General features: G+C 47.1%; 67 protein-coding genes and 2 other annotated features (1 of these 69 only partly in view). Of the genes, 1 reads left to right on the top strand and 66 read right to left on the bottom strand.

The genetic code is table 11. The annotated features are described in order from the left end of the window. Positions 1–458 precede the first annotated feature (458 nt). Entirely contained in the window at positions 459–1,316 is an 858-nt protein-coding gene (locus CHL76_RS13390; protein ID WP_094908826.1) for an HAD family hydrolase, read from the top strand. 55 nt (positions 1,317–1,371) lie between these two features. Here CHL76_RS13390 and CHL76_RS13395 read toward each other — a convergent pair whose 3' ends face one another. From CHL76_RS13395 to CHL76_RS13725, 66 genes are all read right to left on the bottom strand, one after another. Continuing rightward, entirely contained in the window at positions 1,372–2,424 is a 1,053-nt protein-coding gene (locus CHL76_RS13395; protein WP_094908827.1) for a P-loop NTPase, read from the bottom strand. A 190-nt stretch (positions 2,425–2,614) separates the two neighbouring features. After that, positions 2,615–3,007: a 30S ribosomal protein S9 gene (gene rpsI / locus CHL76_RS13400; RefSeq protein WP_022794501.1), complete on the bottom strand. Its 393-nt coding sequence runs from the start codon at positions 3,005–3,007 to the stop codon at positions 2,615–2,617. Positions 3,008–3,027: 20 nt separating this feature from the next. Next, the gene (rplM, locus tag CHL76_RS13405; RefSeq protein WP_079475134.1) at positions 3,028–3,465 is read right to left on the bottom strand and encodes a 50S ribosomal protein L13; all 438 of its coding nucleotides are present in this window, start codon (positions 3,463–3,465) and stop codon (positions 3,028–3,030) included. Between the two features lie 243 nt (positions 3,466–3,708). Next, positions 3,709–4,446, bottom strand: a complete 738-nt coding sequence (gene truA, locus CHL76_RS13410; protein WP_094908828.1) for a tRNA pseudouridine(38-40) synthase TruA — start codon at positions 4,444–4,446, stop codon at positions 3,709–3,711. A 19-nt stretch (positions 4,447–4,465) separates the two neighbouring features. Continuing rightward, positions 4,466–5,263 (bottom strand): energy-coupling factor transporter transmembrane component T family protein, encoded by a 798-nt coding sequence (locus CHL76_RS13415; protein ID WP_079475131.1) that lies wholly within the window; start codon positions 5,261–5,263, stop codon positions 4,466–4,468. Then, entirely contained in the window at positions 5,256–6,131 is an 876-nt protein-coding gene (locus CHL76_RS13420) for an energy-coupling factor transporter ATPase (protein WP_094908829.1), read from the bottom strand. The genes CHL76_RS13415 and CHL76_RS13420 overlap by 8 nt, the downstream gene beginning before the upstream one ends. 4 nt (positions 6,132–6,135) lie before the next feature. Then, positions 6,136–6,939: an energy-coupling factor transporter ATPase gene (locus CHL76_RS13425; protein ID WP_094908830.1), complete on the bottom strand. Its 804-nt coding sequence runs from the start codon at positions 6,937–6,939 to the stop codon at positions 6,136–6,138. A 137-nt stretch (positions 6,940–7,076) separates the two neighbouring features. Further along, positions 7,077–7,436: a 50S ribosomal protein L17 gene (gene rplQ, locus CHL76_RS13430; protein ID WP_022794495.1), complete on the bottom strand. Its 360-nt coding sequence runs from the start codon at positions 7,434–7,436 to the stop codon at positions 7,077–7,079. A 36-nt stretch (positions 7,437–7,472) separates the two neighbouring features. Next, positions 7,473–8,417, bottom strand: coding sequence for a DNA-directed RNA polymerase subunit alpha (locus CHL76_RS13435; protein ID WP_079475128.1), 945 nt, complete (start codon positions 8,415–8,417; stop codon positions 7,473–7,475). Positions 8,418–8,547: 130 nt separating this feature from the next. After that, positions 8,548–8,943 (bottom strand): 30S ribosomal protein S11, encoded by a 396-nt coding sequence (gene rpsK, locus CHL76_RS13440; RefSeq protein WP_079475127.1) that lies wholly within the window; start codon positions 8,941–8,943, stop codon positions 8,548–8,550. A gap of 26 nt (positions 8,944–8,969) precedes the next feature. Beyond that, the gene (rpsM, locus tag CHL76_RS13445; protein WP_079475126.1) at positions 8,970–9,338 is read right to left on the bottom strand and encodes a 30S ribosomal protein S13; all 369 of its coding nucleotides are present in this window, start codon (positions 9,336–9,338) and stop codon (positions 8,970–8,972) included. Positions 9,339–9,356: 18 nt separating this feature from the next. Beyond that, positions 9,357–9,470 (bottom strand): 50S ribosomal protein L36, encoded by a 114-nt coding sequence (rpmJ, locus tag CHL76_RS13450; RefSeq protein ID WP_079475125.1) that lies wholly within the window; start codon positions 9,468–9,470, stop codon positions 9,357–9,359. Between the two features lie 69 nt (positions 9,471–9,539). Further along, positions 9,540–9,758, bottom strand: coding sequence for a translation initiation factor IF-1 (gene infA, locus CHL76_RS13455; protein WP_026702375.1), 219 nt, complete (start codon positions 9,756–9,758; stop codon positions 9,540–9,542). A 3-nt stretch (positions 9,759–9,761) separates the two neighbouring features. Next, entirely contained in the window at positions 9,762–10,070 is a 309-nt protein-coding gene (locus CHL76_RS13460) for a KOW domain-containing RNA-binding protein (protein ID WP_143747465.1), read from the bottom strand. 256 nt (positions 10,071–10,326) lie between these two features. Continuing rightward, a complete protein-coding gene (locus tag CHL76_RS13465) occupies positions 10,327–10,980 on the bottom strand; it encodes an adenylate kinase (RefSeq protein WP_079475124.1) in 654 nt (217 codons plus the stop codon). Positions 10,981–11,050: 70 nt separating this feature from the next. Further along, complete coding sequence (secY, locus tag CHL76_RS13470; RefSeq protein WP_079475123.1) at positions 11,051–12,343, bottom strand: preprotein translocase subunit SecY; 1,293 nt, start codon at positions 12,341–12,343, stop codon at positions 11,051–11,053. Next, a complete protein-coding gene (rplO, locus tag CHL76_RS13475) occupies positions 12,343–12,783 on the bottom strand; it encodes a 50S ribosomal protein L15 (protein ID WP_079475122.1) in 441 nt (146 codons plus the stop codon). The genes secY and rplO overlap by 1 nt, the downstream gene beginning before the upstream one ends. Before the next feature lie 32 nt (positions 12,784–12,815). Next, a complete protein-coding gene (rpmD, locus tag CHL76_RS13480) occupies positions 12,816–13,004 on the bottom strand; it encodes a 50S ribosomal protein L30 (protein ID WP_079475121.1) in 189 nt (62 codons plus the stop codon). Between the two features lie 13 nt (positions 13,005–13,017). Beyond that, the gene (gene rpsE / locus CHL76_RS13485; RefSeq protein ID WP_079475120.1) at positions 13,018–13,518 is read right to left on the bottom strand and encodes a 30S ribosomal protein S5; all 501 of its coding nucleotides are present in this window, start codon (positions 13,516–13,518) and stop codon (positions 13,018–13,020) included. A 20-nt stretch (positions 13,519–13,538) separates the two neighbouring features. Next, positions 13,539–13,898 (bottom strand): 50S ribosomal protein L18, encoded by a 360-nt coding sequence (gene rplR, locus CHL76_RS13490; protein WP_079475119.1) that lies wholly within the window; start codon positions 13,896–13,898, stop codon positions 13,539–13,541. A 44-nt stretch (positions 13,899–13,942) separates the two neighbouring features. Then, a complete protein-coding gene (gene rplF / locus CHL76_RS13495; protein WP_079475118.1) occupies positions 13,943–14,479 on the bottom strand; it encodes a 50S ribosomal protein L6 in 537 nt (178 codons plus the stop codon). Positions 14,480–14,511: 32 nt separating this feature from the next. Further along, positions 14,512–14,910, bottom strand: coding sequence for a 30S ribosomal protein S8 (rpsH, locus tag CHL76_RS13500; protein WP_079475117.1), 399 nt, complete (start codon positions 14,908–14,910; stop codon positions 14,512–14,514). Between the two features lie 64 nt (positions 14,911–14,974). Further along, entirely contained in the window at positions 14,975–15,514 is a 540-nt protein-coding gene (rplE, locus tag CHL76_RS13505; RefSeq protein ID WP_079475116.1) for a 50S ribosomal protein L5, read from the bottom strand. Positions 15,515–15,545: 31 nt separating this feature from the next. Then, positions 15,546–15,869, bottom strand: coding sequence for a 50S ribosomal protein L24 (gene rplX, locus CHL76_RS13510; protein ID WP_094908831.1), 324 nt, complete (start codon positions 15,867–15,869; stop codon positions 15,546–15,548). 47 nt (positions 15,870–15,916) lie between these two features. Further along, on the bottom strand, positions 15,917–16,285 hold the full coding sequence (rplN, locus tag CHL76_RS13515; RefSeq protein ID WP_079475114.1) for a 50S ribosomal protein L14: 369 nt from the start codon (positions 16,283–16,285) through the stop codon (positions 15,917–15,919). Between the two features lie 32 nt (positions 16,286–16,317). After that, positions 16,318–16,584: a 30S ribosomal protein S17 gene (gene rpsQ / locus CHL76_RS13520; protein WP_079475113.1), complete on the bottom strand. Its 267-nt coding sequence runs from the start codon at positions 16,582–16,584 to the stop codon at positions 16,318–16,320. A gap of 23 nt (positions 16,585–16,607) precedes the next feature. Next, positions 16,608–16,811: a 50S ribosomal protein L29 gene (gene rpmC, locus CHL76_RS13525; RefSeq protein WP_079475112.1), complete on the bottom strand. Its 204-nt coding sequence runs from the start codon at positions 16,809–16,811 to the stop codon at positions 16,608–16,610. Continuing rightward, positions 16,801–17,235 (bottom strand): 50S ribosomal protein L16, encoded by a 435-nt coding sequence (gene rplP, locus CHL76_RS13530; RefSeq protein WP_079475111.1) that lies wholly within the window; start codon positions 17,233–17,235, stop codon positions 16,801–16,803. The genes rpmC and rplP overlap by 11 nt, the downstream gene beginning before the upstream one ends. 1 nt (position 17,236) lies before the next feature. Next, the gene (gene rpsC, locus CHL76_RS13535) at positions 17,237–17,896 is read right to left on the bottom strand and encodes a 30S ribosomal protein S3 (RefSeq protein ID WP_079475110.1); all 660 of its coding nucleotides are present in this window, start codon (positions 17,894–17,896) and stop codon (positions 17,237–17,239) included. A gap of 3 nt (positions 17,897–17,899) precedes the next feature. After that, positions 17,900–18,241, bottom strand: coding sequence for a 50S ribosomal protein L22 (gene rplV / locus CHL76_RS13540; protein ID WP_022794473.1), 342 nt, complete (start codon positions 18,239–18,241; stop codon positions 17,900–17,902). Positions 18,242–18,264: 23 nt separating this feature from the next. Further along, positions 18,265–18,543: a 30S ribosomal protein S19 gene (rpsS, locus tag CHL76_RS13545; RefSeq protein WP_079475109.1), complete on the bottom strand. Its 279-nt coding sequence runs from the start codon at positions 18,541–18,543 to the stop codon at positions 18,265–18,267. Positions 18,544–18,603: 60 nt separating this feature from the next. Beyond that, entirely contained in the window at positions 18,604–19,443 is an 840-nt protein-coding gene (rplB, locus tag CHL76_RS13550) for a 50S ribosomal protein L2 (RefSeq protein ID WP_094908832.1), read from the bottom strand. A gap of 32 nt (positions 19,444–19,475) precedes the next feature. Then, positions 19,476–19,763 carry a 50S ribosomal protein L23 gene (gene rplW, locus CHL76_RS13555; protein ID WP_079475107.1) on the bottom strand — a complete coding sequence of 96 codons (288 nt, stop codon included), beginning with the start codon at positions 19,761–19,763 and terminating at the stop codon, positions 19,476–19,478. Further along, complete coding sequence (rplD, locus tag CHL76_RS13560; protein ID WP_094908833.1) at positions 19,763–20,386, bottom strand: 50S ribosomal protein L4; 624 nt, start codon at positions 20,384–20,386, stop codon at positions 19,763–19,765. Before rplD ends, rplW begins: the two co-directional genes overlap by 1 nt. Positions 20,387–20,404: 18 nt before the next feature. Beyond that, positions 20,405–21,046 (bottom strand): 50S ribosomal protein L3, encoded by a 642-nt coding sequence (gene rplC / locus CHL76_RS13565; RefSeq protein WP_079475105.1) that lies wholly within the window; start codon positions 21,044–21,046, stop codon positions 20,405–20,407. A gap of 43 nt (positions 21,047–21,089) precedes the next feature. Further along, the gene (gene rpsJ, locus CHL76_RS13570) at positions 21,090–21,401 is read right to left on the bottom strand and encodes a 30S ribosomal protein S10 (protein WP_027847395.1); all 312 of its coding nucleotides are present in this window, start codon (positions 21,399–21,401) and stop codon (positions 21,090–21,092) included. Positions 21,402–21,715: 314 nt separating this feature from the next. Continuing rightward, the gene (gene tuf / locus CHL76_RS13575) at positions 21,716–22,906 is read right to left on the bottom strand and encodes an elongation factor Tu (RefSeq protein ID WP_079475104.1); all 1,191 of its coding nucleotides are present in this window, start codon (positions 22,904–22,906) and stop codon (positions 21,716–21,718) included. A gap of 130 nt (positions 22,907–23,036) precedes the next feature. Next, on the bottom strand, positions 23,037–25,115 hold the full coding sequence (gene fusA, locus CHL76_RS13580) for an elongation factor G (RefSeq protein ID WP_079475103.1): 2,079 nt from the start codon (positions 25,113–25,115) through the stop codon (positions 23,037–23,039). Positions 25,116–25,166: 51 nt separating this feature from the next. After that, entirely contained in the window at positions 25,167–25,637 is a 471-nt protein-coding gene (gene rpsG / locus CHL76_RS13585) for a 30S ribosomal protein S7 (protein WP_079475102.1), read from the bottom strand. Between the two features lie 39 nt (positions 25,638–25,676). After that, on the bottom strand, positions 25,677–26,096 hold the full coding sequence (rpsL, locus tag CHL76_RS13590) for a 30S ribosomal protein S12 (protein WP_022794463.1): 420 nt from the start codon (positions 26,094–26,096) through the stop codon (positions 25,677–25,679). Between the two features lie 118 nt (positions 26,097–26,214). Further along, the gene (locus tag CHL76_RS13595) at positions 26,215–26,466 is read right to left on the bottom strand and encodes a 50S ribosomal protein L7ae-like protein (RefSeq protein ID WP_079475101.1); all 252 of its coding nucleotides are present in this window, start codon (positions 26,464–26,466) and stop codon (positions 26,215–26,217) included. A gap of 77 nt (positions 26,467–26,543) precedes the next feature. Continuing rightward, positions 26,544–30,161 carry a DNA-directed RNA polymerase subunit beta' gene (rpoC, locus tag CHL76_RS13600; RefSeq protein ID WP_079475100.1) on the bottom strand — a complete coding sequence of 1,206 codons (3,618 nt, stop codon included), beginning with the start codon at positions 30,159–30,161 and terminating at the stop codon, positions 26,544–26,546. A gap of 121 nt (positions 30,162–30,282) precedes the next feature. Then, entirely contained in the window at positions 30,283–33,822 is a 3,540-nt protein-coding gene (rpoB, locus tag CHL76_RS13605) for a DNA-directed RNA polymerase subunit beta (protein ID WP_079475099.1), read from the bottom strand. Positions 33,823–34,394: 572 nt separating this feature from the next. Beyond that, on the bottom strand, positions 34,395–34,991 hold the full coding sequence (locus tag CHL76_RS13615) for a class I SAM-dependent methyltransferase (protein WP_094908835.1): 597 nt from the start codon (positions 34,989–34,991) through the stop codon (positions 34,395–34,397). Positions 34,992–35,095: 104 nt separating this feature from the next. Next, entirely contained in the window at positions 35,096–35,458 is a 363-nt protein-coding gene (gene rplL / locus CHL76_RS13620; RefSeq protein ID WP_079475097.1) for a 50S ribosomal protein L7/L12, read from the bottom strand. 52 nt (positions 35,459–35,510) lie between these two features. Then, complete coding sequence (gene rplJ, locus CHL76_RS13625; protein WP_094908836.1) at positions 35,511–36,014, bottom strand: 50S ribosomal protein L10; 504 nt, start codon at positions 36,012–36,014, stop codon at positions 35,511–35,513. A 44-nt stretch (positions 36,015–36,058) separates the two neighbouring features. Continuing rightward, positions 36,059–36,214 (bottom strand) — a sequence feature (ribosomal protein L10 leader region). Between the two features lie 101 nt (positions 36,215–36,315). Then, positions 36,316–37,014, bottom strand: a complete 699-nt coding sequence (gene rplA, locus CHL76_RS13630; protein ID WP_022794456.1) for a 50S ribosomal protein L1 — start codon at positions 37,012–37,014, stop codon at positions 36,316–36,318. A gap of 120 nt (positions 37,015–37,134) precedes the next feature. After that, on the bottom strand, positions 37,135–37,560 hold the full coding sequence (gene rplK / locus CHL76_RS13635) for a 50S ribosomal protein L11 (protein ID WP_079475095.1): 426 nt from the start codon (positions 37,558–37,560) through the stop codon (positions 37,135–37,137). Positions 37,561–37,738: 178 nt separating this feature from the next. Then, the gene (gene nusG / locus CHL76_RS13640) at positions 37,739–38,272 is read right to left on the bottom strand and encodes a transcription termination/antitermination protein NusG (RefSeq protein ID WP_022794454.1); all 534 of its coding nucleotides are present in this window, start codon (positions 38,270–38,272) and stop codon (positions 37,739–37,741) included. 55 nt (positions 38,273–38,327) lie between these two features. After that, a complete protein-coding gene (gene secE / locus CHL76_RS13645) occupies positions 38,328–38,525 on the bottom strand; it encodes a preprotein translocase subunit SecE (protein ID WP_022794453.1) in 198 nt (65 codons plus the stop codon). Positions 38,526–38,825: 300 nt separating this feature from the next. Then, complete coding sequence (glpK, locus tag CHL76_RS13650; protein ID WP_079475094.1) at positions 38,826–40,355, bottom strand: glycerol kinase GlpK; 1,530 nt, start codon at positions 40,353–40,355, stop codon at positions 38,826–38,828. Positions 40,356–40,388: 33 nt separating this feature from the next. Continuing rightward, a complete protein-coding gene (locus CHL76_RS13655) occupies positions 40,389–41,216 on the bottom strand; it encodes an MIP/aquaporin family protein (protein WP_079475093.1) in 828 nt (275 codons plus the stop codon). Positions 41,217–41,565: 349 nt separating this feature from the next. Further along, positions 41,566–42,216 (bottom strand): RNA polymerase sporulation sigma factor SigH, encoded by a 651-nt coding sequence (gene sigH, locus CHL76_RS13660; protein ID WP_371862279.1) that lies wholly within the window; start codon positions 42,214–42,216, stop codon positions 41,566–41,568. 79 nt (positions 42,217–42,295) lie between these two features. Then, the gene (locus CHL76_RS13665; protein ID WP_079475091.1) at positions 42,296–42,808 is read right to left on the bottom strand and encodes an NYN domain-containing protein; all 513 of its coding nucleotides are present in this window, start codon (positions 42,806–42,808) and stop codon (positions 42,296–42,298) included. Next, positions 42,805–43,557: a 23S rRNA (guanosine(2251)-2'-O)-methyltransferase RlmB gene (rlmB, locus tag CHL76_RS13670; protein ID WP_079475090.1), complete on the bottom strand. Its 753-nt coding sequence runs from the start codon at positions 43,555–43,557 to the stop codon at positions 42,805–42,807. The genes CHL76_RS13665 and rlmB overlap by 4 nt, the downstream gene beginning before the upstream one ends. Beyond that, positions 43,554–43,970 carry a Mini-ribonuclease 3 gene (locus CHL76_RS13675; RefSeq protein ID WP_079475089.1) on the bottom strand — a complete coding sequence of 139 codons (417 nt, stop codon included), beginning with the start codon at positions 43,968–43,970 and terminating at the stop codon, positions 43,554–43,556. The genes rlmB and CHL76_RS13675 overlap by 4 nt, the downstream gene beginning before the upstream one ends. A gap of 1 nt (position 43,971) precedes the next feature. Beyond that, entirely contained in the window at positions 43,972–45,366 is a 1,395-nt protein-coding gene (gene cysS / locus CHL76_RS13680) for a cysteine--tRNA ligase (RefSeq protein WP_094908837.1), read from the bottom strand. Next, on the bottom strand, positions 45,366–46,040 hold the full coding sequence (gene epsC, locus CHL76_RS13685; protein WP_079475087.1) for a serine O-acetyltransferase EpsC: 675 nt from the start codon (positions 46,038–46,040) through the stop codon (positions 45,366–45,368). Before epsC ends, cysS begins: the two co-directional genes overlap by 1 nt. An 89-nt stretch (positions 46,041–46,129) precedes the next feature. Next, positions 46,130–46,347 (bottom strand) — a binding site (T-box leader). 10 nt (positions 46,348–46,357) lie between these two features. Beyond that, entirely contained in the window at positions 46,358–47,818 is a 1,461-nt protein-coding gene (gltX, locus tag CHL76_RS13690) for a glutamate--tRNA ligase (protein ID WP_094908838.1), read from the bottom strand. 52 nt (positions 47,819–47,870) lie between these two features. Continuing rightward, positions 47,871–48,350 carry a 2-C-methyl-D-erythritol 2,4-cyclodiphosphate synthase gene (ispF, locus tag CHL76_RS13695; protein WP_079475085.1) on the bottom strand — a complete coding sequence of 160 codons (480 nt, stop codon included), beginning with the start codon at positions 48,348–48,350 and terminating at the stop codon, positions 47,871–47,873. Next, positions 48,350–49,045: a 2-C-methyl-D-erythritol 4-phosphate cytidylyltransferase gene (ispD, locus tag CHL76_RS13700; protein ID WP_079475084.1), complete on the bottom strand. Its 696-nt coding sequence runs from the start codon at positions 49,043–49,045 to the stop codon at positions 48,350–48,352. The genes ispF and ispD overlap by 1 nt, the downstream gene beginning before the upstream one ends. A gap of 239 nt (positions 49,046–49,284) precedes the next feature. Beyond that, positions 49,285–50,409 (bottom strand): PIN/TRAM domain-containing protein, encoded by a 1,125-nt coding sequence (locus CHL76_RS13705; protein ID WP_094908839.1) that lies wholly within the window; start codon positions 50,407–50,409, stop codon positions 49,285–49,287. 184 nt (positions 50,410–50,593) lie between these two features. Further along, a complete protein-coding gene (gene radA, locus CHL76_RS13710; RefSeq protein ID WP_094908840.1) occupies positions 50,594–51,982 on the bottom strand; it encodes a DNA repair protein RadA in 1,389 nt (462 codons plus the stop codon). Positions 51,983–52,112: 130 nt separating this feature from the next. After that, on the bottom strand, positions 52,113–54,569 hold the full coding sequence (gene clpC, locus CHL76_RS13715) for an ATP-dependent protease ATP-binding subunit ClpC (RefSeq protein WP_094908841.1): 2,457 nt from the start codon (positions 54,567–54,569) through the stop codon (positions 52,113–52,115). 30 nt (positions 54,570–54,599) lie between these two features. Continuing rightward, positions 54,600–55,664: a protein arginine kinase gene (locus CHL76_RS13720; RefSeq protein WP_079475080.1), complete on the bottom strand. Its 1,065-nt coding sequence runs from the start codon at positions 55,662–55,664 to the stop codon at positions 54,600–54,602. Next, on the bottom strand, positions 55,664–56,076 hold the 3' portion of the coding sequence (locus tag CHL76_RS13725; RefSeq protein ID WP_079475079.1) for a UvrB/UvrC motif-containing protein. Its footprint extends 163 nt past the window's final position; only the last 413 of its 576 coding nucleotides appear in the window; its start codon lies beyond the right edge, outside the window — the gene reads right to left on this strand; the stop codon is at positions 55,664–55,666. Before CHL76_RS13725 ends, CHL76_RS13720 begins: the two co-directional genes overlap by 1 nt.

Genomic DNA, 56,076 nt, shown 5'->3' on the forward strand with positions numbered 1-56,076 from the left:
CATGTATTAGGCACGCCGCCAGCGTTCGTCCTGAGCCAGGATCAAACTCTCCGTAAAAAGTTTGATGCTGTGGCATCAGTGATGCCCTAAAAAAGTGTTGCTTTTGATTGGGGCTCTGGCTTGTCTTTCCTTTTCAAAGAACGATCTGCCGCTCAAAGCGACAATTAATATCATACCAAGTAGGCAAATGAAAGTCAACAACAATTTATAAATTTTATTATTTCCGGTTGTTGCTTTCCACTTCTCTCGGAAGCGCATGTATAAATATATCACCGTGGCTCTAAGCGGTCAACAATTTTTAATAATTTCTTTAAAAAAATTTAAAAATAAATTAAAGTACAATTATCTATTACCTTCTCTCCTTTTTTATAGGTCTTTCCTTTTTATTCTGATTACTAATTGCGCCGGATTTTATGCTATTCTAGTGGTATGTAAGGGAGAAAGGAGAGAATTGACCATTGGCTGATATCCACTGGAACGATAAAGAATTATTAATCTTTGATCTGGATGGCACGCTATATGAAGATACTGAACACTTTGACTACTATGCTGAACGACTGGGTGCTTTTATTCCAGAAAAAGAGAGGACCACGTTCTTTACCGAATACGACGCTGTTCAAAAAGGTGAACGGGCTCTGCAGATAGGTACAGCTTACGATGCAGAAAAAGACCGGGTGCTCTATCTCGATCCAGTGTCTGCCCAGCCAATCAAAGTGGTCAGTTGGTCCGGAAAAGAAATGGACCCTTCTATATGGAAAAAAGAGTATGCAGGCTTTCCATTCGATTTTGATAAAAAAATAGCTATTGGGGATGGATGGTGGACGCCCCACGCTACTGCCAGGCATTTTGGCGTTTCGAAGGAAGAAGCCTATGCTGCTTACGTAGAAACTAAAACATATATGTCATCTGAAGCTTTCCAGTTGTCCCACACGCCTTCACTCCGATCCGGCCTGCAATGGCTCCAATCTAACGGTAAGCAGATGGTGTTAGTTACCAATAGTGATGATGAAGATGCAGAAGCCATTTTGCAGCAATTAAATCTTCAAGACCTGCTGCCTCCTTACACTAGAATTACCTCCGCCAATAAGCCGGCAGAAACGAAGGATCATTACAAACAGCTAATGGAAGAATACCGGGTGAATCCCCAGGAAACAATGGTCATCGGAGATAACCTGATGAATGATGTGATGCCCGGGGTTCTCCTTGGAATTGAAAGCATTCACATCAGTCCGTTAACTGAGTTTTCTTCTAAGTATGTTTATACGGTCCCTTCTCTCCAGCAGCCGATGGAAGAGCTTATTCAATATAATAAATAGAAAGAAAAAGAAGCCGCCTGCAAATTTCTGCAGGCGGCTTCTTTTCAATTAACTTTTATTCAGTCGGCACTTTCTTCATAATAGTCGATGCCAGTTCATCATACAGCTCACCAATTGGGTGTTCCGGCTGATATACTGACGGAGCGAACACGCTATCGTCTTCAAGCGGCTGCCCGAGGGGAACCCGGCTTAGGATACCGACTTTTAACTCGTCAGCCAAACGGTCTGCCCCGCCTTCGCCAAAGACGTATTCTTTCTCACCGCTGCGGCTTTCATAATAGGCCATATTCTCAATGATCCCTAATACACGGTGGTTGGTTTTAATCGCCATCGCTCCGGCACGGGCCGCTACAAATGCTGCAGTCGGATGCGGAGTAGTAACAATGATTTCCTGGCTTTCAGGCAGGGTAGTGTGAACATCGAGTGCCACATCTCCTGTGCCTGGTGGAAGATCCAGCAATAGATAATCGAGATCGCCCCACTCTACTTCATTAAAGAAATTATTGAGCATTTTTCCAAGCATAGGGCCTCTCCAGACCACCGGAGCGTTGTCCTCCACAAAGAATCCCATCGATATAACTTTAACTCCAAAACGTTCTACCGGATAGATCCGCTCGTCTTGAACTTTCGGGCGTTCTTCAATGCCCATCATGTCCGGTACGCTGAACCCGTAAATGTCTGCGTCGATAATACCCACTTTTTTTCCGGCACGAGCCAGTGCTACAGCAGTGTTTACTGTAACCGTAGATTTACCAACGCCGCCTTTTCCGCTGGCAATCGTAATAAACTGGGTTTTATTATCCTCAGATAAAATCTTCGGCCCTTCTTCACCTTTGAGACCCCCGGCTTTTTCTACTTCTTCGGGCTCAAGGGTTTCAAAACGGAGCCCTACTGAGTCAGCACCAGCCTCTTTGATCGTATCCACCACCTGCTGCTGCATCTGCATCTGTTCAGGCGTACCTGTTTTCGCCAATGCTATCTTTAAACGCACTTTGCTGTCTTCTTTTACACTGATACTGCGAATACCACCGGTTTCAGCGATCGGCTTGCCCAAATCAGGATCTTCTATGGACTGAAGTGCTTCGCGCACCTGTTCTTCTGTAATCACATTGCACACCTTCCTTCTCTAGACTATAACTGTAACTATTGGAAACATTCCGTATCTAGCATACCGTTTTTAAGAAGCAGATTTCAAACGTTTACAACTATAACCTGCCGCTTTTCTCTACATATAAACAAATCAGGTAAAAAAACTCCCTCTGCTGAATGCAGAAGGAGTTTTGAGTGAAGAGATGAAATTAACGCTTCGAGAACTGTGGCGCACGACGTGCTGCTTTGAGACCGTATTTTTTACGTTCTTTCATACGTGCATCACGAGTCAGGTAGCCTTCAGATTTCAGTGTAGGACGGAAATCCGGGTCTACTTTCAAGAGGGCGCGTGCTACTCCGTGACGGATCGCACCAGCCTGGCCGGTGAAGCCGCCGCCTCTTACAGTGACTTTAATGTCATAAGAACCTTCCGTGCCAGTAGCAGCGAGTGGCTGCTTTACAACGAGTTTCAATGTTTCAAGGTTGAAATACTCGTCGAGTTCACGGTCGTTTACAGTGATTTTTCCATCGCCTGGCTCAAGAAAAACTCTAGCCGATGAGTTTTTCCGGCGTCCAGTACCGTAGTATTGTACTTGTGCCAAATGTAGTCCCTCCTTTTATTTTAACCGCGCAGTTGCAGTTCTTCTGGTTGTTGTGCGTGATGTTTGTGCTCTGGACCTTCGTATACGAATAACTTCTTGCCTTGTTCACGGCCAAGAGTGTTTTTCGGAAGCATGCCTTTAATAGCAATTTCGAGCATTTTTTCTGGTTTCTCACGGCGCATGTCGTCTGCGCGTGTAGATCTCAGTCCACCCGGATAACCGCTGTGGCGGTGATAATACTTTTGAGAAAGCTTTTTCCCGGTAAGGTGAATTTTCTCTGCATTAATGATAATTACATTATCGCCAACGTCAATGTGCGGGGTGTATTGTGGCTTAGTTTTACCGCGAAGGATTGCAGCGACTTCACTGGCAAGACGTCCGAGTGTCTGGCCTTGTGCGTCTACTACGTACCATTTGCGTTCTACCTCGCCTGGCTTAGCCATGTATGTCGTACGCATAGTTGTTTCCCTCCTAAATCAATTCTCTGCCGATTATATCATCGATCACTTGTCTTATTTACGCTCATCATTCCGTATCCCGGGGCAGTGGGACGTGAAATGCCAAATAACATCGTATAATAACAGGGACCAAATGTCAATGTTAAAACACCAGGAAACGTTGTTTTTTTGTAGTCAATTTCCTCCAGAGCCAAATAAGCTTTCAACTGACCTAAAAAGACTGTTAACGCACAACTTTAACTGTCAGTAATTTACCCGCCATAGATACAGCCCATGGCCGGGGGCCGTGTTACCCGCAGCCGCACGCTCTTTTGATTCAATAATAGTTTTTATTTCCTCTGGATGGCGATTCCCTTTCCCCACCTCAAGAAGCGTCCCTACAGCAATACGAATCATATTGTACAAAAAGCCTGACCCGCGGAACGTAAACCACAGCTCGTCTCCCTCAAGCCTGGCCTCGGCTTCATACACTGTCCGGGTCTTCTCTGTTACATCAGTATTGGAAGCACAAAAGGAAGAAAAGTCGTGCTCTCCTTTAATGTAGTAGGCAGCCCTCTGCACGGCTTCCACATCTGTAGGATAAGGGTAATAAAAAGCATGGTTCCGGCGGAAGACGTCCCTTTCTTTACGTAGCAGCACACAGTACCGGTACTCTTTTTCCACCGCGTCAAAACGTGCGTGAAAATCGTCATCGGCATACACAGAGTGCCAGACGTGGATATCTTTTGGCAGAAAAGTTTCGAGGGCCTTCCCCCATTTATGCTCCGGCAGCTGCAGCGGAGAATCGAAGTGGAAGACCTGGCCTTTTGCGTGCACGCCTGAGTCCGTCCTTCCCGAAGCATGAATTGGCACGTGAACTCCTTTATGCATTTTCTGCAGCGCCTCTTCGATTTCTCGCTGGACGGTCCGGCGTCCCGGCTGCACCTGCCAGCCTTCAAAAAACGTACCATCATACGCCACTGTTGCTTTCACTCTCGGCACCGGGCTCTCCTCCTTTCAATTACTGGCGTAAAAACAATAAAATAACTCCAAACACCGCGATCAGGCAACAACACAAAGTATCCCGCCATCCCCACACGAGCAGACGAAGTTTGGTGCGTCCTTCGCCTCCGTTATAGCCGCGGGCCTCCATAGCATAGGCTAAATCTTCCGCCCGGCGGAAAGCACGTACAAATAACGGCACCAAAAGTGAAACAAACGCCTGCATCCGGTCCCGCATGGAGCCTTTGTTGAAGTCAGCACCGCGGGCCGTCTGGGCTTTAATAATTTTTTCTGTTTCCTGCAGCAGCGTAGGAATAAACCGGATCGCAATCGACATCATCATCGCTACATCGTAGGCGGGAAACTTAAAGCGCTCGAGTGGGGAGAACATTTGCTCCAGTGCATCTGTAAGGTCAATCGGGCTTGTCGTCAGCGTTAAGAGCGATGTAAAGTATACGAGCAGCAGCAGACGTAGAGAAATAAACAATCCCTGACGGATGCCTTCCTCATAAAAAGAAAACATACCAATAGAAAAAAGCACCTCGCCGTCTCTTGTGAAAAAAGCATGCAGAAAGAAAGTTAATATTACTAAAATGAATACAGGAAACATCCCCTTGCGAATATACCGAAACGGCACCCCCGAGAGAAAATAAACGGCTATCGCTGCACCTCCAAAAAGCGCGTACCCGTGCCAGCTGTTCACAAGAAAAATAACAATAATTAAAAAAACAACGGCGGCAATTTTCGCCCGGGGGTCCATGTGATGGAGATAGGAGCGCCCGGGCAGGTACTGGCCAATAATAACATTTTCAAACACGCGGCACCCCTCCATTCTGAACCGCCCGCCGCCAATAATCAGCAGCTTCGGCCGGAGAAAGCTGATAATGCGGAAAACGGATGCCGCTGTCCTGTTCAATTTGTTGGAGCACCTGTACCTGTTCCGGAATATCCAGATCCATCTCCTGCAGCTTTTTCCGCTGGGCATAAATAGTTTCGGGCTCTCCCTGCATTTTGATCTCTGCATCCTCCATCACGTACATATACTCAGCAAAGGCGGCCGCTTCTTCCATTTGATGTGTAATCATGATTGTGGTCGGCTGATACGTACGCTGCCAATTCATAAACAGTTTCAGGATTTCTTTTTGTCCCTGGGGATCGAGCCCCGCGGTTGGTTCATCCAAAATAAGAATATCCGGATTGGTGGCAAGCACTCCAGCAATTGCGACCCGCCGCATCTGGCCCCCGCTCAGCTCGAACGGGGAGCGCTTGAGCAGTGACTCACTGAGCCCCACCTGCTGCAGTAGCTCTGGAAGCTTCTTTTGGATTTCCGCTACATCCATCCCTTTATTTTTCGGCCCAAACAACAAATCCTTTTCCACCGTTTCCTCGAACAGCTGATGTTCAGGATACTGAAATACCATGCCGACATGACTCCGCACCGCTTTGACTGTTTTCCGTTTTGTTTTGGCTTCGAGATGATGTTCTCCTACGCTCACCACTCCTGCGGAAGGCTTCAACAGCCCATTGATATGCTGCACGAGCGTCGATTTCCCCGATCCTGTACGCCCTATTACAGCTGTTACTGAAGAAGCACGAAAATACGCATTTACGTTTTTAAGTGCCAGTGTTTCAAAAGGCGTTTTTTGCATGTACACATGGCTTACTTCCTGAAAATTCACATCCATGCTGCTACTCTCCTTCAACCATGGTACGGAGCGTTCGCATATCGATTCTCCGCTTCTTTACTTCCTGATAGAGCTGGTATTTATAGGGAAGTGGCATCCCTTCCGCTTCCATCCATTCCAGCTGATCTGGAATGTTTTTTGTCGTAATATCTTTTTCGATACGCCCTGCTTTCATGAACCAAATACGATCAGACTTAAAAGCTTCTTCGAGATAATGCGTAATGGAGATAATAGTAATACCTGATTCACGGCACAGCCGGCTCATTGTTTCCAAAATTTCTTTTCTGCCGTTTGGATCAAGCATCGAGGTTGATTCATCAAACACCATTACCTGCGGCCGCAAAGCAAGGATCCCAGCTATCGCTGCCCGTTGCTTCTGGCCTCCGGACAGACGGTGCGGCTCCATATGTAAAATGTGTTCAATGTTTACCCATTGGCTGACTTCCTTAATTCGTTCAAGCATCACTTCACGCGGAACACCAGCGTTTTCCATGCCAAAAGCAATATCGTCACGCACTGTCGGCGCCACAAACTGGTGCTCCGGGTTTTGAAAAACCATCCCAACCTCCTGCCGAATCATTTGCAAAGCCTTATCATCCGCGGTGTTTTTTCCTAACACATGCACTGAGCCCTCTGTTGGCTGAGACAGGCCATTAAAAAGACGGGAGAGTGTTGATTTTCCAGAACCGTTAGCTCCTATAATTGAAAGCCATTCCCCGCGATGGACATCTTTGGTTAATCCTTTTAATACCTTTTCATCACTCTCTTCGTATTGATACTCGAGCTCCCGGAGTTCAATAATTGCCATGCCCTCTCCCCTCCCTTTAATGTTCAATTTTTACATAGAAAAAAAGCAAGACGCAGTCTTTACAGACATCGTCCTGCCTCTTTTACCTATAACCTTCATTTGCAAATGAAAGAAATGTATAAACGAGGACTTCCCGTTTATACAAGTTCGATGATAGCCATTTCAGCAGCATCCCCACGGCGCGGTCCAAGTTTCAGTACGCGCGTGTAGCCGCCTTGACGGTCTTCATAACGAGGGCCAATTTCAGAGAACAATTTTTGAACAGCATCCTGTCCTTCTTCATTAGCTGTCTCCTTGCGGACAAATGCAGCGGCCTGACGGCGGGCGTGCAAATCTCCACGTTTTCCGAGAGTAATAATTTTTTCTGCGATCGGCTGTACCTCTTTTGCTTTAGCGTGAGTAGTTTCAATCCGGCCGTTAATAATAAGGTCGGTCGTCAAATCACGAAAGAGTGCTTTTCTTGCCGACGTGTCGCGTCCAAGCTTTGAGTATGGCATTACAATTCCCTCCTTTAATCAAACAAGTATTTATGCTTAGTCCTCTTCGCGTAAACCGAGGCCGAGTTCACCTAATTTTTCCTGAACTTCTTCCAGCGATTTGCGCCCGAGGTTCCGGACTTTCATCATATCTTCCTCTGACTTTTGCGTCAGTTCCTGCACAGTATTGATACCAGCGCGTTTCAGGCAGTTGTAGGAACGCACCGAAAGATCAAGTTCTTCAATCGTCATTTCAAGTACTTTTTCTTTTTGGTCTTCCTCTTTTTCCACCATAATTTCCGCATTCTGTGCTTGGTCGGTCAACCCGATAAAGATATTCAAATGCTCATTCATAATTTTTGCCCCAAGCGATACTGCTTCTTCGGGACGGATGCTTCCGTCTGTCCAAACGTCCAACGTTAACTTATCATAGTTGGTAATTTGTCCGACACGAGTATTCTCCACCTGGTAATTCACACGCTCTACTGGCGTATAAATAGAATCAATAGGAATAACACCAATTGGAAGGTCGTCGCTGTTGTTTCCTTCAGCCGGGACATAGCCGCGCCCGCGATGAGCGGTAAGGCGCATATGCAAATTGGCGTTTTTTGATAATGTGGCAATGTGAAGATCCGGATTCAGGATTTCCACGTCGCTGTCATGCGTAATGTCACGAGCAGTTACTGTACCTTCTCCCTGCACGTCCACCTCGAGCACTTTTTCATCATCAGAGTACACTTTTAAAGCAAGCTTTTTCAAATTCAAAATAATGGTTGTTACGTCTTCAAGTACGCCTTCAATCGTAGAAAACTCATGAAGAACTCCATCGATCTGAACCGTAGAAACTGCTGCTCCCGGTAACGAAGATAAGAGAATACGACGCAGGGAATTCCCCAGGGTAGTACCATAACCACGTTCCAATGGTTCAACAACAAATTTGCCAAACTTGGCATCCTCGCTCACTTCGACCGCTTCAATGTTAGGCTTTTCAATTTCGATCATTTGTTTGCGTACCCTCCTTCAAACGTCGTACATCCGGCAGCCGGTGCCGGAAATAAGGAAAACAGGAAAGCGGACTGAAAAAGCACTCCTTCTAACCTGCATCCTTTGCAATAGTCATGTTCGCTTTCAGTTATGCACGTGGACGTTTTGGCGGGCGGCACCCGTTATGAGGGACTGGCGTTACATCACGAATGACCGTAACTTCTACCCCGGTTGCCTGAAGAGAACGAATTGCAGCTTCACGTCCAGCTCCTGGACCCTTCACTGTAACTTCTACGCTTTTCAATCCGTGTTCCATCGCAGCTTTTGTTGCTGTCTCTGCAGTCATTTGAGCTGCGAACGGAGTGGACTTACGGGAGCCTTTGAAACCAAGCACTCCAGCGCTTGCCCATGCAAGTGTGTTTCCCTGCACGTCCGTAATGTTTACAATCGTGTTGTTAAACGTCGAGCGGATATGAGCCACACCCGACTCTATATTCTTGCGCTGGCGGCGTTTACGTGGTGCGTTCGACTTTGTTTTTGCCATAATAGGTAACCTCCTTTATAAATAAATTATTTGCGTTTGTTTGCTACTGTACGACGCGGGCCTTTACGGGTACGGGAATTGTTTTTCGTGTTTTGTCCGCGAAGCGGCAGCCCACGGCGGTGACGAATTCCACGATAGCTTCCGATTTCCATCAAGCGTTTGATATCGAGGGAAGTTTCACGGCGAAGATCCCCTTCTACCGTATGATTGTTATCAATAGCCGTACGGATACGGGCCAGCTCGTCTTCTGTTAAATCACGTACGCGGGTGTTCTGGTCAACATCAGCTTCATTCAGAACTGTCACTGCAAGCGACTTGCCAATGCCGTATACGTAAGTGAGTGAAATAGCAATACGCTTATCGCGCGGAATATCTACTCCTGCAACACGTGCCATGCGGGCACCTCCTTTTTATTATCCTTGTCTTTGTTTATGCTTCGGGTTCGAGCAAATTACCATTACCGAACCTTTACGGCGAATAACTTTACAATTGTCACAAATCTTTTTAACGGAAGGTCTTACTTTCATTTCCATTTACCTCCTTCACTGCATGCATGCCATGCATTGGTAAGAGTGCTCAAGAATAACTCTGCGGGTCTATTTATAGCGGTACGTAATACGCCCGCGGGAAAGATCGTACGGTGAAATTTCTACAGTTACTTTATCACCCGGGAGAATCCGGATGAAATGCATACGGATTTTGCCGGAAACATGCGCTAAAATTTTGTGTCCATTTTCAAGCTCAACACGAAACATAGCGTTTGGAAGAGGTTCAATGACCGTGCCTTCCATTTCAATAACATCATCTTTGGCCATGAATTAATTCTCCTTTTCAAATAAGGCTTCTTGTTCAAAAAAGGTGTAAAGAGCGTGCCGGATTTTCGCGTTAGTCACTCGACCGGTCTCAGTTAAACTTGACTGTACTTCCGGCGAAATATACGAAAGTAATTCTACGTGGGACGTGTTTTTCTTCTTTCCCCGATCGAACTTTCGTCTTTCCCCGTCAGCCAACATGAGAAACTTATCGTCCAGCACGCCAATTACTACCGCGTACTGACCAGCTTCACGCCCCCGGGTCACTCGAACGATTTGTCCCAGATCGGGTCGCCTTGACTCCGAATCTTTCATGCATGCATCCTCTTTTCCTTAGGCTTCGTTAGGATTTAGCAACCTGGCTGCTGTTTTACACGGCCTGGGCTGTCCAACCATCGGAGAGGGTGTATACGTGTTTGCTCTAGGCAAATTCAGTGTACCCCTAAAATGATGGTATTGCATCATGTTCCCGGATCGCATCCGATAAGCAGTTTCATAGTTAATCATGAAACGTTGCTGCCACATCGCACTTCCCGTATTATAACGAGTTTCCGACCCTTTTTACAAACAATCATGCACGAAGGTCTTTCAAGAGTGCTTCAATGTCATGAAATACGTTATCTATATCCTGATCTCCATCGATGTTACGGAGATATCCTTTTTCTTTATAGAAATCAATCAACGGCTGCTGTTGTTCAATGTTTACTTCCAAACGGCGCTTAACCGTTTCTGGTTTATCATCATCGCGCTGAACAAGTTCACTTCCATCTACATCATCAACGCCTTCCTGCTTCGGCGGGTTGTAAATAACATGATACGTTCTGCCGGAGGAAGGGGAAACGCGACGGCCGGTAAGACGTTCTTCAAGTTTTTCTTTTGGAACATCAATGTTCAGTACGTAGTCAAGCTGCCTGCCCATATCCGAAAGCATTTTTTCCAATGCCCCGGCTTGTGCCGGAGTTCTAGGAAAACCATCGAGCAAGAATCCGTTTCGGCAGTCTTCTTTTTGCAAACGTTCTTCAACAATACCGTTTGTGACTTCATCTGGAACTAAATCACCAGCATCCATGTAAGACTTTGCCTGTCTGCCAAGCTCGGTCTCTTCTTTAATGGCTGTGCGGAACATGTCCCCAGTAGAAATGTGGGGAATATTGTATTCTTCACTAATTGTTGCAGCCTGCGTGCCTTTTCCAGCACCCGGCAGCCCCATCAATATCAGATTCACGCTATCTCCTCCAACGACTATTTTACCCGAAGGGAAGCGGCATAGGCGAGCTTCATCTTCGAGGCCAATTCTATTTAATGAAACCGCGATAGTTCCGTTTAACTAACTGGCTTTCTACTTGCTTCATCGTTTCCAAAGCTACCCCTACAACGATTAGAAGGCCTGTGCCGCCAATTTGAATCGACTGTGGGAGACCCATCTGTGTGATGAAAAAGACTGGAATGATGGCAACCACGGTTAAAAACAGGGCTCCGACAAATGTAAGCCTGTAAAGCGTCCGCCGGATGTACTTTTCAGTGGCAAACCCTGGGCGTATGCCAGGAATGTAGCCACCCTGCTTTTTCAGGTTCTCCGTCATTTGTTCGGGATTCACCTGGACAAAGGCATAAAAGTACGTAAACGCAATGATTAAAGCTGCATATACGACCATTCCTATAGGCTGCGTATAATCAAAGTTATTTACAATCCAGTTGGCAATCGCATTTTCCTCACCAATAAAGCTTGCTGCTGTCGGCGGAAAAATAAATAATGCCAACGCAAAAATAACCGGGATAACCCCTGCAGCGTTCACTTTTAAAGGAAGGTGTGTGGACTGTCCGCCAACCGGGCTCCGTCCAACAGTTCGTTTTGCATATTGAATAGGAATTTTGCGCAGCGCCTGCTGTACAAAAATGACGCCTACAATAATAGCAAGAACTGCTACTGCCAGAAGCGCTATAGTGATAATGCCTATATATAACTCTCCGCCAGCATCCTGGATCTGCGTTGCATAAATTTGGTTGATCCCATTAGGAATACCCGCCGCAATACCGGCAAAGATCAGGATAGAGATACCGTTCCCCACACCTTTTGCAGTGATTTGCTCACCAAGCCACATTAAAAAAGCCGTGCCGGCTGTCATTATCAACGCAATAAATATATATTTAGCAACATTTGGGTTCGGAATAAGGCCTGGAAAATAGTTGTTAAACCCAACAGACATTCCAAGTCCCTGAACAAATGCAAGAACAATAGTGAAATAACGGGTGAACTGATTCAGTTTCCGTCTTCCTGTTTCCCCCTGTTTTGCCCATTCCGAAAATTTAGGCACAACGTCCATACGAAGCAATTGTACCACAATTGAAGCGGTAATGTATGGCATGACGCCCATCGCAAATATGGAATACTGCGACAGCGCCCCGCCTCCAAACGTGTTCAAAAAGCCAAATGCACTTGCTTCATCAGAGAAATTCAGCACCTGACGGTTTGTCCCAGGCACCGGAATAAAACTTCCGATCCGAAATATAATCAACATGACTAAGGTGAACAACACCTTGTTTCGAATGTCACTCACACGAAACATGTTGATAATCGTGCGGAACATTAGACCACCTCGGTTTTTCCGCCCGCTGCTTCAATTGCTTGCACTGCTGAAGCAGAGAACTTGTTCGCGTGCACTTGAAGCTCTTTCTCCAACTTGCCGTTGCCTAGAATTTTCACGCCATCTTTGTATTTGCTGATTACGCCTTTTTCAAGCAACGTCTCTGGAGTAATTGTTGTACCATTGTCGAAGCTGTTGAGCGTTTCCACATTTACAATAGCATAGTCTTTACGATTAATGTTCGTAAAGCCGCGTTTTGGCAGACGCTTGAAGATAGGGTTTTGCCCACCTTCAAAACCTGGACGTACACCACCGCCGGAACGGGCGTTCTGTCCTTTATGTCCGCGGCCGGAAGTTTTGCCGTTGCCGGAAGCCGGTCCCCGGCCAACACGGTTACGCTGTTTGTTTTTGCCTTTTGCAGGCTGAAGTTCGTGGAGTTTCATGATGCCACCTCCCTGTCATTTAGGAATGAGATTTATTGGTCCAGTTCTTTTACCGTCAGCAAGTGAGACACTTTATTCACCATACCGCGGATTGCAGGATTGTCTTCTTTTACTACCGTACGGTTTATTTTATGCAAACCAAGTGTACGGACTGTTACGCGCTGATCTTCCGGACGTCCGATCATGCTGCGGCTAAGGGTAATTTCCAATTGTTTGGCCATTTGCTTTCCCCCCTTATCCTAACAATTCTTCGACGCTCTTACCACGCAATTTAGCTACTTCTTCTGCTGTTTTCAAAGAAGTTAATCCGTCGATAGTAGCGCGAACCATGTTAATAGGATTGTTGGAACCAAGAGATTTCGACAGAATGTCCTGTACGCCGCCAAGCTCTAAGATGGCACGTACTGGTCCGCCAGCGATCACTCCGGTACCTTCAGATGCAGGCTTCAACAGAACGTTGCCTGCGCCAAAGTGACCAGTGATTTCGTGTGGAATAGTTGTTCCTACGATAGGAATTTGCACAAGGTCCTTTTTAGCATTTTCTACCGCTTTACGGATTGCTTCCGGTACTTCGAGAGCTTTCCCCTGGCCAAAGCCGACATGGCCGTTACGGTCTCCAACTACTACGAGTGCTGCAAAGCGGAAGTTACGTCCACCTTTTACCACTTTTGCCACACGATTGATAGTTACAACGCGTTCTTCAAGTTCCAGTTTGTTCGGATCAATACCTTGCATTCTTGTCCCTCCCTTGCTTTTTAGAATTTTAGTCCGTTTTCCCGGGCTGCTTCAGCGAGTTCTTGAACACGGCCGTGATAAACAAATCCACCCCGGTCAAAAACGACTGTATCATAGCCTTTTTCCGTAGCACGCTTGGCGAGAGTTTCCCCGATTTTACGGGCTGCCTCTTTATTGCCGCCATTTTCGATTCCGGAATTTCTTTCCATTGTCGAAGCTGCTACCAGTGTCACCCCTGCTTCGTCGTCGATCAGCTGCGCATAGATATGCTTTGCAGAACGGAAAACGTTCAGGCGAGGGCGTTCTGGTGTACCGCTGATTTTACGGCGGATACTCATATGGCGTTTTTTGCGTTTTTCATAGCTTGTTGCTTGAGCCATCGTACAGTTCCTCCTTTCGTGCTTGTTACGATGTTAATTAACAATTATTTACCCGTCTTACCTTCTTTACGGCGAACTTCTTCTCCTTCGTAGCGGATTCCTTTGCCTTTATATGGTTCAGGAAGACGTACAGAGCGAATGTTGGACGCTACAGCACCAACGCGTTCTTTATCAATACCGCGAACGGTCACTTTTGTGTTAGAAGGCACTTCAATATCGATTCCTTCCTCGGAAACGAATTCTACCGGGTGGGAGTAACCAACGTTTAGTACCAGCTTTTCACCGGATTTCTGCGCACGATAACCTACACCGACGAGCTCAAGATTCTTTTCATAACCTTTTGTTACGCCTTCTACCATGTTGTTTACAAGGCTTCGGGTCGTACCGTGGAGCGAGCGGTGCTCTTTATTATCAGAATGGCGTTCGAAAGTTACTTCCGACTCTCCAAGATTCACAGTGATAACCGGGTGAAGTTCACGGCTCAATTCACCTTTTGGTCCTTTGACTGTAACTGTATTTCCATCTTTAGCGATTGTCACGCCTTCTGGAATTTCGATTGGTTTCAGGCCAATACGAGACATACTGCACACCTCCGTTCTTTATAACGATTTTATTACCAAACGTATGCGAGAACTTCGCCGCCCACGTTTTGCTTTCTTGCTTCTTTATCAGACATAACGCCTTTAGATGTAGAAATTACTGCGATACCAAGTCCGCCCAGCACTTTAGGAACCTCGTTGGATCCTGCATAAACACGGAGACCTGGTTTACTGATACGTTTGATACCAGAAATAACTTTTTTGTTTTCTGTACCAGTTTTTAAGAATAAGCGGATCATTCCCTGTTTTTTATCATCGACATATTCAACGTCGCGAATGAAACCTTCCAGCTTGAGGATTTCAGCGATTTCTTTTTTCAGGTTCGATGCAGGAAATTCTACTTTCTCGTGGTTCACCATGTTTGCGTTGCGGATACGAGTCAGCATATCAGCAATCGGATCTGTCATGACCATTTGAATACCTCCCTCCCAGTTACGGGGTCGTGCGCCGGCTGCTGCCGGCGTTTACGTGAATAATTTATTTTTGAAACGGCATGCCCATTTGATTGAGCAGTTCGTAAGATTCTTCATCAGTCGAAGCAGTAGTAACGATAACGATATCCATTCCGCGTACTTTTTCTACCTGATCGTAGGAAATTTCCGGGAAGATCAATTGTTCACGTACACCGAGTGTGTAGTTGCCACGGCCGTCAAATGCTTTGTTTGACACCCCGCGGAAGTCACGGACACGTGGAAGCGTGACGTGGATTAATTTTTCCAGGAAGTCATACATACGTGCACCGCGCAAAGTTACCTTTGCACCGATTGGCATACCTTCACGAAGTTTAAATCCTGCAATAGAACGTTTTGCTTTTGTAATCAAAGGCTTCTGCCCGCTGATTGCTTCCAGCTCTTCTACTGCTTTATCCAATGAGCGAGGGTTTTGTACTGCTTCCCCGACACCCATGTTAATAACAATTTTATCAACCTTCGGTACTCCCATTACGGAAGAATAGTCGAATTTCTCGTGCAGACTCGGTACGATTGATGTTTGATACTTTTCTTTTAAAGCGTTCATTCGTGTGACCTCCTCTCGTCCTTTGTCTTACTTAGTTCAGGGTTTCACCTGATTTTTTGGCGACACGTACTTTTTTGCCGTTCTCTACCTTGTGACCAACCCGTGTTGGTTCGCCGGATTTCGGATCAAGCGGCATAACGTTTGATACGTGAATGGCAGCTTCTTGGTTTAAGATACCGCCTTGTGGGTTTTCCTGGGAAGGCTTCGCATGTTTTTTCACGATGTTCACACCTTCAACGATTACACGCTCCTGCGCAGGCATTGCTTTAAGGATTACGCCTTCTTTGCCTTTATCCTTGCCGCTGATTACTTTTACTTTTTCACCCTGTTTAACATGAAGCTTATTTTGGGCCATTTTCGCACCTCCTTAACGGGACATCACGACTTCGCATGATATTTGTATTACAGCACTTCCGGTGCAAGGGAGATAATTTTCATATACTGCTCGTCACGAAGCTCTCTTGCTACTGGACCAAAGATACGTGTTCCACGTGGTCCTTTGTCCGTACGTACGATTACGGCTGCGTTTTCGTCAAAGCGAATGTAAGAACCGTCTGGACGGCGGACGCCGCTGCGGGAACGTACAATAACTGCCTGGACAATCTCGCCTTTTTTGACAACGCCCCCTGGTGTTGCTTGTTTGACAGAGCACGTAATCATGTCACCGATGTTAGCAGTTTTACGGCCGGAACCGCCTAGAACTTTTATACACTGGACTTCGCGGGCACCAGAGTTATCCGCTACTCTTAAGCGTGATTCTTGTTGGATCATAGGTCACGGTACCTCCTTTCTTTAAAAACGATTTAAAGAATAACTGATTCTTCTATTACTTTCACGAGACGAAAACGCTTGTCTTTCGACAATGGGCGGGTTTCCATGATTTGGACGATATCGCCAACTTTTGCAATGTTTTCTTCATCGTGGGCTTTAAACTTTTTGGAGTCTCTGACACGTTTGCCGTACAACGGGTCTTTTTTATACGTTTCAACAACAACGGCAATCGTTTTATCCATTTTATCGGATGTCACGCGACCGTTATAAACCTTACGGTTGTTACGTTCTTCAGCCATATTGGTTTAACCTCCTTTTCCTTTTAGCCTTTGTTCATCCCGAGTTCACGTTCACGCAAAACGGTTTTGGCACGTGCAATATCTTTTCTTACGGTACGGATGCGGGCGGGATTTTCCAACTGACCGGTTGCTAATTGAAAACGAAGGTTAAAAAGTTCTTCTTTCAGGCTTTTCGTCTGATCTTCGATTTCAGTTGTGGTTAGATCTCTCAATTCATTAGCTCTCATTTGCCTCACCACCCACTTCTTCGCGTTTCACAAATTTCGTTTTGACCGGTAACTTGTGAGCTGCAAGTCTCAATGCCTCACGGGCAACCTCTTCGTTAACCCCGGCAATTTCAAACATGATTTTCCCTGGTTTTACAACTGCTACCCAGCCTTCAGGAGAACCTTTACCGGAACCCATGCGGACTTCAAGGGGTTTAGCTGTGTATGGCTTATCCGGGAAAATTTTAATCCAGACTTTACCGCCACGTTTCATATAACGGGTCATAGCAATACGTGCAGATTCAATCTGGCGGTTCGTAATCCAGGAAGCTTCGACTGCCTGCAGTCCGTATTCACCAAAAGTGATCTCTTTGCCGCCTTTTGCACGGCCTCTCATTTTGCCACGGTGTTCGCGACGATATTTTACGCGTTTTGGCAATAACATATTATTTGCCTCCTTCCTCTTGATTCGTTCCTTTCGTTGGAAGGACTTCTCCGCGATAAATCCAGATTTTTACACCTAGTTTACCGTACGTTGTGTCTGCTTCTGCAGTGCCGTAATCAATGTCAGCACGCAACGTATGGAGAGGTACTGTTCCTTCACTGTATCTTTCAGAGCGGGCGATGTCAGCGCCGCCTAAGCGTCCGTTTACTTCTGTACGGATCCCTTTTGCTCCTGCGCGCATCGTACGCTGAATGGATTGTTTCATAGCACGACGGAAAGAAATGCGGTTTTCAAGCTGGCGGGCAATGTTTGCCGCTACGAGACGGGCATCCATATCTGCCTGTTTTACTTCTGCGATGTTAATGTGTACTCGCTTGCCAGTCAAGTTATTCAATTCTTTACGAAGCGACTCTACTTCTGAACCTCCACGGCCGATAACCATGCCTGGTTTCGCAGTGTGGATCGTAATGTTTACACGGTTTGCCGCACGTTCAATTTCTACTGTGGAAATTGAAGCGTCCACGAGCTTCGTTTCGATGTGGCGGCGTACTCTGTAGTCTTCATGAAGCAAATTCGCGTATTCTTTTTCCGAATACCATTTCGATTCCCAATCACGGATGACTCCAACACGAAGTCCGATAGGATTAACTTTTTGTCCCACGCGTTATCCCTCCTTTTTTTCTTCGACGATTACAGTAATGTGGCTCGTACGTTTGTTAATGCGACTTGCGCGTCCCATTGCCCGTGGGCGGAAACGTTTGAGTGTTACTCCTTCGTCTACGAATGCTTGGCTGATGTAAAGATTTTCTGGTTCCATCTCATAGTTGTGCTCTGCGTTGGCGATGGCAGAGTTAATAACTTTCTCAACAATCGGAGACGCCGACTTTGGCGTGTTCTTAAGGATGGCAATAGCTTCTCCGACGGATCTTCCCCGGACTAGGTCTATCACAAGACGAGCCTTGCGGGGGGCGATACGGATCTGCTTTGCTACTGCTTTTGCTTCCATGTTTCTTTACCTCCCCTCAGGTCTTATCTTTTCGTTTTTCTATCGTCATTTTTATGGCCTTTAAATGTTCTCGTTGGTGCGAATTCACCAAGTTTATGGCCTACCATATCTTCAGATACATAAACAGGTACGTGCTTGCGTCCGTCGTACACTGCAATCGTGTGGCCGACAAATTCCGGAAATACTGTGGAACGGCGCGACCAGGTACGAATAACTTCTTTATTGTCCGATTCGTTCAGTCTCTCGATTTTATTCATCAAGTGCAAGTCGACGAAAGGTCCTTTTTTTAAACTACGACCCATGAGAGAACCTCCTTTCGCGATTAACCTGCGATTCCGGAGAACCGCAGCTTCATCTTTTTATTATTTTTTCTTACGGCGACGGCCCCGTACGATATATTTATTAGAATCTTTATTGCGTTTTCTTGTTTTATAGCCAACTGCTGGCTGACCCCAAGGGGATACAGGTGCAACGCGTCCGATTGGTGCACGGCCTTCACCACCACCGTGTGGGTGATCGCTAGGGTTCATTGCGGAACCACGAACGTGTGGACGTTTGTTTAACCAACGGGAACGACCGGCTTTACCGATGTTCACCAGTTCATGCTCTACGTTTCCAACCTGGCCGACAGTTGCGCGGCAGGAAGCGAGGATTAAGCGGGTTTCTCCGGAACGAAGACGCACAAGTACGTACTTACCTTCTTTACCGAGAACCTGTGCTTCAGCGCCAGCGGAACGAACGAGCTGTCCGCCGCGGCCCGGCTTCAGTTCGATGTTGTGAATAACAGTACCTACTGGGATATCACGAAGATCCAGCGCGTTACCAAGTTTGATGTCTGCATTCGAACCAGCCATAATTTCCTGGCCGATCTTCAGCCCTTTTGGAGCAAGGATGTACCGTTTTTCGCCATCAATGTAGTTGATAAGCGCGATATTTGCTGAACGGTTTGGATCATACTCGATTTCAGCAACTTTACCTGGTACGTCATTTTTATTACGTTTAAAGTCAATAACACGGTATTGACGTTTATGCCCGCCGCCCTGGTGACGACTGGTCATACGACCCTGGTTATTACGGCCGCCTTTTTTGTGAAGCGGCTCAAGCAGCGAACGCTCTGGTGTTTCTGAAGTGACTTCGCTGTGCTTGTTTACCGACATGTGACGGCGGCCGTTTGTGGTCGGTTTATACTTTTGGATAGCCATGTTCATTTCCCTCCTTCGTATCTATTTGTTAATTAAGCACCTTCGAAGAATTCAATATCTTCGCTATCAGCTGTAAGCGTCACGATCGCTTTTTTACGGTTTGGTTTATAACCTTCATGACGGCCAAAACGACGGAATTTACCTTTTTTGTTCATTGTATTTACCTGTTCTACCTGAACATCAAAGATTTCTTCAACCGCGTTTTTGATTTGGAATTTATTAGCTTTCACGTCTACTTCAAACGTGTATTTCTTTTCATCCATCAAGTCAGCGGAGCGTTCTGTAATAACGGGTTTTTTAATCACGTCACGTGCTTCCATTATGCGAACACCTCCTCTACTTTCTTCACGGCGTCCTGTGTAATAACCAATTTGTCATGTTTAACAACGTCTAGGACGTTTAAACTGCCTGCCGTGAGGAATGTTACATTAGGAAGATTGCGCGCGGACAATCCGACGGTTTCATCGTCGTCGCCGGTAACAATCAATACCTTGGTATCAATGGAAAGAGAAGAAAGTACTTTAACCATCTCTTTCGTTTTTGGAGCCTCAAATTTCAGCTCATCAAGCACGATAAGGTCATTTTCCTGTGCTTTGCTTGCGAGTGCTGATTTGATAGCCAGACGGCGAACTTTCTTTGGAAGTTTATAGCCGTAGGATCTTGGCGTCGGCCCGAATACGATACCACCTTTCACCCATTGCGGGGAACGGATGGAACCTTGGCGGGCCCGGCCTGTGCCTTTTTGGCGCCACGGCTTGCGTCCGCCGCCGCGACGTTCGGAACGATTTTTTACCTTGTGCGTTCCTTGTCGTAACGATGCTTGCTGCATGATTACTGCGTCATACAGAACATGCTCATTTGGTTCAATACCGAATACAGTGTCTGCCAGTTCGATATCTCCTACGCGGGAACCGGTTTGGTTTAGTAAATCTACTGTTGGCATCTTGCGCCCTCCTTTCTATTATGCTTTTTCAGTGTTTGCTTTTACAGCGTTTTGTACTGTTACATAACTGCGTTTCGCACCAGGAACGTTGCCCTTAACTAAAAGTACGTTACGTTCGGTATCTACTTTAACAATCTCCAGATTTTGTACAGTAACTGTGTTGTTACCCATACGTCCAGGGAGCTTTTTGCCTTTCAATACGTGGTTAGGGTCGATAACACCCATAGCACCTGGGGCACGGTGGAAACGGGAGCCGTGCGTCATTGGTCCGCGGGATTGGTTGTGGCGCTTAATGGCGCCCTGGAAGCCTTTCCCTTTGGATTTTCCTGTGACGTCTACGATGTCTCCTTCTGCAAATGTTGCTACACTGACCTCTTGACCAACCTCGTAATCCTCTGGGTTTGTCCCGCGGATTTCTCTAACGAAGCGCTTGGGGGTCGTATTTGCTTTCTCAGCATGTCCTTTTTCCGGTTTGATTGCGCGTGCTTCTTTTTTGTCGTGGAAACCTAGCTGAATAGCTTCGTATCCATCGGACTCAGTAGTTTTCTTTTGAAGCACAACGTTTGGTTCTGCTTCAATGACCGTAACTGGAAGCAGTTCGCCGTTTTCTTTAAACAATTGCGTCATGCCGAGTTTTTTACCCAAGATTCCTTTGGCCATGAGTCACACCTCCTAATAAATTTTAGTTTTCATATATTTGTTATTATAATTTGATTTCGATATCTACACCTGACGGTAAATCTAAACGCATAAGCGAATCTACCGTTTGCGGCGTTGGCGTCAAAATGTCGATTAAACGTTTATGTGTACGCATTTCAAATTGCTCACGAGCATCTTTAAATTTGTGCGTAGCACGAAGGATTGTATAAACAGATTTCTCTGTTGGCAATGGAATCGGTCCAGAAACACCTGCACCAGAACGTTTTGCCGTGTCTACAATCTTTTCAGCGGATTGATCCAACACTCTGTGATCATACGCTTTTAAACGAATACGAATTTTTTCATTAGCTGCCATTAAAAGCCCTCCTTCTCGTCCGATTTTACAGACATACTCCGCGAAAATTTCCTCACACCTGATCATGGCAATGGACCCGGGTGTGTCAGCAACCTTCCGCATCATCGCCTGACCGTAGATGAATATAGAAGTATTTCTATGTCTCCCATGGTCACACTTCATCTATTATAGTGATCGTTCGCCTTTTACGCAAGGGTTTTTTCAAAAAATCTTTTCCGGCCTCCCCCTTTTTCTTTTTCAGCTTTTAGAGTATTTATATAGAAGAAATAAAAAACCCCTAATGCTTTTCAGCATTAGGGGAGAATAACCGGTGGTTATTTTTGAATGGTAGAAACAACGCCGGCGCCAACTGTACGGCCGCCTTCACGAATAGAGAACTTGGTTCCTTCTTCGATAGCGATTGGGTTGATAAGCTCAACTGTCATTTCTACGTTATCGCCAGGCATTACCATTTCAACGCCTTCAGGCAGCTGGATGATGCCAGTTACGTCCGTCGTACGGAAGTAGAACTGCGGGCGATAGTTAGAGAAGAATGGAGTATGGCGTCCACCTTCGTCTTTGGAAAGTACATAAACTTCTGCTTTGAAGTTAGTGTGTGGAGTAATCGAACCTGGCTTTGCAAGAACTTGGCCACGTTTGATGTCATCACGGGACACACCGCGGAGAAGCGCGCCAATGTTGTCGCCAGCTTCTGCATAGTCAAGAAGCTTACGGAACATTTCCACACCAGTAACCGTGGATTTACGGGAGTCTTCATCGATACCGATGATTTCAATTTCATCCCCAACGTTAAGAACGCCACGTTCAACACGGCCTGTTGCAACTGTACCACGGCCTGTGATAGAGAATACGTCCTCTACAGGCATCATGAATGGCTTGTCTTTGTCGCGGTCTGGAGTTGGAATGTAGTTGTCTACAGCTTCCATCAGTTCAAGAATTTTGTTTTCGTACTCTTGATCGCCTTCAAGGGCTTTCAGAGCAGAACCGCTGATGATTGGTACATCGTCGCCAGGGAAGTCATATTCAGACAAGAGGTCACGAACTTCCATTTCAACGAGTTCGAGAAGCTCTTCATCGTCTACCATGTCAACTTTGTTTAAGAAAACAACGATGGATGGTACACCAACCTGACGGGAAAGCAGGATGTGCTCACGAGTCTGAGGCATTGGGCCGTCAGCTGCGGAAACAACGAGAATCGCTCCGTCCATTTGAGCTGCACCGGTGATCATGTTTTTAACATAGTCCGCGTGACCTGGGCAGTCTACGTGTGCATAGTGACGGGAATCAGTTTCGTACTCTACGTGTGCAGTAGAGATCGTAATCCCACGCTCACGCTCTTCAGGTGCACCGTCGATTGCGTCATAAGCCATAGCCGTTCCGCGGGAATATTTTTTGTGAAGTACTGTTGTGATCGCAGCAGTCAAAGTTGTTTTACCATGGTCAACGTGACCGATAGTACCAATGTTCGCATGCGTTTTCGAACGGTCAAATTTTTCTTTTGCCATTATAATTGTCCTCCCTTTATTTCAGGTAATTAATGTTGTATAGCAGCCAGGCGGGCGCTGCTATCAGTAAACGCCCTACCTTAGCTTACAATAAATCGGTCGTGCATACAATCATCAAGCTGCCGGATTTTTACTGTCCTGTTGCCTGCTTGATAACATCTTCAGAAACACTTTTTGGCACTTCTTCGTAATGATCGAAGAACATGGAATACGTTCCGCGGCCCTGCGTGTTGGAACGAAGAGTCGTGGCGTAGCCAAACATCTCAGCAAGCGGTACGAACGACCGGATAACCTGAGAATTGCCTCGTGCTTCCATACCGTCCACACGGCCACGGCGGGATGTTACATCGCCCATCACGTCGCCCATGTATTCTTCTGGAACCACGATATCTACCTTCATCAATGGTTCCAGCAGTACCGGCTTACATTTTTGCTTTGCTTCACGCAGAGCCATGGAAGCTGCTACCTTAAATGCCATCTCGTTAGAGTCGACATCGTGGTAGGAACCATCAAATAGAGTAGCTTTTACGTCGATTACCGGATAACCGGCGAGCATGCCGCTTTGAAGAGAATCTTCAATACCGGCCTGCACGGAAGGTACGTATTCACGAGGTACCACACCACCGACAATTTTGTTTACAAATTCAAAGCCGGCGCCTTCTTCGTTTGGCTCAAATTTGACCCAAACGTGTCCGTACTGCCCGCGACCACCGGACTGACGTACGAATTTACCTTCGCAGTTAGCTTCCTGGCGGATTGTTTCACGATAGGATACCTGAGGGGCACCTACGGTCGCTTCTACTTTGAATTCCCGTTTTAAACGGTCAACGATGATATCAAGGTGAAGCTCACCCATACCTTTGATGATCGTTTGTCCGGTTTCTTCGTCTGTTTCCGTCTGGAAAGTAGGATCCTCTTCTGCAAGCTTTCCGAGGGCGATACTCATTTTATCATGGTCCGCCTTCGACTTCGGCTCAACAGACAAGGAAATAACCGGTTCCGGGAAATCCATCGATTCAAGCACGATGTTGTCTTTTTCTGCCACCAATGTGTCCCCGGTGCTCGTATCCTTCAAGCCGACACCCGCTGCAATATCACCGGCATATACCGTTGAAATTTCTTCACGGGAGTTTGCATGCATTTGAAGAATACGGCCCACGCGTTCACGTTTGTCCTTGGTGGAGTTTCTGACGTACGAGCCGGAAGTGAGTGTACCCGAGTATACACGGAAGAAAGTCAACTTGCCGACATAAGGGTCTGTGGCCACTTTAAATGCCAGCGCAGAGAATTTTCCGTTGTCGTCTGCCGGGCGCTCTTCCTCTTCTTCCGAATCCGGATATTTCCCTTTAATTGCAGGAACATCCAATGGAGATGGAAGATAATCGAGCACAGCGTCGATCATGAGCTGCACACCTTTGTTTTTAAAGGCAGAACCACAAAGTACTGGATAAAACTCAACGTTCAGCGTTCCTTTACGGATAGCCAGCTTGAGTTCTTCATTTGTAATTTCTTCCTCTTCAAGGTATTTCATCATAAGCTCTTCATCAAGCTCGGATACAGCTTCTACCAGCTTCTGGCGGTATTCCTGCGCTTGAGCCTGATATTCTTCCGGTATTTCACGGGCTTCCGCACGGGTTCCAAGGTCATCGAGGTAGTAGTAAGCCTGCATCTCGATTAAATCAATAATTCCTTCAAAATCATCTTCAGCACCGATCGGAAGCTGAATTGCCTGAGCATTCGCTCCGAGACGTTCTGTCAGTGTGCTCAAGGAATAAACGAAATCCGCCCCTACCTTGTCCATCTTGTTAACAAAAACAATACGTGGAACATGGTAAGTAGTCGCCTGGCGCCATACAGTTTCTGTCTGCGGCTCCACGCCAGACTGAGCATCCAATACCGCAACAGCTCCGTCAAGCACACGCAGGGAACGTTCCACCTCTACGGTGAAGTCTACGTGACCTGGAGTGTCGATAATATTGATGCGGTGGTTTTTCCATTGGGCTGTCGTCGCAGCGGAGGTAATAGTAATACCACGCTCTTGTTCCTGCGACATCCAGTCCATTTGAGAAGCACCTTCATGGGTTTCACCAATTTTATGGATACGACCCGTGTAATAAAGGATACGCTCTGTTGCTGTTGTTTTCCCAGCATCAATGTGAGCCATGATCCCGATATTACGGGTCTTTTCCAAGGAGAATTCACGTGCCATGGACTTTCTTTCTCCTTCCATTCATCAAAGTAGTATTTTCCGCAGTATTGCTTACCAGCGGTAGTGAGCAAACGCTTTGTTTGCTTCAGCCATACGATGAGTATCTTCACGACGCTTAACAGCAGATCCTGTGTTGTTGGAAGCATCAAGAATTTCATTTGCAAGACGCTCTTCCATGGTTTTCTCTCCACGAAGACGGGCGTAGCTTACGATCCAACGAAGTGCCAGAGTGGTACGACGGTCTGGTTTAACTTCGATTGGTACTTGATAGTTAGCTCCCCCTACGCGGCGGGCTTTTACTTCCAATACAGGCATAACGTTTTTCATGGCCTGATCGAAAACTTCCATCGGATCCTGACCGGAACGCTCCTGTACGAGGTTAAATGCTCTGTATAGGATATTTTGCGCTTTTCCTTTTTTACCATCATTCATTACACGGTTGATCATACGAGTAACAAGCTTGGAGTTATAAATAGGATCAGGCAGAACATCACGGCGTGGTGCTGGTCCTTTACGAGACATAAATCCTCCTCCTTTCTTTATATTATGAATTAGCTGTTATTATTTCTTTTTCTTCCCGCGCTTAGTTCCGTATTTGGAACGGCTTTGCATGCGGTTTTGTACGCCGGCAGTATCAAGGGCGCCACGAACAACGTGATAACGCACACCAGGAAGGTCCTTAACACGGCCTCCACGGATCAATACTACACTGTGCTCCTGGAGATTGTGGCCAATACCAGGAATGTATGCTGTAACCTCGATTTGGTTAGTCAGGCGAACACGTGCATACTTACGAAGAGCCGAGTTTGGCTTCTTCGGGGTAAGTGTGCCTACACGAGTACATACACCACGTTTTTGCGGAGCATTTTGATCTGTTGGGACTTTACGCAAGCTATTGTAACCTCGGTTCAACGCCGGAGAATCAGTCTTTTTAGTCTTCATCTGACGGCCTTTACGAACCAGCTGATTAATAGTTGGCATAGTTGTTTTCCTCCTTTCCGACTAAGTTATTTCAAGACCACCGTTCCAGGTGGTTCATTGATAAGCAAAATGAAAGTTTTTGCCAATGAGGTCCGAAAACCCCACCAGCAAAAACTCGTTATTGCTTTTTTAAAGCGATCGTAGCCGCTCCTACATCAATTCCGCAAGCTTTTCCAAGTTTTTTCATCGAATCGACAAACTGGATGGAAACACTGCTTTCATTTGCCGCTTTAAGAATGCGCTGCTGAATTTCTACAGCTGCATCTGCTGCCACAATGATTTCGGAAGCTGTGCCATGTTCAATCGCTTTAAGCGTTTGTTTAGTTCCAATTAAAACTTCGTCAGCCTGTGTTACTTTTTCATAAGACATCATTCATCCTCCAAAGCACAGGAGCTTAACGCACCTTAGATAGCATATCACCGCGTTTTTGCGATGTCAACACTATTTCATTCCGACGAATATACTTCTTCGCCTGATTCCTGCATTTCCTGCACAGCTTCTTCCGGGACAACCTGTTCGAGGCTGCGGTAACGCTGCATACCGGTACCCGCTGGAACTAATTTCCCGATAATAACGTTCTCTTTTAAGCCTAACAGCTCGTCGCGCTTGCCACGAATTGCCGCGTCCGTAAGAATTCTTGTGGTTTCTTGGAACGAAGCAGCTGAAAGGAAGGAATCCGTTTCAAGCGATGCTTTCGTAATACCAAGAATGACCGGCTGGCCAACGGCTGGCTGATGGTGTTTTTGAAGTGCTTCGCGATTAGCTTTTTCAAACGCATGCACCTCTACCAGACTGCCAGGCAGAGCATCTGTATTACCAGAGTCGGTAATCCGGATTTTACGGAACATTTGACGAACCATCACTTCGATGTGCTTGTCGCCAATTTCCACGCCCTGCATGCTGTATACCTTCTGCACTTCTTTCAGAAGATACTGCTGCACCTGGTCGAGCCCGGTTACTTTCAACAGCTCTTTCGGATCGATAGAACCTTCTGTAAGAGCCTGCCCTACTTCCACTTGGTCGCCTACTCCCACCCGGAGACGGGCGCCATATGGTGTAGTGTAGGAACGGCTTTCAAGCGGCCCCTGCACCGTCACTTCTTTCTTATCCGTCAGATCTTTCACATCGACAATTTCGCCGGAGAGTTCAGAAATGACAGCCTGCCCTTTAGGATTACGGGCTTCAACAAGCTCCTGAATACGAGGAAGACCCTGGGTGATGTCGTCCCCGGCTACGCCGCCTGTATGGAACGTACGCATGGTAAGCTGTGTGCCCGGCTCACCGATAGACTGGGCAGCAATGATCCCTACTGCTTCGCCCACTTCAACGTCGGCTCCTGTAGCAAGATTACGGCCGTAGCATTTTTTGCAGACGCCGTGGTGCGTATCGCACGTAAAGACAGAGCGGATAACAACTTTTTCGACGCCGGCTTCTTCGATAATACGGGCCGAATCTTCATTTAGAAGCTCGCCCTTTTGAGCCAATACTTCGTCTGTTTCAGGATGGCGCACTGTTTCAAAGGCTACCCGGCCGATCAGGCGATCCTGAAGTTTTTCAATGATTTCATTACCTTCACGGAGCGTCGCTACCGAAAGCCCGCGGTCAGTGCCGCAGTCGTCTTCACGGATGATAACGTCCTGGGCCACGTCCACAAGACGACGGGTCAGATAACCCGAATCGGCAGTTTTAAGCGCTGTGTCGGCCAGACCTTTACGGGCACCGTGCGTGGAAATAAAGTATTCAAGCACCGTAAGCCCCTCACGGAAACTTGATTTGATCGGGAGTTCGATGATGCGCCCGGATGGATTGGCCATCAGTCCGCGCATCCCAGCAAGCTGCGTGAAGTTCGAGGCGTTACCACGCGCACCAGAGTCACTCATCATAAATATAGGGTTCCGTATATCAAGCGTACCCATAAGCTTGTCCTGGATAACATCCTTAGCGCCGCCCCAGATGCTGATAATTTTGTCATAGCGTTCCTCTTCGGTAATCAAACCGCGCCGGAATTGCTTCATTACCTTCGAGACCTGTTCTTCAGAATCCTCTAGTACATCCTGCTTGTCCGGAAGTACAACAATGTCGGAAATCCCAACCGTAATCCCAGCTTTTGTAGAGTAATGGAAACCGAGATCCTTCATGCGGTCAAGCATTTTCGATGTTTCGATAATCTGGAAGTTTTTAAACACCGCTGCAATGATGTCACCCAAAAAGCCTTTTTTAAACGGCGGAATGAGTTCTCGGTTTTTAAATTCTTCTTTAACATCTGTCGTGCTTGGCACTACATATTTTTCCGGAAGCTCTTCTTCCAGGTTCAATGCTGTCGGCTCGTTCACGTAAGGGAAGGACGTTGGAAGAATTTCATTAAATATAAGCTTTCCTGGTGTCGTTAAGACGAGCTTACTCATCTCTTCTTCACTGAAGTTAGTTTTATTTAACGCACGAACCGGCAAAGCAATACGGGTATGCAGGTGCACATAGCCATTTTGATAAGCAGTGAGCACTTCTTTTATATCGTTAAAGATAGAGCCTTCACCCATGGCGTTTTCACGTTCAAGCGTCAGGTAGTAGTTTCCAAGTACCATGTCCTGGGATGGTGTAACAACTGGTTTACCATCCTTAGGGTTCAAGATATTCTGCGCTGCAAGCATAAGCACGCGGGCTTCTGCCTGCGCTTCTGCTGAAAGCGGAACGTGCACAGCCATCTGGTCCCCGTCAAAGTCGGCGTTGTACGCTGTACAAACGAGCGGGTGGAGCTTAATGGCACGACCCTCAACCAGCGTCGGTTCGAATGCCTGAATACCGAGACGGTGAAGCGTCGGTGCACGGTTCAAAAGAACTGGATGTTCACGGATAACGTCCTCAAGCACATCCCAGACTTCCGGATGCACACGCTCTACTTTCCGTTTCGCACTTTTAATGTTGTGCGCGAGGCTTCGGTTTACGAGCTCTTTCATTACAAATGGCTTGAACAGCTCAAGCGCCATTTCTTTTGGAAGTCCGCACTGATACATTTTCAGGCTCGGCCCAACCACAATAACCGAACGTCCGGAATAGTCGACACGTTTGCCGAGAAGGTTCTGACGGAACCGGCCCTGTTTCCCTTTCAGCATATGAGAAAGAGATTTTAGCGGACGGTTGCCTGGACCTGTGACCGGACGGCCGCGGCGGCCGTTGTCAATTAAAGCATCGACAGCTTCCTGAAGCATACGCTTTTCGTTTTGCACAATGATGCTCGGTGCTCCCAGATCAAGAAGACGTTTTAAACGGTTGTTCCGGTTAATAACACGGCGATACAAATCGTTCAGGTCAGAGGTGGCAAACCGGCCGCCGTCCAACTGAACCATTGGACGAATTTCCGGAGGAACAACCGGGAGAACGTCAAGGATCATCCATGCTGGATGGTTGCCGGAGTGACGGAACGCTTCAAGCACTTCCAGGCGCTTGATCGCCCGAGTACGGCGTTGGCCCTGCGCTGTTTCAAGTTCGCCTTTTAAGCCGTGCACTTCTTTTTCAAGATCAATATCCTGAAGAAGCTTGCGGATGGCTTCTGCACCCATCTGAGCGGAGAAGGTTTTGCCGTACTTATCGTAATATGCCCGGTATTCTCTTTCGGAAAGCAGCTGTTTGTATTCAAGCGGCGTTTCCCCCGGCTCCGTTACTGTATAGGAAGCAAAGTAAATAACTTCTTCGAGGGAACGCGGGGACATATCAAGGACCAGTCCCATACGGCTTGGGATACCTTTAAAGTACCAAATGTGAGATACAGGGGCTGCAAGTTCAATATGGCCCATGCGTTCCCGGCGCACTTTTGAACGAGTGACTTCTACCCCGCACCTGTCGCAGACTACGCCTTTATAGCGAATACGCTTGTATTTACCGCAGTGGCATTCCCAGTCTTTTGTCGGACCAAAAATACGCTCACAGAACAGTCCGTCTTTTTCCGGTTTTAACGTCCGGTAGTTAATCGTTTCTGGCTTTTTCACTTCACCGTGTGTCCAGGAACGAATTTTTTCCGGAGAGGCAAGTCCAATTTTCATATATTCAAAGTTATTGACGTCTATCAAGAGGTCGACCTCCCTTTCAATCTTTAAAGGTGGCATGGCTGAAAGAGGGACAAGAGGTGCCTACAAAAGCCATATAGCTTTTAATTAGACACCCCGTCTTCTCCGTTTTACCGATGAGACCTTATGCGTTTTCCGTGGACTCGATTCTAAGATTCAAGTTATCTCCGGGTTGTTCATCTTCATCATCGAGCTCTTTCATTTCGATTTCCTCTTCATTGCTCGAAAGCATTTTCACGTCCATGCCAAGGCTTTGAAGCTCTTTAATCAGAACTTTAAATGACTCGGGAACGCCAGGCTCCGGCACATTTTCCCCTTTAACAATCGCTTCGTACGTTTTCACACGGCCGACAACGTCGTCGGATTTCACCGTAAGAATTTCCTGCAGCGTATAAGCTGCTCCGTACGCTTCAAGAGCCCATACTTCCATTTCCCCGAAACGCTGGCCGCCGAACTGCGCTTTACCACCAAGCGGCTGCTGGGTAACAAGAGAGTAAGGTCCGGTCGAACGGGCGTGAAGCTTGTCGTCCACCATGTGGGCCAGTTTGATCATATACATGACCCCGACTGAAATACGGTTGTCAAAGGTTTCCCCTGTACGCCCGTCATACAATACGGTCTTTCCGTCCCGGGCGAGACCAGCTTCCTGAATCGTTTCCCAAACATCTTCTTCACGGGCACCGTCAAATACCGGTGTTGCCATGTGAAGGTTCAGGGAACGGGCCGCCATGCCCAGGTGCATTTCAAGCACCTGTCCGATATTCATACGCGAAGGCACCCCGAGAGGGTTCAGCATAAGATCAATCGGTGTTCCGTCCGGCAGGTAAGGCATATCTTCCTCTGGAAGAATACGGGAAATAACACCTTTGTTTCCGTGACGACCGGCCATTTTATCCCCTTCATGAATCTTACGCTTCTGCACGAGATATACCCGGACAAGCTGATTCACTCCCGGTGGAAGTTCATCTCCGTCTTCACGGTTAAAGATTTTTACGTCGAGTACAATGCCGTCTGCCCCGTGTGGAACACGAAGCGAAGTGTCCCGTACTTCGCGGGCTTTTTCCCCGAAGATCGCATGAAGCAGACGCTCTTCTGCGGAAAGCTCTGTCATGCCTTTCGGCGTTACTTTCCCGACAAGAATGTCGCCATCCTTCACTTCCGCCCCGACGCGGATAATACCGCGGTCATCGAGGTCCTTCAGCGCTTCTTCCCCAACGTTTGGAATATCGCGGGTGATTTCCTCCGGTCCGAGCTTGGTATCGCGGGCTTCTGACTCGTATTCATCTACGTGAATGGAAGTGTAGACATCGTCTTTTACTACCCGTTCACTCAGGATAACGGCGTCTTCATAGTTATAGCCGTCCCAGGTCATAAAGGCAGTTAAGACGTTACGCCCCAATGCCATTTCCCCGTTATCCATCGATGGACCGTCTGCAAGGACTTCGCCTTTTTCTATACGGTCCCCGTCTTTAACGATCGGACGCTGGTTATAGCTTGTTCCCTGGTTGGAACGAACGTATTTCATCATACGATATTTATCGATATCTGTTTCTACTTCTTCTCCGTCCACATCTTCAATGCGGCGGATCCAGATTTCACGTGCGGACGCCCGCTCAACTACGCCTTTGTGACGGGCGATGATGGCAGCCCCTGAATCCTTTGCTGAAACGTATTCCATGCCGGTACCTACAAGAGGTGCTTCCGGCTCAAGAAGCGGCACTGCCTGACGCTGCATGTTCGCTCCCATCAATGCCCGGTTGGAGTCGTCATTTTCGAGGAATGGAATACACGCCGTTGCAGCAGAAACTGCCTGCTTCGGTGAAACGTCCATATAGTCGATTTTTTCTTTCGGCACGATGGTGTTGTCTCCTCGGAAACGGGCGATAACTTCATCGTCGGCAAACGTGCCGTCTTCAGCAAGTGAAGCGTTCGCCTGAGCGACTACGTAGTTATCTTCTTCATCAGCAGTAAGATAATCACACTGCTCGGTGACCACTCCCGTATCCGGGTCTACACGGCGGTAAGCTGTTTCGATAAAGCCGAACTTATTTACCTTGGCGTAGCTTGACAAAGAGTTAATCAGGCCGATGTTCGGTCCTTCCGGCGTTTCAATCGGGCACATACGCCCGTAGTGGGAGTAGTGCACGTCACGGACTTCAAAACCGGCACGTTCGCGGGTCAATCCGCCCGGTCCGAGCGCTGACAGACGGCGTTTGTGCGTCAGTTCAGCCAAAGGATTTGTCTGGTCCATAAACTGGGACAGCTGCGAGCTGCCAAAGAACTCTTTAATAGAAGCGATTACCGGACGAATATTGATAAGCGCCTGCGGCGTGATGGAGCTTGGGTCCTGGATAGACATGCGCTCACGTACCACACGCTCCATACGGGAAAGTCCGATACGGAACTGGTTTTGAAGCAGTTCCCCGACAGAACGGAGACGACGATTACCCAAATGGTCAATGTCATCAGTCCGGCCGACGCCGTGAAGAAGGTTGAAGAAATAGTTTACCGAGGCAATCATGTCTTCAGGCGTAATATTCTTCGTTTCAAGATCAATGTTCCCATTACTGATTACGTTAATTTCACGGTCTTCGCCTTGACCGTCATCTGCATAAATCTTAATAGATTGTACGTCCAAATCTGCATCTTCCACCACTCCACCGGAAACGGTGTACCGTTTAAATCCAAGGTTATTTTCCAGATACGGCATGAGACGGTCCAGGGCCCGGCGGTCGAGCATCGTGCCAGCCTCAGCAATGACTTCTCCCGTTTCTGGATCAGCAAGCGTTTCTGCTAAACGCTGATTGAATAAACGATTTTGGATATGGAGCTTTTTATTCATTTTATAACGTCCGACATTTGCGAGATCATACCGTTTCGGATCAAAAAAGCGCGTGTTTAATAAGCTTTTCGCGCTATCCACCGTTGGCGGTTCCCCAGGGCGGAGACGTTCATAAATTTCGAGAAGAGCTTTTTCGCTGCCTTCAGTATTGTCTTTTTCGAGCGTATTCCGCAGGTATTGATCTTCGCCCAAAAGATCGATAATCTCTTGGTCGGAACCAAAGCCAAGTGCGCGAAGAAGCACGGTAACCGGGATTTTCCGGGTACGGTCAATACGAACGTGAACGACGTCTTTCGCATCTGTTTCAAGCTCGAGCCATGCACCGCGATTCGGAATAACAGTCGCAGTGTAGCCACGCTTGCCGTTTTTGTCTACTTTATTGTTAAAATATACGCTTGGTGAACGTACGAGCTGGGATACGATAACACGCTCAGCCCCGTTTATTACAAATGTACCTGTGTCGGTCATAAGCGGGAAATCGCCCATAAATACTTCCTGCTCTTTTACTTCGCCAGTCTCCTTGTTCATCAGGCGGACCTTGACGCGAAGTGGTGCAGAGTATGTGGCATCGCGTTCTTTTGATTCATCGATTGGATATTTTGGTTCTCCCAAATTGTAATCGATGAATTCTAGCACCAAGTTTCCGGTAAAATCTTCAATCGGCGAGATGTCCTGAAACATTTCGCGAATCCCTTCATCTAGAAACCATTGATAAGAAGCCGTCTGAATCTCAATGAGGTTGGGAAGGTCCAATACTTCATTGATTCGGGCATAGCTTCTCCGCTGGCGGTGACGTCCAAATTGAATAAGTTGACTTGACAACAGATTCACCCCTCAAATCTCGCATGATATCCGCTCGTTTTAAAACAAGCGTTTTTCCAAGGCAATTATCGGTAATATAGCTAAATAGTGATAAATGCAGAGACGCGTCGTCATGTAGACGGACGGCTCTTTCTGCTCTGATGAATTCTTCAGCGTATCAGAACACAGAGAACAGTCCGCGTACACAAACGCCGTCGATGTAATTTTTTTCACAAACCGAATAGCTAGCTTGAGAACGATGACCGCTTCTCCCTGACTCATGTTGTTCATCTTAAATGAAATTGTTTTTCCTAATACTTATTACGATCGATTCTCCCATTTCTTATTCGAATGTGTTAGAATAAGAAGGAATCAAAAGCACAAACGTTCTCATTTTAATGGATAAGCTTGCTGCAACCGTAATCCAGCTCAGCCGTGAAGTGGCATATAGAAAAGAAATGGATGATACTTCTTACGGTATCACCTGATTTAATAAGTAGAATATTGCATGTAGTTTGGTACTAATGGATACTTATACGCATTAAATTATAATACCATATCAAAACAGCACCGTCAACTTCTGATGGTGCTGTTTATTTACGCGCACGGAAAATATAATATCCTTTATTTTTTTTTACATTTTTCACAACCGGAAACAGTTCGTTAAGTTTTTCTTTCGCTGAAGGAGCCCCCTGCTTTTTCTGGATGACAATCCAACATTCACCACCTGGCCTCAATGCTTCAAAAGCTTCCTCGAACAGTTGGTGCACCACTTTCTTTCCAGCTCTGATAGGTGGGTTTGTCAAAATCGCTGCTGCCCCGCCTTCATAGGCATTGAATAGATCGCTTTCTGCGGCTTCGGCATTTTCAGCCTGATGCCGCTGAATGTTTCTTTTTGCCAATTCTACCGCGCGTTGATTGATGTCAAAAAGCAGCACATTTCGGGCCGTTTCCTTAGCAAGAGTTACTCCCACTACACCGTAACCGCAGCCAATGTCTACAATGTCTCCATCTACATCCGGCCATTCAAAGGCTTCGAGCAGCGTTTCTGTACCAAAATCCACTGTTTGTTTCGAGAAGACTCCGCTGTCTGTCACGAATGACCAGTCTCTGCCCCTAAGCTTTGCGTGGATAACTTTTTCATCACTTGCCGCACTTGGACTTGCATGAAAATATTGTTCACCGCTCATAGCATCGCTCCGTTCTAATTATTGGAATATTATCATAGCAGGATCCAGACATTTATTGCAACAAAAAACTCATCCGCAGCTGTGCGGATGAGTTGATCGAACCCTTACTTCAATTCGATAGAAGCGCCTGCTTCTTCGAGTTGACCTTTCATTTCTTCAGCGTCTTCTTTAGATACGCCTTCTTTTAATGTTTCAGGTGCTCCGTCTACTAGTGCTTTAGCTTCTTTCAAGCCAAGACCGGTAATTTCACGGACAACTTTGATGACGTTGATTTTAGAAGAACCAGCGCTTTCGAGTACTACGTCGAATTCTGTTTGCTCTTCCTCAACGACTTCACCGCCGCCACCGCCAGCTGCTACTGGTGCAGCTGCTGTTACGCCGAATTCTTCTTCAATTGCTTTTACTAATTCGTTCAATTCCAGAACGGACATTTCCTTAATTGCATCAATCATTTCTTGATTACTCATGGATAATCCTCCTCTTAGTATTAATGTTTAACCTGTCAAAAACCCTAAATTATTAGGCGCTCTCTTCTTCTTTTTGCTCTGCCACTGCTTTTGTAGCCAGTGCGAAGTTACGGATTGGCGCCTGCATAACGCTAAGCAGCATAGCCACAAGTCCATCGTGGGATGGAAGGCTTGCCAATTCCTTGATCTGCTCCTGGGAAACAACGCTGCCTTCAATGACACCCGTTTTAATCTCCAGCGCTTCGTGATCTTTAGCGAAATTGTACAATACTTTTGCCGGTGCTACTGCGTCCTCTGCGCTTGTTGCAATAGCTGTAGGGCCTACCAGGTATTCGTTCAACTCGTCTTTCAGATTCACGTCTTCTGCCGCACGACGCGCCATTGTGTTTTTATACACTTTGAAATCAACGTCTGCTTCACGAAGCTGCGCACGTAATTCCGTAATTTCCGACACGTCCAGGCCGCGATAGTCTACCAATACGGTCGACACGCTGTCTTTCAGCTTTGCTGCGATTTCATCAACAACCGCCTGTTTTTGTTCGATAACTTTGCTCATCCGTTCCACCTCCTGCCATTCTTTATTGTTTGCCGTCCGCGACCGCAGACATTAAAAAATCTTCCTGTCTAAATTAGCAGACACGAAGACACTACTCCCGTAAAACGCTCTAAGGCGTTCAATGTATAGGAATGGTACCTCGGCAGGATAATTTAAGTGCAGTGCACTCCTGCTGTCTGCGGCAACAATATAAAATTGTTGGCTGATCCGTCATTTAGTATAAATGGAAGCAGCGTCCGGGTCAAGAGCTTTTTCAAGATCACCCGGGCGCTGCCGGCAAACAAAAATATTGCTGTTTAATTTATGCGAATTTTAACGAAGAAGTGCTTACTTTCACGCCAGGACCCATGGAAGTCGTTACAGCAACGCCTCTCATGTACGTTCCTTTAGCTGCTGCCGGCTTTGCTTTTTGAAGCGCGTCGGCAACTGTGTTGAAGTTTTCCACCAGGCTTGCAGTATCAAAAGATACTTTGCCAATTGGCGCATGGATATTACCGGACTTATCGACACGGTATTCCACTTTACCTGCTTTAATTTCTTCAACAGCTTTTGTAACGTCCATTGTCACCGTACCGGTTTTTGGATTAGGCATAAGGCCTTTCGGTCCAAGGGTACGGCCCAATTTACCTACCTGGGCCATCATGTCCGGAGTGGCTACTACTGCATCAAAGTCAAACCATCCTTGCTGCACACGGTTCACCAGATCTTCTTCTCCTACATAATCAGCGCCGGCCGCTTCTGCTTCCTGAGCTTTTTCGCCTTTAGCAAAAACGAGCACGCGCTGGCTTTTTCCTGTTCCGTTTGGAAGGACGATCGCGCCACGGATCTGCTGATCGTTTTTACGCGGGTCAATTCCAAGACGAAACGCTACTTCTACCGTTGCATCAAAATTTACGATCGATGTTTTCTTCGCAAGCTCAATCGCCTCTTCAGCATTGTACTGCTGCTCCTGGTCGATGAGCTGCGCCGCCTCGCGGTATTTTTTACCTCTTTTAGGCATTGTTTTTCCTCCTTGTTGTGGTTTAACGGTAAGACCTCCCACTAGTAAAGGTTGCGAGCCGTCCCTTCGGCAAAAGCGTCAGAGGCGTCCACACAACCTTCAGCAAGGCAAATCTTTCAATTAGTCTTCAACGTTTAAGCCCATGCTGCGGGCTGTTCCTTCAACCATACGCATTGCTGATTCAACGTCAGATGCGTTTAAATCCTGCATTTTCGTCTCAGCAATTTCACGAACCTGATCCCGGGTTACTGAACCAACTTTGTTACGGTTAGGCTCACCGGAACCGCCTTTAATGCCTGCTGCTTCTTTAAGAAGTACAGGGGCTGGCGGAGTTTTCGTAATAAAAGTGAACGAACGGTCTTCATAGACACTGATTTCTACAGGAATGATTGTTCCTGTCTGCTCTTGTGTACGAGCGTTGAATTCTTTACAGAATCCCATGATATTCACACCGGCTTGACCAAGCGCTGGGCCTACCGGTGGTGCCGGGTTCGCTTTACCAGCCGGAATTTGAAGTTTAACAACCTTCTCGACTCTTTTAGCCACGCGACACACCTCCTTCGTCCGTGATGTGGTAGCCGGATACAATGCATCCTCCCACTCATTCTAAAACACCATGTGCTTTAGGCTATGATATCTTTCAATACCAAACAGGATAATTTTATCACCTGAAACCAAAATAAGCAATGGTCAATTCATGAGAAAGAGAAAATACAAGCCGGACCTATATTTTTTCTACTTGGGTAAATTCCAGCTCAACCGGAGTTTCGCGGCCGAACATATTTACATAAACTTTGACCTTCTGTTTCTCGGCATTGATTTCTTCCACCGTTCCCGTGAAGTCGGCAAACGGCCCTTCAGTTACCTTCACCGCTTCTTTAAGTTCAAAATCAACTTCAGCCTTCGGTTCTTTCTCGCCCATTTGGCCGAGAATGGTATCTACTTCGTCCGGCAAAAGCGGCGTTGGCTTCGAGCCAGCTCCCGTAGAGCCGATAAACCCAGTTACTCCCGGGGTGTTGCGGACTACGTACCAGGAGTCATCTGTCATTACCATTTCAACGATGACATACCCGGGGAAAACCTTTTTGGAGACTGTCTTGCTTTTTCCGTTTTTGGTTTCCGTTTCTTCTTCCACCGGCACCAGTACACGGAAAATTTTATCCGTCATCCCCATGGATTCCACCCGTTTTTCCAGGTTCGTTTTTACTTTGTTTTCATAGCCCGAATAAGTATGGACTACATACCAGCTTTTTTCCATATCTAGAGTGGGAACTAAGCCCCTTCCCTCCTTTATTCCAAACGTTCAACCGTTGCTACTCCAAAAATATACGAACAAGCTCAGAAAGCCCTAAATCGATAACGGCAAAATAGATAACAAAAAAGATGACAGTCAGCACCGTGACAATTGTATATTTCGTTAGCTCTTTGCGTGTCGGCCATGTAACACGCTTCATTTCCTGTCCTACTTCTTTGAGAAAGCGGATAGGGCTTTTTTTCGTACCCCCAGCCATGCAGCCACCTCCATCAACCGGTGTTAACGGTCATAAAATTATTAGTATGAAGTCTCATATGAAGAACAATGTATCTGCATCTGTTTCTGTATCACATGTACCGTCAGGCTTCTTCCGTCCTGCTTGTTTTCAACCATTAAAAAAACAGCCGCTCCTAAGGGCTCTGCGGTCTGTTTGCTTTAGGCGCACATATATTTCTACCAATATCAATCATAAACAACTTCTGCGCTATAATCAAGGAGAAATTAACAGGCATATAAAAACCGGCGCCCCTGAGGAGCACCGGTCCTTTCATGATTTTTAATTAGCTGACTGGGCTGTGGTTTTCTTTTTTCCCGGCTTGAATGCCCTTGTGGCATCCACCGCTTCTTTCCAGCCGTCGTACAATTCTGTTCTTGTATCTTCATTAATCTGCGGCTCAAATTGCTTTTCTTTTTTCCACTGCTTTTTCACTTCTTCTTTACTGCTCCAGAAGCCAGTGGCGATCCCCGCTAAATAAGCTGCGCCCATCGCAGTTGTTTCAATCACAGCCGGACGCTCTACAGGAACGCCGACAATATCACTTTGGAACTGCATCAGAAAATCATTTGAAACCGCTCCGCCGTCAACACGAAGAGACTTCACTTCAATACCCGAATCCGTTTCCATTGCTCCGAGCACGTCTTTTGTCTGGTACGCAAGCGACTCCAAGGTCGCCCGTACAAAATGCTCTTTTTCCGTTCCACGGCTCAGGCCAAAGATGGCTCCGCGCGCTTCACTATCCCAGTAAGGGGCTCCAAGTCCTACGAAGGCCGGTACAAAATACACGCCGTTCGTATCATCTACACGCTCAGCGTATTTCTGGCTGTCCGGCGAGTTTGTAAACATACGCAGGCCATCCCGGAGCCACTGAATAGCCGAGCCGGCTACGAAAATGCTTCCTTCAAGAGCGTATTCAACCTTGCCGTCAATTCCCCAGGCAATTGTAGTCAGGAGTCCGTTATTTGATGGCACTGGCTTATCTCCAGTATGCATCAGCATAAAGCAGCCGGTGCCATACGTGTTCTTTGCCATCCCTTTTTCAAAGCAGGCCTGGCCGAACAGGGCAGCGTGCTGGTCTCCCGCTACCCCTGCAATCGGAACTTCCTGGCCGAAGAAGTGGTAATCTACTGTATTGGCATATACCTCGGAAGAAGAACGCACTTCCGGAAGCATGCTCTTCGGTACGGTAAGGACGTCAAGCAGCTCATCATCCCACTGCAGGTCATAAATGTTGTACATAAGCGTCCGCCCGGCGTTCGTATAGTCCGTTACATGCGCTTTTCCCCCAGAGAGCTTCCAGATCAGCCACGTATCGATGGTGCCAAACAGAAGATCTCCATTGTCTGCTTTTTCCCGTGCGCCTTCTACATTATCAAGTATCCACTTTACTTTCGTTCCCGAGAAGTACGCGTCAATCAGAAGACCGGTTTTATTTCGGAACATTTCCCCGTATCCCTGCTCGTTTAGCTCATTGCATATATCCATTGTCTGGCGGGACTGCCATACAATTGCATTATAGACAGGACGCCCGGTGTGTTTATCCCATACAACCGCTGTCTCACGCTGATTTGTGATCCCAATTGCGTTAATTTCTTCAGCCTGGATATCATTTTCCCCAAGCACTTCTGCAAGCACCGCTAGTACAGATGTCCAAATTTCCTGGGCGTTGTGCTCTACCCAGCCAGACTTCGGAAAGTACTGCTTAAACTCTCTCTGCGCCGTGCCTACTATTTCTCCTTCTTTGTTAAAAATAATGGCACGCGAGCTCGTTGTTCCCTGATCAATTGCTAGAATGTATTTCTTCTCCATCCGCTTCATCTCCTTTTTCATATATAAGTTGTATTAGTTTTTCACTTCAGGGTTGGACATGATCGATTTCGCAGAGCGTTTGCCCATGTAGTACAAACTTCCAAGGAAAACGGCTACGACAACCGAGTAAATCATTAATGCCATTGCGCCTTCTCCCAAGAAGAATGAACGGTAAACCATCGCACCGAACACGCCACCGGCAGCCGGGGCTACTACCGGGATCCAGGCATAGGACCAGTTGGAATCTCTTTTACCCGGAATTGGCAGCAGCGCATGTGCGATACGAGGACCAAGGTCACGGGCCGGGTTGATGGCATATCCTGTGGTACCACCAAGAGAGAGGCCGATAGCGAGAATCAGAAAGCCGACAATCAGTGGATTTAATCCTTCTGTGAACTGGTTGGCCCCAATACCTAAAATACCTCCGACAAGAACAGCTGTACCGATAAACTCGCTCAGGAAATTGTTAAACCGGTTCGGAACAGCAGGGTCGGTCGAAAACACTCCAAGCTTTGTATTCGAATCCTCTGTTTCCTTCCAGTGACCGAGAAAGTGAAGATAAACTACCACGCCACCTAATGCAGCACCAATTAATTGAGCAATAATGTAGCCCGGGACCTGTGCCCACGCAAACTCTCCAACAGAAGCGAGGCCAAGCGTTACCGCCGGATTAATGTGCGCCCCGGAGAACTGTCCTACTGCATAGATGGCCATTGCCACTGCAAACCCCCAGCCAAGTGCTACAACAATCCAGCCAGCACCCTGAGCTTTGGATTTATTCAGACTTACGTTTGCGACTACGCCGCCGCCAAAGATAATAAGAATCATCGTACCGATAAGCTCCGCTAAATAAACAGACATTCTTCTTCCTCCTTTTTTATTAAAGCTTACTTATCGTCATAACGTTAGGCGGTTCGTCTTATTATTTGTTACGGCGCCACAAGACCCAGACCTTTAATCCTGGTCACTTTCCAGAAAAACGCTTTCATAACAACGGATAAAAAGTAGCATGAATCCTCGGAAGTAACCAGGAAAGCCTACAAAAAGCCGCACACGTATCCCAATGGAATGAATGGTGTGCGGCTTTCATATACTCAACCTAACGTATTAACTTAAATAAATCTTACCACCGTGAGAAAACGCTGTCAATAACTTGTCACATAATTATTTTTGACTTTTCTGAAATTAAAAAGCGTTTAAAACCCGTCTTTCAAGAGATTAACGCATTCCATTCTTCACAATTTTCGAGTTTTCGCTTGATTCGCTGAAGGGCATTATCGATCGATTTGTTCCTTCTTCCAAGCAGTCCAGACATTTCCTGATAGGAACGGCCATCGATGTAAAGCTGCAGCACCTGCTGCTCCAGTTCGCTCAGCACGCTGCCAATTTTCGTTTCCATATCCTCATGCTTTTCCCGGATGATCAGCAAATCTTCCGGACTTTTGGCGTGGGTCTCTACTAAGATATCGAGCAGAGGGCGTTCCGAGTCTTCTTCATACACTGGTTTATCCAGGGAGATATATGAGTTCAGCGGCGAATGCTTCTGTCTCGTCGCCGTCTTTATAGCTGTAATGATCTGCCTTGTAATGCATAGTTCAGCAAAGGCACGGAATGAGGATAATTTGTCTCCCCGGAAATCTCGTACAGCTTTGTACAGCCCGATCATTCCTTCTTGTATGATATCTTCATAATCTCCCCCGATGAGAAAATACGATCGCGATTTCGCCCGCACTAGATGCCGGTACTTCTCAATCAGTCGTTCTAATGCCTGGTTATCGCCTGCACGTGCAAATTCAATCAGTATTTCATCTTCGGTTCGGGTAGTTTGACGTGGTTCCGGTTTCTTGAGGTCTGTACTCAATACAATCCCTCCGCCCATGCGCGTAGTAGTATAAATATAGGAACCATTATATCGGAGTGTTCATAAGAGCGTCAACTGCCTACAGATCCCTTTTGCGCCATTTGTCGAAAATTTCTGCCATTTCTTCCGTGATAGGAAGAGTAGTCTTATGAATTGCTTTTTTTTGATTTGCGAGCTGTTCTTCAATGCCCTTTTCGACAAGCTTCGCTTCATGCCGGAGCTCCCTTGCTGATTTTCTTAAGGCTCCGCTCCCAAACGTCATTGATTGCTCCGCATAATCCGAGGTGGCTACGTGCACTCTTGTTTCCACGTTTTTTAACTCTCCGACTAATTTTTCAATACGTTCGTCGGCCGTCTCGTGTTCCTTCGTGTATACGACTTCTACGCGCTTCAGCTGATAGTTTTTTCCGATTCCGGGGACCATATGGGCATCAAAAACAATGATAACTCTCCATCCTTTATACGCCTGGTACTCCGCCATCACATCAATGAGGCGGTCCCGTGCTTCTTCCAGGTGTCCGGCACGGAGCGGCTTCAGCTCCGGCCAGTCGCCAATCACATTGTACCCATCTACGAGAAGAATGTCCTTCATGGTGTATGCCTTCCCTTCTCCTGGCGCTTGCGCAGCACTTCATACATTAGAATACCTCCGGCAACGGAAGCGTTCAAGGAAGTAACCGGACCGTGCATCGGGATCTGGATCAGGAAGTCGCAGGATTCCTTTACGAGCCGGCTCAGCCCCTTTCCTTCATTTCCAATGACCAGCGCAAGCGGCATCTCCGCCTGCATCTCCCTGTAATCAGAAGCATTTTCTGTTCCCGTCCCGGCTACCCAAAGACCTTTATCCTTTAATTCATCGAGTGTTTTATTGATGTTTGTCACCCGGACTACCGGCACATACTCTACTGCTCCCGCCGATGTTTTTACCACGGTCTGGGTCACGCCGGCCGCACGTCTTTTCGGAATGATGACGCCATGTACACCGGAGGCGTTTGCTGTTCGTATCATGGAGCCCAGATTGTGAGGATCTTCCACACCGTCCAACACGAGAAAAAATGGATCCTCGTTCTGCTTTTCTGCTGTACGGAACAAATCATCCAGTCCTGCATACTGGTAAGCAGGGACCGCAGCCGCTACTCCCTGATGGACGCCTGCATCAAGCTCATCGAGTTTTTTCTTTGAAACTTCCTGAACCGTTATCCCCTTTTTTCCTGCCAGAGCACGAATTTCCTGTGCTGCCCCTTTTTTGGAGGTGTCTGCAATCATAATTTTTTCGATTTTCCGTTCGGCTTTTAATGCTTCTATAACAGGATTTTTCCCGGCAATCCATTCCTGGCTCATAATGACCGGCCTCTTTCTTGTATTTTGTCTATCGCAAATGCAATGATTTCACTTACCCGTTCCTGCCTGCCGGCAAAATATAGATACCCAAGCACCGCTTCAAACGCAGTACTCATACGATAGGTGGCGAGATCCGCATTCTTGGGCAGGCTTCCGGATTTTGCATTTCGTCCCCGCCTGGCAACTGCTGTTTCCTCTTCAGTTAAATACCCTTCGTCCCAAATGGCCCGAAGCACTTCCGCCTGGGCCTGAGCTGATACGTAGGAGGTGGCCTGCTTATGCAGCTCCTGCGGCCGCACTTTCCCTTCCGAAATTAAATAATGGCGGATATGGGTTTCGAGCACTGCATCTCCCATATATGCAAGCGCCAAAGCGTTTAACTGTTTTTCGTCTACTTTACTATAGTTTATCATGTTATTTCCTCTTCCACCGTGTTCCCTGCGGTGTATCTTCTAATAAAATTCCATCATTCTCGAGCTGGTCCCGGATTTCATCGGCACGGGCAAAGTTTTTATTTTTCCTTGCTGCCACCCGCTCTTCGAGAAGCTTCTCGATATCTTCATCGAGCATTACTTCTTCTCTTTCCAACGAAACGCCCAGCACGCTCCCCATGTCTGTCATCGTTTCAACAATCGCGTCCAGCGAAGCAATACTCGTCTGTGGCTGCTGCATATATTTGTTTGCTTCACGGGCCAGATCAAACAGCACGCTGATAGCGTTCGCTGTGTTGAAATCATCGTCCATTTCCTCCAGAAAACGAGCCTTGGCCCGTTCGGCTGCTTCCTGTCCTGCACTGCTGCCCCCGTTTACGCTTTCGCTCCGGCGGTGTTTAACATTTTCAAGCGTTGAACGCAGCCGTTCCAACCCGGCTCTTGCTGATTCAAGCAGATCGTTATCAAAGTTAATAGGATTGCGGTAGTGAGCCTGCATCATGAAAAAGCGGATTACTTCCGGGTCATGCTGTTGGATCATGTCATGCACAAGCACGAAATTACCGAGCGACTTCGACATCTTTTCGTTATTAATATTGATATAGCCGTTATGCATCCAGTAGTGAGCCATCGGTTTTCCGGTTAATGCTTCAGTCTGGGCAATTTCATTTTCATGATGGGGGAATTTTAAGTCCTGGCCGCCGGCATGGATGTCGATAGTGTCTCCCATATACTTTTTCACCATTGCAGAGCATTCAATATGCCAACCCGGGCGCCCTTCACCCCACGGGCTGTCCCAGGCAATTTCGTTTTCTTTCGCTTTTTTCCAAAGCGTGAAGTCCATCGGGTCCTCTTTCTGCTCGCCTATTTCAATCCGCGCACCCATCTGCAGATCTCCGACAGACTGCGAGGAAAGCTTCCCGTATTCCTTGAATTTCTTCGTACGATAATACACATCACCGTTTGATTCATAAGCAAATCCTTTTGCGATCAGCTGTTCGATGAATTCAACCATTTCTTCTACGGTTTCAGTTGCCCGTGGATGAAGATCCGCTTTTTCCACTCCGAGTGATTCGATGTCTTCAAGGTACGTATCGATAAAACGGTTAGCAAGCGTCGGTACTTCTTCATTCATTTCCTGGGCAGCTTTAATAATCTTGTCGTCCACGTCAGTAAAGTTCGACACATAGTACACGTTGTAACCACGGTAGCTCAAATAGCGGCGGACGGCATCAAAAACAATAGCAGGACGTGCATTACCGATATGAATGTAATTGTACACGGTCGGCCCGCAAACGTACATCGTAATCCGGTCCGGGTCTATCGGCTGAAACGGCTCTTTTTTATTGGTTAATGAATTGTATATATGAATGGCCATTACTGCTCTCTTCCTTTCACCGATTGTTCATTGTCTGCATTTTCGTGTTCCGGGAGTCGTTCTTTCAGCATTTCGATTTCCGCTTCGAGTGAACGAATCTTGTCTGCCACCGGGTCCGGAAGATTCTGATGGTCCAGGGAGTTTCTGTTGATTTTGACCCCGTCCTGAACGACCACCTTCCCTGGAATGCCAACAACCGTTGAATTTGGCGGCACTTCGTTTAATACGACCGAGCCTGCGCCGATGCGGGAGTGTTTTCCAATCGTCATGGAACCGAGCACCTTGGCGCCGCTTGCGATCAATACATGGTCTTCAATCGTCGGGTGCCGTTTGCCTTTTTCCTTGCCCGTACCGCCTAAAGTGACGCCCTGGAAAATCGTGACGTTATCACCAATTTCACACGTTTCTCCGATCACGACCCCCATGCCATGGTCGATAAACAGCCGTTCACCAACCACAGCGCCAGGATGAATTTCGATCCCGGTGATAAAACGGCTGAGCTGTGAAATTACACGTGAAAAGAAAAACATTTTTTTCTTCCACAGCCAATGGGCGAAACGATGAGACCATACAGCGTGTACGCCTGCATACGTGAAGACCACTTCGAGACGGTTCCGTGCCGCCGGATCCTGGTCAAACACGACGTCCAAATCATTTTTCAGCGTTTTCCACATGGTGCTTCCCCACTTTCTATGCCTGCTCTCAAGCTCTCATATTTATATGCTTAGTATATCAATAAAAAAAGCATCTCTGTGCGAATTCGCACAGAGACGCTTTTAAAGCGCGTTTCCACTCTGCTTAAGCGCCGGAGCCGGCACTTCTCTTTTCTGCCGTAACGGGGCACACCGCCGCTGCCTACTATGTTCAGCAGCGGGCTCCAGGAGGCATTTCAAAAACCAGCTCTATGCTCTCTCTCAGCCACTGGAGAGCATCTCTGTATAAAGCTTTTTGTTTTTTACTTCTTCCTGTCATAGTTTTAACGATATTTATTTTATGAAGATAGTACCTGCTGCAGCCTTGCCTGCACAACATTCTTTCCAAGAAGTGAAATGGCTACCGGCAGCTCCGGTCCATGCGTCTGGCCTGTCGTCGCCACACGGACCGGCATAAACAGCTGCTTGCCTTTATAGCCTGTCGCTTTCTGGGTAGCTTTTACCGCTTTTTTCACTGTCTCCGGTTCAAAATCCGAAGCTTCGTCAAGCTCTTTCGAGAATTGCTCCAGTACAGTGCTTACGTGCTCTTGCTCAAGGACTTCCTGGGCCTCCTGAGTGTAGTCAATCTCTGTTTTAAAGAACATGTCTGTCAATTCAACAATCTCTGCCGCATAGTGCATTTGCTCCTGATAGATTCCCACAAGCTGCTTCAACCACTCATACTGTTCTTCCGACAGCTCTGACGGCAGCTTTCCTGCTTCCTGCAGGTGCGGAAGCGCAAGGAGCGTCAGGCGCTCTGTATCTGCCTCTTTCACATACTGGTTGTTCATCCAGGCGAGCTTGTCCGTATCAAAGACCGCCGGGGCTTTGGACACCCGCTCCAGCGAAAACTGCTCTTTTAACTCTTCAATAGAAAACAGTTCTTCTTCGCCTTTTGGAGACCAGCCGAGCAGCGCCAGGAAGTTTACGATGGCTTCCGGCAGGTATCCAAGATCACGGTACTGTTCTACAAATTGGATTACCGAGCCGTCCCGCTTGCTCATTTTTTGGCGGTTGGGATTCAAAATCAGTGAGGCATGGGCAAAGCGTGGCTTTTCCCAATCAAAAGCATCGTAGACCAGTGCCTGGCGCGGGGTGTTGGAAAGATGCTCTTCTGCACGAATGACGTGTGAAATTTCCATCAGATGATCATCAATTACTACCGCAAAGTTATAGGTCGGTATGCCGTCTTTACGGGCAATAACAAAGTCTCCGATGTCGTTAGAGTCGAAAATGACGTTTCCTCTGACAACATCATCGATAATCACGCTTTTCCCTTCCGGCACGCGGAAACGAACGACAGGTTTAATCCCCTGGTCTTCGTATGCTTTTCGCTGTTCCGGGGTAAGGTCGCGGTCACGCCCGCTGTATTTCGGGGCTTCGCCGCGGGCCATCTGCTCTTCCCTTTCCTGGGCGAGCTCTTCTTCTGTCATATAATCATAATAGGCTTTGCCCTCATCAAGAAGACGCTGCACGTATTCTTTGTACAGGTCAATGCGTTCCATCGACTGATAGGGCGCATGCGGGCCGCCAACATCTACGCTTTCATCCCATTCGATTCCCAGCCAGCGCAGGCTTTCCATTAAACGAGAAGTAGCGTCTTCCACATTACGCTCCTGGTCTGTGTCTTCAATGCGTAGAATAAAATCGCCGCCCTGGCTTCTGGCGAATAAATAATTAAACAGTGCCGAGCGCGCCCCGCCAATATGAAGATGGCCAGTCGGACTCGGAGCAAACCTTACACGTACTTTTTCACTCATTTCCTTCACCCTCCGTAGAATTCCTTTTTATCTCACACGTTTTTTCATATATTTAATCAGCTGGCTGCAGAAGGACCACCGCATGAGCAGCAATGCCTTCTTTTCGGCCGACAAATCCAAGCTTTTCTGTAGTAGTCGCCTTTACGTTCACCTGGTCGTCTGCCTCTGCTTCAAGCAGTTTACTGATCTTCTTTTTCATCTCTGGTATATGTGGAGCCATTTTTGGTTTCTCGGCGAGTATGGTCGCGTCGACATTTCCCAGTTTCCATCCCTTAGCTTTTACAAGACTGCAGACATGCGCAAGCAGCTCCGCGGAATCAGCATCTTTAAACTCGGGATCTGTGTCTGGAAAATGCTTGCCGATATCGCCCAGACCGACTGCCCCCAGTATCGCATCTGTCACTGCATGAAGTAAAACGTCTGCATCCGAATGCCCCAGGAGCCCTTTATCATGAGGAATGTCTATGCCCCCAAGGATTAAAGGACGGCCTTCCTGCAGCTGATGTACATCATATCCATGTCCTATTCTCATTACCTTTTTCCCTCTCTTCGCTTCTGCAAAATCGCACGGGCCACCACCATGTCTTCAGGGGTGGTCAGCTTGATATTATCATAGCTCCCCTCGACAATTTTTACCGGCCGGCCCATATATTCCACCAGACTGGTGTCGTCTGTCCCAATAATCTGATGAGCGGCAGCGTAATCGTAGGCTTCCGTCACCACTGCAGCCTGAAACGCCTGCGGAGTCTGTACAGCCCATAAACTCGAGCGGTCAATCGTCTCAAGCACTTTCTCTCCATCTGTACGTTTAACGGTGTCTTTCATTTTTGTACCAAGTACTGCGGCTCCGGTCTGCTCTGCCTGTTCCACGAGACGGTGAATATCGGCCTGCTCCACAAACGGGCGGGCCCCGTCATGGACCAAAACGACCTGATGCTCAGGGATAAGGCATTTCAATCCTTCATGTACACTGTTCTGGCGCTCGTTTCCACCAACGACCACCTGCTTCACTTTCCTTATGCCCCACTCCTTAAAAAGCTCTTCCATATCATAAATTTCTGAAGCATTGGCAACAACAATAATTTCTTTACACCACGGATCCTGCTCGAAAACAGATGCAGTATGAATTATTAATGGCCGTTCTTCTAAAACGAGAAACTGTTTATTATGGCCCGCCTGCATTCGCTTCCCCTGGCCGGCTGCAGGAATGACTACCGCATAGTTCATAGTACCTCTCCAATTTCACGACATTGTGTTACCAGTGTATGTATCGCATTTGCTCCGCTCTTAAAGCAAAGTCCGCTTGTTAATAATATGCTAGTACCCATAAAACGCCCTTATTATTCTACCGTACCGCTTATCAAACATTAATTTTACCAAAACTTTCTCTGAAGGAAAAGCTGACAGTTCTGTATAACCTGGAAAAATCCGCACAAAAAAACCCTGTGCAGGCACAGGGCATTTCCTTATAAAGCTTTTTCGCGCTTTGATACCTTTGGTTTGGCAAATATCATCCGTCCAGCACTCGTCTGCAGGACACTTGTAACTACCACTTCTATTTCCTGGCCGATATAGCCTTTGCCGCTTTCGACTACAATCATCGTGCCATCGTCTAAGTATCCGATGCCCTGGCTCTGTTCTTTTCCGTCTTTGATTACCTGGACCAGCATTTCTTCGCCGGGAAGAACGACTGGTTTGACGGCGTTCGCCAGGTCATTAATATTTAACACACTAACGCCTTGGAGGTCGCATACTTTGTTTAAATTAAAATCATTGGTAACGACAATGCCATTCCGCACTTTCGCGAGTTTTACCAGCTTGCTGTCCACTTCATGAATATCTTCAAAATCGGTGTCCGTAATCTCTACTTCAATAGGAAGCTCCTTTTGAATGCGATTTAAAATATCAAGACCCCGCCGGCCCCGGTTGCGCTTTAACACATCCGAAGAATCCGCAATATGCTGAAGCTCTTCAAGCACAAATTCCGGAATTACCAGTTTTCCTTCAATAAACCCTGACTGACAAATATCCGCAATGCGCCCGTCAATAATTACGCTCGTATCAAGCAGTTTCTCCCACGCCTGATTTTCTTCCGAGGTTGCTGCAGCGTCCAGCGCTGCTTCTTCCTTCGCAGCAGCGTTTTTTGAGGTCGAAAAAAGGCCCAGCAGTTCATCACGCTTTTTAAAACCAATCTGAAAGCCGAAGTAGCCACAGAAAAAGGATAAAAACAAGGGCAGAACGGAATCAATTACTGGAATACGGATTGAATTAAGCGGAAGAGAAATGAGAAAGGCAACCACCAGGCCGAAAATCAGGCCTAGCGTCCCGAATAACACGTCTGTAACAGGTGCCTTCACGACTTTTTCTTCTAAAAAGCGCATGCCGTTGACAATTGGTCTTGCCACCCACAAACTAATAGCCCAAAGCACAAATCCAACAACAATAGCCCCTGCAATTGCACCGATATAGGCATTATACACCCAGTCAGGAAAAGTATAAAAAGGAAATAATGAGATAAGTTCAGGAATATAAAGGAAACCTAACGTAATACCGGCAAGAACAAAAAATAACTGTACAATCTTTTCCAACACTTTCCATGCACCTCCTTAAGGATATTATAAACATTTTTCTCTCCGTACAAACCACTAACGCCATATTTATCACAACTTTGGACAATTTGATACAATATATTCATAAGATTGTTGAATTTTCTTAATTATTAGGAAAAAGGATAGAGAAGATCCTGGAAAAAGAACAGGACCTTCATCTTCCTATCTATCCGAGCGGGGCCGGATCAAGCGCAGCGTCCAGTGCTTCTTCAAGCGTCTTTACGCCTATTACCTGAATGCCTTCCGGAAATGTCCACCCGCCAATATTTTTTGATGGAATAATCGCTCGCGAAAATCCGAGCTTTGCTGCTTCTTTCACGCGTTCCTCCACCCGGGAAATGCGCCGGATCTCCCCGGTCAGCCCGACTTCCCCCATTACGATATCTCCCGGATTCGTTGATTGATTCCGAAAGCTTGAGGCAACGCATATCGCAATACCAAGGTCAACCGCCGGCTCGTCGAGCTTCACTCCCCCGGCAACATTAATATAAGCATCTTGGTTTTGAAGAAGCATGCCGAGGCGTTTTTCGAGCACCGCCATCAGAAGTGCAATCCGGTTCTGGTCGATGCCCGTAGCTGTCCGGCGCGGGTATGCGTAGCTCGTAGGAGCAATTAGCGCCTGCAGTTCCACAAGCACCGGCCGGGTACCTTCCAAAGAGGCTACTACTGCTGAGCCTGACGTACCCTCGGTTCGTTCTTCGAGAAAGATTTCAGAGGGGTTTGTTACTTCCTTCAGTCCTGCTTCCTTCATTTCGAATATACCGATCTCATTCGTCGAGCCGAACCTGTTTTTTACAGCCCGCAAGATCCGATACGTATTATGCTGTTCGCCTTCAAAGTAAAGCACGGAATCTACCATATGCTCGAGCATTTTCGGTCCGGCAATGGACCCCTGCTTGGTCATATGGCCGACAACGAATACAGCAATGCCCTGATTTTTTGCGATATGCATAAATGTCGACGTCGATTCACGTACTTGGGCTACGCTCCCAGGGGCCGACTGGATTTCATCCGAGTGCACTGTCTGAATCGAATCAATAATTACAAGGTCAGGCTTCACTTCTTCCATCGCCGCTTCGATCCGTTCCATGTTTGTTTCTGTAAAGACAAACAGCGTATCTGCTTCCACTCCGAGCCGCTCCGCTCTCATTTTTGTCTGCTTTACCGATTCCTCTCCGGAAACATAAAGCACACGATACTTCTGGGAAGCAAGCAGGGCAGATACCTGAAGAAGCAGCGTCGACTTTCCGATCCCAGGGTCGCCCCCAACCAGTACTAGCGATCCCGGCACGATGCCTCCCCCTAATACTCTGTTTAATTCTTCTACAGACGTTGAAATGCGGTTTTCTTTTTCCCCGGTTACCCGGGTAATTGGTGTCGGCTTGTCGGCTTCACTGAACACATTTGCCGCCGGGCGGCGGCTTGATTTTGATGCCGGAGCTTCTTTTTCCTCTACCATCGTATTCCAGTTGTTGCAGGCCGGACAGCGCCCCATCCACTTTTGCGTTTCATACCCACATTCCTGGCAGACAAATTTTGTTTTCGTTTTTGCCATACGATCCTCCTCTTTTACTACGGGAAGCACCCGTTTTCGTTTCGATTTCACTCTAATTTGTATTCATAAAAAGAAAAACAGCTGCCCCCTGACATCAATATGCCACAAGGCAGCTGTTTCGATTATAACCTTATTGCGCTTTTGCCGTGCCTGATGTCGTTTCAACAATGAACTCATCGTCTTTCACATCAATGACAGCGGTACTGCCTTCTTGAAGCGTGCCTTTGAGGAGCTCATCGGATAAACGATCTTCCACGTGACGCTGCAGAGCACGTCTGAGCGGCCGGGCCCCGTATTCAGGATCAAAACCTTCATCAGCAATTTTATCGAGCGCTGCTTCGGTAATTTCAACGCTGATGCCGTGTTCTTCCACACGTTTTTTAAGCTGCTCGGTCATTAAGCGCACAATCTTTTTGATATGCTCTTTTTCCAAACTGTGGAAGACAATGATTTCGTCCAGGCGGTTAATAAATTCAGGACGGAATGTGTTTTTCAGCTCGCCCATGATTTTGTCACGCATATCGTCGAATTTCTGCTCGGTTGACTGAGCGGCAAAGCCGACGCTTTTATTTTGGCGGAGAGTGCTTGCCCCGACGTTCGATGTCAGGATCAATGCTGTATTTCTAAAATCGACCCGGCGTCCTTTGGAGTCGGTGAGAAACCCATCTTCAAGTACTTGAAGCAGGATGTTAAATACTTCCGGGTGCGCCTTTTCAATCTCATCGAGCAAAATAACGGAGTACGGATTACGACGCACTTTTTCTGTCAGCTGGCCGCCTTCTTCATAGCCGACATAGCCTGGAGGGGAACCGACCAGGCGGCTCGTTGCGTGGCGTTCCATATATTCGGACATATCAATGCGAATAATTGATTCTTCGTCCCCAAATAGTGTTTCCGCTACAGCACGTGCCAGCTCTGTTTTACCTACACCCGTAGGTCCGAGAAAGATAAAGGAGCCAATCGGCCGTTTCGGATCTTTCAAGCCTGCACGGGCACGGCGCACGGCTTTGGAAATAGCATTGACTGCTTCATCCTGACCGACAACCCGGTTATGCAGAATGTCTTCCATATGAAGCAGGCGGTCCGTCTCTTCTTCCGCAAGCTTGGATACCGGTACGCCTGTCCAGCTCGAAACAACCTGAGCAATATCCTCTGTCGTAATCGCAGAGTTCTCCTGTCCCTGCTTTTCTTTCCATTCATTTTTCATTTCTTCGACTTCTGCGCGCAGCCGCTGCTCGGAATCACGAAGGGAAGCCGCTTTTTCAAATTCCTGGCTTTGAACAGCCGCATCTTTTTCCTTGCGTGTTTCCTCGAGGTTTTGTTCAAGTTCTTTTAGGTTGGGTGGTGCTGTATAGGAACGCAGACGCACCCGTGAACCCGCTTCATCGATTAGATCGATTGCTTTATCCGGCAGGAAACGGTCTGAAATGTATCGATCAGATAATTTAACTGCCTGTTCGATGGCTTCGTCCCCGATAGTTACCCGGTGGTGGGCTTCATAACGGTCTCTCAGCCCCGCGAGAATTTGAATGGATTCCTCGAGGGTCGGTTCATCTACTTGAATTGGCTGAAAACGACGCTCAAGAGCAGCATCTTTTTCAATATATTTGCGGTATTCATCCAGCGTAGTTGCACCAATGCACTGCAGCTCTCCACGTGCAAGGGACGGCTTCAGAATGTTCGATGCGTCAATCGCACCCTCTGCACCGCCGGCGCCAATTAAGGTATGCAGTTCGTCAATGAACAGCAGCACATTTCCAGACTGGCGGATTTCTTCCATTACTTTTTTCAGGCGGTCTTCAAATTCCCCGCGATATTTCGTGCCGGCAACGACTGTGCCCATATCGAGAGTCATGACCCGTTTATTCCGAAGCGTTTCTGGAACTTCATTAGAGACGATCGACAATGCCAGGCCTTCAGCGATAGCTGTTTTACCTACACCAGGCTCCCCGATAAGAACCGGGTTGTTTTTTGTCCGGCGGCTTAATACCTGAATAACACGTTCAATTTCCTGGCTTCTTCCGATGACCGGATCGAGGCCTTCTTCTTTAGCTACTGCCGTCAGGTCTCTTGCTAAGCTGTCCAGGGTAGGCGTATTGGCGCTTCCCCCTGCTCCAGGAGCCTGCTGGCTTCCAGAACTCGAAGCACCTTCATTGCTTCCGAGAAGCTGAAGCACCTGCTGCCGGGCTTTATTCAGGCTGACGCCAAGATTATTCAGCACCCGGGCTGCAACCCCTTCTCCTTCACGGATTAAGCCAAGCAGAATGTGCTCTGTTCCTACATAGGAATGCCCAAGTTTTCTCGCTTCATCCATGGAAAGCTCAATAACTTTTTTCGCCCGTGGAGTGTAATGAATCGTTTTCGATCCCTGTTGCCCAGTACCAATAAGGGTTTCTACTTCCTGCTGAATCTGGTCTGTATCTAAATTCAATGCTTGAAGGGCTTTCGCCGCAATGCCCTCACCTTCACGCACTAAACCAAGAAGAATGTGTTCTGTTCCTATATTATTATGGCCAAGGCGGATAGCTTCTTCCTGAGCTAGCGCCAATACTTTTTGCGCTCGTTCTGTAAAACGGCCAAACATCATGTTGCATGCACCTCCTACGCATTGGTAAATCTATAGTTCAAGTTTTATTCTTTCACGGATCACACTTGCCCGTCTTATATCTGCTTCTTCTTGAGTCAGTGATTCTCCTGCATACTGCTCAAGAAAACCAGGCTGAGTCAGTAACATAAGTTCATTTAAAATATTACCCGAAATCCCTTTAATTAAATCCAGGTCGATACCAAGCCTAACGTCTGATAAACGGTTGGCAGCTTCTTTGGTTGTCATCGTACGGCTGTAGGCAAGGATGCCGTAAGACCTGAACACCCGGTCTTCGAGCTTTATTCTTGAAGAGCTGAGCAGAGACTCGCGTGCGTGGCGTTCTCTTTGAATCACCTGCATTACTACACCGCGCAGATCTTCAATGATATCTTTTTCAGATTTTCCTAATGTCATCTGGTTGGAAATTTGAAAAAGGTTGCCAAGTGCTTCACTGCCTTCTCCGTAAATGCCTCTTACGACAAGACCAATCTGGTGAATAGCCGGAAGAATACGGCTAAGCTGGTTGGTCCAGACTAAAGCAGGCAGGTGTACCATTACTGAAGCTCTCATACCTGTTCCTACATTTGTCGGGCAGCTTGTTAAGTAACCGAGCCTTTCGTCAAACGCATAGGTAAGGTTGGCTTCCGCCCAATCATCGAGACGGTCAGCTTCATTGTAACATTCTTCAAGCTGCATGCCGTTACTCAGACATTGAAGACGTAAATGATCTTCCTCATTAACCATGATACTGATTGATTCATCGTTATTCAAAAGAACAGCACTATGTGCCATGTTTTTTATTAAATAGGGGCTGACAAGATGCTTTTCCACCAGTACCTGCCGTTCATTCGGGCGAAGCTCATTCATATTCAACGCTTCAAGGAAGCCTACTTCTTTTGATTGATTCAATAGAGTGGAAGAAGCATAGCGCAGAAGTGTTGCACTTGCTTCTTCTGAAGCAAAAACAGGGAAGGGATATTGCTCTATGTTACGGGCAAGCCGGACCCGGGTGCTGAGAGCAATATCGCCTTCCGGCCCTGGACCTTCCTGCATCCACGGACTGATCGCTTCTGAAAAAAATTGTTCGGATGCCATCAGCTGTCTTCCTCCCTTCCTTGAAACTGCTTTTCAAGGGCACGGATTTCGTCTCTTAATTCCGCAGCTTTTTCAAACTCTTCATTTTGGACAAAAATGTTAATCTGTCGTCTTTTCTCCTCCAGCTCCCTTTGGGCATACAGCTTCTCATGCCTGTGTTTTGGAACCTTGCCGGTATGATGGGTATTGCCGCTGTGTACCCGACGAAAAACAGGTGTCAGTTTCGATTCAAACGCGTGATAACAATGAGCACAACCCAATCGACCGGATTGAGTGAACTGTTTATACGTCAGTCCGCAGTTGTCACATGTCAGCGGCCGGGTTGTGTTTGCTTTTTTCGGCTGTTTCTTCCCGGCGTTTCCAGTAGTACTAGGCTGATCCATGTTTAATAAGTCCGATAACAAGTCCTGGA

Source organism: Marinococcus halophilus, from assembly GCF_002265875.1.
In the GTDB taxonomy this organism is placed as follows: domain Bacteria; phylum Bacillota; class Bacilli; order Bacillales; family Marinococcaceae; genus Marinococcus; species Marinococcus halophilus.

Excerpts from the sequence above, each read along its gene's own strand:
- CHL76_RS13420 (WP_094908829.1), bottom strand. The coding sequence starts at position 6,131 with ATGGATGTGAATTTTCAGGAAGTAAGCCATGTGTACATGCAAAAAACG.
- CHL76_RS13675 (WP_079475089.1), bottom strand. The coding sequence starts at position 43,970 with ATGATAAACTATAGTAAAGTAGACGAAAAACAGTTAAACGCTTTGGCG.
- rplC (WP_079475105.1), bottom strand. The coding sequence starts at position 21,046 with ATGGCCAAAGGAATCTTGGGTAAAAAACTCGGCATGACGCAATTGTTT.
- rplM (WP_079475134.1), bottom strand. The coding sequence starts at position 3,465 with ATGCGTACGACATACATGGCTAAGCCAGGCGAGGTAGAACGCAAATGG.
- CHL76_RS13615 (WP_094908835.1), bottom strand. The coding sequence starts at position 34,991 with ATGAGCGGTGAACAATATTTTCATGCAAGTCCAAGTGCGGCAAGTGAT.
- rplF (WP_079475118.1), bottom strand. The coding sequence starts at position 14,479 with ATGTCTCGTATTGGCCTGAAACCAATCGAAATTCCAGAAGGCGTGACA.
- nusG (WP_022794454.1), bottom strand. The coding sequence starts at position 38,272 with ATGGAAAAAAGCTGGTATGTAGTCCATACTTATTCGGGCTATGAAAAC.
- rpsL (WP_022794463.1), bottom strand. The coding sequence starts at position 26,096 with ATGCCAACTATTAATCAGCTGGTTCGTAAAGGCCGTCAGATGAAGACT.
- CHL76_RS13435 (WP_079475128.1), bottom strand. The coding sequence starts at position 8,417 with ATGATCGAAATTGAAAAGCCTAACATTGAAGCGGTCGAAGTGAGCGAG.
- secE (WP_022794453.1), bottom strand. The coding sequence starts at position 38,525 with ATGGCTGGGGGTACGAAAAAAAGCCCTATCCGCTTTCTCAAAGAAGTA.
- rpsG (WP_079475102.1), bottom strand. The coding sequence starts at position 25,637 with ATGTCTCGTAAAGGACCAGCACCACGCCGTGATGTTCTGCCTGATCCT.
- rplL (WP_079475097.1), bottom strand. The coding sequence starts at position 35,458 with ATGAGTAATCAAGAAATGATTGATGCAATTAAGGAAATGTCCGTTCTG.
- fusA (WP_079475103.1), bottom strand. The coding sequence starts at position 25,115 with ATGGCACGTGAATTCTCCTTGGAAAAGACCCGTAATATCGGGATCATG.
- clpC (WP_094908841.1), bottom strand. The coding sequence starts at position 54,569 with ATGATGTTTGGCCGTTTTACAGAACGAGCGCAAAAAGTATTGGCGCTA.
- ispD (WP_079475084.1), bottom strand. The coding sequence starts at position 49,045 with ATGAACTATGCGGTAGTCATTCCTGCAGCCGGCCAGGGGAAGCGAATG.
- rpsK (WP_079475127.1), bottom strand. The coding sequence starts at position 8,943 with ATGGCAAAAACAAAGTCGAACGCACCACGTAAACGCCGCCAGCGCAAG.
- rpmD (WP_079475121.1), bottom strand. The coding sequence starts at position 13,004 with ATGGCCAAACAATTGGAAATTACCCTTAGCCGCAGCATGATCGGACGT.
- rpsM (WP_079475126.1), bottom strand. The coding sequence starts at position 9,338 with ATGGCACGTGTTGCAGGAGTAGATATTCCGCGCGATAAGCGTATTGCT.
- rplJ (WP_094908836.1), bottom strand. The coding sequence starts at position 36,014 with ATGAGCAAAGTTATCGAACAAAAACAGGCGGTTGTTGATGAAATCGCA.
- rpsS (WP_079475109.1), bottom strand. The coding sequence starts at position 18,543 with ATGGGTCGTAGTTTAAAAAAAGGACCTTTCGTCGACTTGCACTTGATG.
- rplX (WP_094908831.1), bottom strand. The coding sequence starts at position 15,869 with ATGGCCCAAAATAAGCTTCATGTTAAACAGGGTGAAAAAGTAAAAGTA.
- secY (WP_079475123.1), bottom strand. The coding sequence starts at position 12,343 with ATGTTCCGCACGATTATCAACATGTTTCGTGTGAGTGACATTCGAAAC.
- radA (WP_094908840.1), bottom strand. The coding sequence starts at position 51,982 with ATGGCAAAAACGAAAACAAAATTTGTCTGCCAGGAATGTGGGTATGAA.
- rpmJ (WP_079475125.1), bottom strand. The coding sequence starts at position 9,470 with ATGAAAGTAAGACCTTCCGTTAAAAAGATTTGTGACAATTGTAAAGTT.
- CHL76_RS13655 (WP_079475093.1), bottom strand. The coding sequence starts at position 41,216 with ATGTCTGTTTATTTAGCGGAGCTTATCGGTACGATGATTCTTATTATC.
- rplQ (WP_022794495.1), bottom strand. The coding sequence starts at position 7,436 with ATGCCATACTCAAAGCTTGGACGCGACACGTCGGCAAGAAAAGCACTC.
- gltX (WP_094908838.1), bottom strand. The coding sequence starts at position 47,818 with ATGAGTGAAAAAGTACGTGTAAGGTTTGCTCCGAGTCCGACTGGCCAT.
- rpmC (WP_079475112.1), bottom strand. The coding sequence starts at position 16,811 with ATGAGAGCTAATGAATTGAGAGATCTAACCACAACTGAAATCGAAGAT.
- rlmB (WP_079475090.1), bottom strand. The coding sequence starts at position 43,557 with ATGAGCCAGGAATGGATTGCCGGGAAAAATCCTGTTATAGAAGCATTA.
- tuf (WP_079475104.1), bottom strand. The coding sequence starts at position 22,906 with ATGGCAAAAGAAAAATTTGACCGTTCGAAAACGCATGCGAACATTGGT.
- rpsE (WP_079475120.1), bottom strand. The coding sequence starts at position 13,518 with ATGCAAGGTATTGATCCGAACAAACTGGAACTTGAAGAACGCGTTGTA.
- rplR (WP_079475119.1), bottom strand. The coding sequence starts at position 13,898 with ATGGCTCAAGCAACAAGCTATGAAAAACGCAAAAAACGCCATATGAGT.
- rplW (WP_079475107.1), bottom strand. The coding sequence starts at position 19,763 with ATGGAAGCACGTGACGTGATTAAAAAACCCGTTATTACAGAACGCTCC.
- rpsH (WP_079475117.1), bottom strand. The coding sequence starts at position 14,910 with ATGGTCATGACAGATCCGATTGCTGATATGCTGACTCGTATCCGCAAC.
- rplE (WP_079475116.1), bottom strand. The coding sequence starts at position 15,514 with ATGAACGCTTTAAAAGAAAAGTATCAAACATCAATCGTACCGAGTCTG.
- infA (WP_026702375.1), bottom strand. The coding sequence starts at position 9,758 with ATGGCCAAAGATGATGTTATTGAAATGGAAGGCACGGTCATTGAACCT.
- epsC (WP_079475087.1), bottom strand. The coding sequence starts at position 46,040 with ATGTGGAAAACGCTGAAAAATGATTTGGACGTCGTGTTTGACCAGGAT.
- CHL76_RS13720 (WP_079475080.1), bottom strand. The coding sequence starts at position 55,664 with ATGGCATCCGAACAATTTTTTTCAGAAGCGATCAGTCCGTGGATGCAG.
- CHL76_RS13460 (WP_143747465.1), bottom strand. The coding sequence starts at position 10,070 with ATGAAAGATTCGGAGTCAAGGCGACCCGATCTGGGACAAATCGTTCGA.
- rplD (WP_094908833.1), bottom strand. The coding sequence starts at position 20,386 with ATGCCAACAGTAGATTTACTAAACCAAACCGGTTCCCGCGTAGGAGAT.
- rpsJ (WP_027847395.1), bottom strand. The coding sequence starts at position 21,401 with ATGGCAGCTAATGAAAAAATTCGTATTCGTTTAAAAGCGTATGATCAC.
- CHL76_RS13665 (WP_079475091.1), bottom strand. The coding sequence starts at position 42,808 with ATGAAGGACATTCTTCTCGTAGATGGGTACAATGTGATTGGCGACTGG.
- rplO (WP_079475122.1), bottom strand. The coding sequence starts at position 12,783 with ATGAAACTCCACGAACTTCAGCCTGCAAAAGGCAAAAACAAACAGCGT.
- rplB (WP_094908832.1), bottom strand. The coding sequence starts at position 19,443 with ATGGCTATCCAAAAGTATAAACCGACCACAAACGGCCGCCGTCACATG.
- glpK (WP_079475094.1), bottom strand. The coding sequence starts at position 40,355 with ATGGAGAAGAAATACATTCTAGCAATTGATCAGGGAACAACGAGCTCG.
- rplN (WP_079475114.1), bottom strand. The coding sequence starts at position 16,285 with ATGATCCAACAAGAATCACGCTTAAGAGTAGCGGATAACTCTGGTGCC.
- rplV (WP_022794473.1), bottom strand. The coding sequence starts at position 18,241 with ATGGAAGCAAAAGCAGTAGCAAAGCAGATCCGTATCGCCCCCCGCAAG.
- CHL76_RS13595 (WP_079475101.1), bottom strand. The coding sequence starts at position 26,466 with ATGTCTTATGAAAAAGTAACACAGGCTGACGAAGTTTTAATTGGAACT.
- ispF (WP_079475085.1), bottom strand. The coding sequence starts at position 48,350 with ATGAGAATAGGACATGGATATGATGTACATCAGCTGCAGGAAGGCCGT.
- rpsQ (WP_079475113.1), bottom strand. The coding sequence starts at position 16,584 with ATGGCTGAAGAACGTAACAACCGTAAGGTTTATAACGGTCGCGTGACA.
- cysS (WP_094908837.1), bottom strand. The coding sequence starts at position 45,366 with ATGGCCATTCATATATACAATTCATTAACCAATAAAAAAGAGCCGTTT.
- rplA (WP_022794456.1), bottom strand. The coding sequence starts at position 37,014 with ATGCCTAAAAGAGGTAAAAAATACCGCGAGGCGGCGCAGCTCATCGAC.
- CHL76_RS13425 (WP_094908830.1), bottom strand. The coding sequence starts at position 6,939 with ATGGCAATTATTGAACTCCGGGAGCTCGAGTATCAATACGAAGAGAGT.
- rplP (WP_079475111.1), bottom strand. The coding sequence starts at position 17,235 with ATGTTATTGCCAAAACGCGTAAAATATCGTCGCGAACACCGTGGCAAA.